Source organism: Neobacillus sp. 204 (genome assembly GCF_046562815.1).
GTDB lineage: Bacteria > Bacillota > Bacilli > Bacillales > Cytobacillaceae > Neobacillus.
The window spans coordinates 115343-173013 of the sequence record NZ_JBJORY010000003.1 but is presented as its reverse complement, the minus strand read 5'-3'; the positions used below and the strand labels follow the sequence as shown (position 1 = coordinate 173013).

The 57671-nt window shown below is 38.9% G+C and carries 56 protein-coding genes and 1 pseudogene (1 of these 57 cut by a window edge); 45 read left to right on the top strand and 12 right to left on the bottom strand.

Going from position 1 to position 57671, the window contains the following annotated elements; translation table 11 throughout:
- The 14 genes from ACJ004_RS08060 to ACJ004_RS07995 form a co-directional block, all read left to right on the top strand.
- On the top strand, positions 1-288 hold the end of the coding sequence (locus ACJ004_RS08060) for an ATP-binding protein (protein ID WP_410892362.1). The gene continues 948 nt to the left of window position 1, outside the view; 288 of the gene's 1236 nt are visible here — the last part of the coding sequence; its start codon lies off the left edge, out of view; it ends in the stop codon at positions 286-288.
- A gap of 248 nt (positions 289-536) precedes the next feature.
- A complete protein-coding gene (locus ACJ004_RS08055; protein WP_410892361.1) occupies positions 537-1727 on the top strand; it encodes an HD-GYP domain-containing protein in 1191 nt (396 codons plus the stop codon).
- 147 nt (positions 1728-1874) lie between these two features.
- Positions 1875-3074 carry a hypothetical protein gene (locus ACJ004_RS08050; RefSeq protein ID WP_410892359.1) on the top strand — a complete coding sequence of 400 codons (1200 nt, stop codon included), beginning with the start codon at positions 1875-1877 and terminating at the stop codon, positions 3072-3074.
- 155 nt (positions 3075-3229) lie between these two features.
- Positions 3230-4312 carry a hypothetical protein gene (locus ACJ004_RS08045; RefSeq protein WP_410892357.1) on the top strand — a complete coding sequence of 361 codons (1083 nt, stop codon included), beginning with the start codon at positions 3230-3232 and terminating at the stop codon, positions 4310-4312.
- Positions 4299-6467 (top strand): molybdopterin oxidoreductase family protein, encoded by a 2169-nt coding sequence (locus ACJ004_RS08040; protein ID WP_410892356.1) that lies wholly within the window; start codon positions 4299-4301, stop codon positions 6465-6467. The genes ACJ004_RS08045 and ACJ004_RS08040 overlap by 14 nt, the downstream gene beginning before the upstream one ends.
- The gene (locus tag ACJ004_RS08035) at positions 6468-7028 is read left to right on the top strand and encodes a 4Fe-4S dicluster domain-containing protein (protein WP_007086371.1); all 561 of its coding nucleotides are present in this window, start codon (positions 6468-6470) and stop codon (positions 7026-7028) included.
- Positions 7029-7039: 11 nt separating this feature from the next.
- Entirely contained in the window at positions 7040-7564 is a 525-nt protein-coding gene (locus tag ACJ004_RS08030; RefSeq protein WP_410892354.1) for a QcrA and Rieske domain-containing protein, read from the top strand.
- Positions 7554-7745: a hypothetical protein gene (locus tag ACJ004_RS08025; protein ID WP_410892353.1), complete on the top strand. Its 192-nt coding sequence runs from the start codon at positions 7554-7556 to the stop codon at positions 7743-7745. The genes ACJ004_RS08030 and ACJ004_RS08025 overlap by 11 nt, the downstream gene beginning before the upstream one ends.
- Complete coding sequence (locus ACJ004_RS08020) at positions 7738-8049, top strand: hypothetical protein (RefSeq protein ID WP_410892351.1); 312 nt, start codon at positions 7738-7740, stop codon at positions 8047-8049. The genes ACJ004_RS08025 and ACJ004_RS08020 overlap by 8 nt, the downstream gene beginning before the upstream one ends.
- The gene (locus ACJ004_RS08015; protein WP_410892350.1) at positions 8036-8317 is read left to right on the top strand and encodes a hypothetical protein; all 282 of its coding nucleotides are present in this window, start codon (positions 8036-8038) and stop codon (positions 8315-8317) included. Before ACJ004_RS08020 ends, ACJ004_RS08015 begins: the two co-directional genes overlap by 14 nt.
- Before the next feature lie 44 nt (positions 8318-8361).
- A complete protein-coding gene (locus ACJ004_RS08010; protein ID WP_410892349.1) occupies positions 8362-9024 on the top strand; it encodes a sensor histidine kinase in 663 nt (220 codons plus the stop codon).
- A gap of 13 nt (positions 9025-9037) precedes the next feature.
- Positions 9038-9691, top strand: coding sequence for a response regulator (locus ACJ004_RS08005; RefSeq protein ID WP_410892347.1), 654 nt, complete (start codon positions 9038-9040; stop codon positions 9689-9691).
- Positions 9692-9706: 15 nt separating this feature from the next.
- Entirely contained in the window at positions 9707-10156 is a 450-nt protein-coding gene (locus ACJ004_RS08000) for a GAF domain-containing protein (RefSeq protein WP_410892346.1), read from the top strand.
- Positions 10157-10175: 19 nt separating this feature from the next.
- Complete coding sequence (locus tag ACJ004_RS07995; protein ID WP_410892344.1) at positions 10176-11237, top strand: PAS domain-containing sensor histidine kinase; 1062 nt, start codon at positions 10176-10178, stop codon at positions 11235-11237.
- A 33-nt stretch (positions 11238-11270) separates the two neighbouring features.
- Here the strand turns inward: ACJ004_RS07995 and ACJ004_RS07990 are convergent, their stop codons facing one another.
- Positions 11271-12926: a glutamine--tRNA ligase/YqeY domain fusion protein gene (locus ACJ004_RS07990; protein ID WP_410892342.1), complete on the bottom strand. Its 1656-nt coding sequence runs from the start codon at positions 12924-12926 to the stop codon at positions 11271-11273.
- A 271-nt stretch (positions 12927-13197) separates the two neighbouring features.
- On the opposite strand from ACJ004_RS07990, the gene ACJ004_RS07985 reads away from it, so the two are divergent.
- The 9 genes and pseudogenes from ACJ004_RS07985 to kynB all read left to right on the top strand — a co-directional run bounded on the left by ACJ004_RS07985 (position 13198) and on the right by kynB (position 25326).
- Positions 13198-14181: a Gfo/Idh/MocA family protein gene (locus ACJ004_RS07985; RefSeq protein WP_410892646.1), complete on the top strand. Its 984-nt coding sequence runs from the start codon at positions 13198-13200 to the stop codon at positions 14179-14181.
- A 221-nt stretch (positions 14182-14402) separates the two neighbouring features.
- The gene (locus ACJ004_RS07980; protein ID WP_410892340.1) at positions 14403-15416 is read left to right on the top strand and encodes a 4Fe-4S binding protein; all 1014 of its coding nucleotides are present in this window, start codon (positions 14403-14405) and stop codon (positions 15414-15416) included.
- A 203-nt stretch (positions 15417-15619) separates the two neighbouring features.
- The gene (locus ACJ004_RS07975; RefSeq protein ID WP_410892338.1) at positions 15620-16618 is read left to right on the top strand and encodes a thiamine pyrophosphate-dependent dehydrogenase E1 component subunit alpha; all 999 of its coding nucleotides are present in this window, start codon (positions 15620-15622) and stop codon (positions 16616-16618) included.
- Positions 16619-16694: 76 nt separating this feature from the next.
- Positions 16695-17729 (top strand): alpha-ketoacid dehydrogenase subunit beta, encoded by a 1035-nt coding sequence (locus tag ACJ004_RS07970; RefSeq protein WP_410892336.1) that lies wholly within the window; start codon positions 16695-16697, stop codon positions 17727-17729.
- Positions 17730-17754: 25 nt separating this feature from the next.
- Positions 17755-18996, top strand: coding sequence for a dihydrolipoamide acetyltransferase family protein (locus ACJ004_RS07965; RefSeq protein WP_410892335.1), 1242 nt, complete (start codon positions 17755-17757; stop codon positions 18994-18996).
- A 15-nt stretch (positions 18997-19011) separates the two neighbouring features.
- Positions 19012-20391, top strand: coding sequence for a dihydrolipoyl dehydrogenase (gene lpdA / locus ACJ004_RS07960; protein WP_410892334.1), 1380 nt, complete (start codon positions 19012-19014; stop codon positions 20389-20391).
- A 291-nt stretch (positions 20392-20682) separates the two neighbouring features.
- Positions 20683-22559: pseudogene (locus ACJ004_RS07955) on the top strand (sigma-54-dependent Fis family transcriptional regulator).
- A gap of 66 nt (positions 22560-22625) precedes the next feature.
- Positions 22626-24599, top strand: coding sequence for a WG repeat-containing protein (locus ACJ004_RS07950; protein ID WP_410892333.1), 1974 nt, complete (start codon positions 22626-22628; stop codon positions 24597-24599).
- A 109-nt stretch (positions 24600-24708) separates the two neighbouring features.
- Positions 24709-25326 (top strand): arylformamidase, encoded by a 618-nt coding sequence (kynB, locus tag ACJ004_RS07945; protein WP_410892331.1) that lies wholly within the window; start codon positions 24709-24711, stop codon positions 25324-25326.
- A gap of 160 nt (positions 25327-25486) precedes the next feature.
- On the opposite strand, the gene ACJ004_RS07940 is transcribed toward kynB, so the two are convergent.
- Positions 25487-25819, bottom strand: coding sequence for a hypothetical protein (locus tag ACJ004_RS07940; protein ID WP_410892330.1), 333 nt, complete (start codon positions 25817-25819; stop codon positions 25487-25489).
- A 281-nt stretch (positions 25820-26100) separates the two neighbouring features.
- Here ACJ004_RS07940 and ACJ004_RS07935 point away from each other — a divergent pair, with 281 nt between their 5' ends.
- Positions 26101-26352: an amino acid decarboxylase gene (locus ACJ004_RS07935; RefSeq protein ID WP_410892329.1), complete on the top strand. Its 252-nt coding sequence runs from the start codon at positions 26101-26103 to the stop codon at positions 26350-26352.
- Here the strand turns inward: ACJ004_RS07935 and ACJ004_RS07930 are convergent.
- Positions 26345-26983, bottom strand: a complete 639-nt coding sequence (locus ACJ004_RS07930) for a Crp/Fnr family transcriptional regulator (RefSeq protein WP_410892327.1) — start codon at positions 26981-26983, stop codon at positions 26345-26347. The two genes, ACJ004_RS07935 and ACJ004_RS07930, sit on opposite strands and share 8 nt — an antisense overlap.
- Positions 26984-27205: 222 nt before the next feature.
- On the opposite strand from ACJ004_RS07930, the gene ACJ004_RS07925 reads away from it, so the two are divergent.
- The 6 genes from ACJ004_RS07925 to ACJ004_RS07900 all read left to right on the top strand — a co-directional run bounded on the left by ACJ004_RS07925 (position 27206) and on the right by ACJ004_RS07900 (position 32079).
- On the top strand, positions 27206-27430 hold the full coding sequence (locus ACJ004_RS07925; protein WP_410892325.1) for a flavodoxin domain-containing protein: 225 nt from the start codon (positions 27206-27208) through the stop codon (positions 27428-27430).
- 333 nt (positions 27431-27763) lie between these two features.
- Positions 27764-28621 carry an MBL fold metallo-hydrolase gene (locus tag ACJ004_RS07920; RefSeq protein WP_410892324.1) on the top strand — a complete coding sequence of 286 codons (858 nt, stop codon included), beginning with the start codon at positions 27764-27766 and terminating at the stop codon, positions 28619-28621.
- Positions 28622-28767: 146 nt separating this feature from the next.
- Positions 28768-29067: a DUF5658 family protein gene (locus ACJ004_RS07915; RefSeq protein WP_410892322.1), complete on the top strand. Its 300-nt coding sequence runs from the start codon at positions 28768-28770 to the stop codon at positions 29065-29067.
- A gap of 108 nt (positions 29068-29175) precedes the next feature.
- Entirely contained in the window at positions 29176-30321 is a 1146-nt protein-coding gene (locus ACJ004_RS07910; protein ID WP_410892321.1) for a DEAD/DEAH box helicase, read from the top strand.
- 103 nt (positions 30322-30424) lie between these two features.
- Positions 30425-31888, top strand: coding sequence for an amidase family protein (locus tag ACJ004_RS07905; RefSeq protein WP_410892319.1), 1464 nt, complete (start codon positions 30425-30427; stop codon positions 31886-31888).
- 56 nt (positions 31889-31944) lie between these two features.
- The gene (locus ACJ004_RS07900; protein ID WP_283877705.1) at positions 31945-32079 is read left to right on the top strand and encodes a hypothetical protein; all 135 of its coding nucleotides are present in this window, start codon (positions 31945-31947) and stop codon (positions 32077-32079) included.
- Positions 32080-32140: 61 nt separating this feature from the next.
- Here ACJ004_RS07900 and ACJ004_RS07895 read toward each other — a convergent pair whose 3' ends face one another.
- From ACJ004_RS07895 to ACJ004_RS07885, 3 genes are all read right to left on the bottom strand, one after another.
- Entirely contained in the window at positions 32141-33670 is a 1530-nt protein-coding gene (locus ACJ004_RS07895) for an FAD-dependent oxidoreductase (protein ID WP_410892318.1), read from the bottom strand.
- Positions 33671-33871: 201 nt separating this feature from the next.
- Positions 33872-34018 (bottom strand): hypothetical protein, encoded by a 147-nt coding sequence (locus ACJ004_RS07890; protein WP_410892316.1) that lies wholly within the window; start codon positions 34016-34018, stop codon positions 33872-33874.
- 112 nt (positions 34019-34130) lie between these two features.
- Positions 34131-34505, bottom strand: coding sequence for a DUF1360 domain-containing protein (locus tag ACJ004_RS07885; protein WP_410892315.1), 375 nt, complete (start codon positions 34503-34505; stop codon positions 34131-34133).
- A gap of 134 nt (positions 34506-34639) precedes the next feature.
- Here ACJ004_RS07885 and safA point away from each other — a divergent pair, with 134 nt between their 5' ends.
- The 12 genes from safA to ACJ004_RS07825 all read left to right on the top strand — a co-directional run bounded on the left by safA (position 34640) and on the right by ACJ004_RS07825 (position 47213).
- Complete coding sequence (safA, locus tag ACJ004_RS07880) at positions 34640-35254, top strand: SafA/ExsA family spore coat assembly protein (RefSeq protein WP_410892314.1); 615 nt, start codon at positions 34640-34642, stop codon at positions 35252-35254.
- 151 nt (positions 35255-35405) lie between these two features.
- A complete protein-coding gene (locus ACJ004_RS07875; protein WP_410892313.1) occupies positions 35406-35750 on the top strand; it encodes a lmo0954 family membrane protein in 345 nt (114 codons plus the stop codon).
- A gap of 325 nt (positions 35751-36075) precedes the next feature.
- A complete protein-coding gene (locus ACJ004_RS07870; protein ID WP_410892312.1) occupies positions 36076-36720 on the top strand; it encodes a PspA/IM30 family protein in 645 nt (214 codons plus the stop codon).
- Positions 36721-36895: 175 nt separating this feature from the next.
- Entirely contained in the window at positions 36896-37630 is a 735-nt protein-coding gene (gene liaF / locus ACJ004_RS07865) for a cell wall-active antibiotics response protein LiaF (RefSeq protein ID WP_410892311.1), read from the top strand.
- Positions 37627-38682, top strand: coding sequence for a sensor histidine kinase (locus ACJ004_RS07860; RefSeq protein ID WP_410892310.1), 1056 nt, complete (start codon positions 37627-37629; stop codon positions 38680-38682). The genes liaF and ACJ004_RS07860 overlap by 4 nt, the downstream gene beginning before the upstream one ends.
- Positions 38675-39307, top strand: a complete 633-nt coding sequence (locus ACJ004_RS07855) for a response regulator transcription factor (protein ID WP_410892309.1) — start codon at positions 38675-38677, stop codon at positions 39305-39307. The genes ACJ004_RS07860 and ACJ004_RS07855 overlap by 8 nt, the downstream gene beginning before the upstream one ends.
- Before the next feature lie 137 nt (positions 39308-39444).
- Positions 39445-40296 (top strand): iron uptake system protein EfeO, encoded by an 852-nt coding sequence (gene efeO / locus ACJ004_RS07850; protein ID WP_410892307.1) that lies wholly within the window; start codon positions 39445-39447, stop codon positions 40294-40296.
- Positions 40297-41589, top strand: a complete 1293-nt coding sequence (gene efeB, locus ACJ004_RS07845; RefSeq protein ID WP_410892306.1) for an iron uptake transporter deferrochelatase/peroxidase subunit — start codon at positions 40297-40299, stop codon at positions 41587-41589.
- A 30-nt stretch (positions 41590-41619) separates the two neighbouring features.
- Positions 41620-43374 (top strand): FTR1 family iron permease, encoded by a 1755-nt coding sequence (locus tag ACJ004_RS07840; RefSeq protein WP_410892304.1) that lies wholly within the window; start codon positions 41620-41622, stop codon positions 43372-43374.
- Between the two features lie 107 nt (positions 43375-43481).
- Positions 43482-44816, top strand: a complete 1335-nt coding sequence (locus ACJ004_RS07835) for a polysaccharide biosynthesis protein (RefSeq protein WP_410892303.1) — start codon at positions 43482-43484, stop codon at positions 44814-44816.
- Between the two features lie 95 nt (positions 44817-44911).
- Positions 44912-45430 (top strand): RNA polymerase sigma factor, encoded by a 519-nt coding sequence (locus ACJ004_RS07830; protein WP_410892301.1) that lies wholly within the window; start codon positions 44912-44914, stop codon positions 45428-45430.
- A gap of 43 nt (positions 45431-45473) precedes the next feature.
- Positions 45474-47213: an aromatic amino acid hydroxylase gene (locus tag ACJ004_RS07825; protein ID WP_410892299.1), complete on the top strand. Its 1740-nt coding sequence runs from the start codon at positions 45474-45476 to the stop codon at positions 47211-47213.
- A gap of 232 nt (positions 47214-47445) precedes the next feature.
- Here ACJ004_RS07825 and ACJ004_RS07820 read toward each other — a convergent pair whose 3' ends face one another.
- The 3 genes from ACJ004_RS07820 to ACJ004_RS07810 all read right to left on the bottom strand — a co-directional run bounded on the left by ACJ004_RS07820 (position 47446) and on the right by ACJ004_RS07810 (position 50094).
- The gene (locus ACJ004_RS07820) at positions 47446-48081 is read right to left on the bottom strand and encodes a Bax inhibitor-1/YccA family protein (RefSeq protein ID WP_410892297.1); all 636 of its coding nucleotides are present in this window, start codon (positions 48079-48081) and stop codon (positions 47446-47448) included.
- A gap of 49 nt (positions 48082-48130) precedes the next feature.
- On the bottom strand, positions 48131-48520 hold the full coding sequence (gene mscL / locus ACJ004_RS07815; protein ID WP_410892295.1) for a large conductance mechanosensitive channel protein MscL: 390 nt from the start codon (positions 48518-48520) through the stop codon (positions 48131-48133).
- A 71-nt stretch (positions 48521-48591) separates the two neighbouring features.
- Complete coding sequence (locus ACJ004_RS07810; protein ID WP_410892293.1) at positions 48592-50094, bottom strand: LuxR C-terminal-related transcriptional regulator; 1503 nt, start codon at positions 50092-50094, stop codon at positions 48592-48594.
- 201 nt (positions 50095-50295) lie between these two features.
- Between ACJ004_RS07810 and ACJ004_RS07805 the strand changes: the two genes are divergently transcribed.
- Genes ACJ004_RS07805 through ACJ004_RS07795 form a run of 3 tightly spaced genes read left to right on the top strand, consistent with a single transcriptional unit; the run spans position 50296 to position 52503 of the window.
- Positions 50296-50871, top strand: coding sequence for a DUF6230 family protein (locus tag ACJ004_RS07805; RefSeq protein WP_410892292.1), 576 nt, complete (start codon positions 50296-50298; stop codon positions 50869-50871).
- A 17-nt stretch (positions 50872-50888) separates the two neighbouring features.
- Positions 50889-51275: a DUF6114 domain-containing protein gene (locus ACJ004_RS07800; protein ID WP_410892291.1), complete on the top strand. Its 387-nt coding sequence runs from the start codon at positions 50889-50891 to the stop codon at positions 51273-51275.
- A 13-nt stretch (positions 51276-51288) separates the two neighbouring features.
- Positions 51289-52503: a hypothetical protein gene (locus tag ACJ004_RS07795; RefSeq protein WP_410892289.1), complete on the top strand. Its 1215-nt coding sequence runs from the start codon at positions 51289-51291 to the stop codon at positions 52501-52503.
- Between the two features lie 40 nt (positions 52504-52543).
- Here ACJ004_RS07795 and ACJ004_RS07790 read toward each other — a convergent pair whose 3' ends face one another.
- The 3 genes from ACJ004_RS07790 to ACJ004_RS07780 all read right to left on the bottom strand — a co-directional run bounded on the left by ACJ004_RS07790 (position 52544) and on the right by ACJ004_RS07780 (position 57581).
- The gene (locus tag ACJ004_RS07790) at positions 52544-53776 is read right to left on the bottom strand and encodes an aminopeptidase (RefSeq protein ID WP_410892287.1); all 1233 of its coding nucleotides are present in this window, start codon (positions 53774-53776) and stop codon (positions 52544-52546) included.
- 342 nt (positions 53777-54118) lie between these two features.
- Positions 54119-55387 carry an MDR family MFS transporter gene (locus ACJ004_RS07785; RefSeq protein WP_410892286.1) on the bottom strand — a complete coding sequence of 423 codons (1269 nt, stop codon included), beginning with the start codon at positions 55385-55387 and terminating at the stop codon, positions 54119-54121.
- A gap of 103 nt (positions 55388-55490) precedes the next feature.
- Positions 55491-57581: a DNA topoisomerase III gene (locus ACJ004_RS07780; RefSeq protein ID WP_410892284.1), complete on the bottom strand. Its 2091-nt coding sequence runs from the start codon at positions 57579-57581 to the stop codon at positions 55491-55493.
- Positions 57582-57671: the final 90 nt, after the last annotated feature.

Sequence of the window (57671 nt, the reverse complement as noted above, 5' to 3'; positions counted from 1 at the left end):
AAAAATTCCATTGAATCAATGTCTCAAGGTGGAAGGATTAAAATTAAGGTCAATGTTTTAGAAAAAACAAAAATGTCCGTTTCAATTCAAGATGAAGGATGTGGGATTTCCGACGAAAACATCCATAATCTAGGCGAACCCTTTTTTACAACGAAAACTGATGGAACTGGTTTAGGTTTAATGGTTACAAATCAGATTATTAAAGAGCATTTAGGAGTGCTCAACATCAATAGTGAATGTGAAAAAGGAACTAGGGTAGAAGTGATTTTACCGATAATTCATAGTTGAAGTAAATAAATTACAGAAAATTCCTAATTATAAGAGAAAAAACGGGCCCATTCAACATTTTATTTAAAAATATTTCTTTTTTATACATAAATCATTCTTATTTTAGCTATTTCTATTAAACTAAATGATTTATAATTAAAGAAAAAGTTGAAATATATTTTTTTGTGGAATAAATTGCGATAAATTTAAACATTTTCGAATATGTTGTCGATAAAGAGGTTATGTATCCTTTATATGAGGTAGAAAATATGAAAAAACAAATGGTTGATCCTAATATAAGAAATGAAGAAAGTCGAACGTTGAAATGGTTTTTAATAGTATTTTATATAATATCAATTTCCTTTGATCTAATTTATAAAATAATTGCACAGTATATTCCTCAATTAAAGAATGAATCACCAGATAAATTAATTTTTTGGATATATTTAATCATGTTTGCTTTAATCCCAATTGCCATCTATTTAAATAAAAAACAAAAACAACATTTAATAAAATATATCTATTTTATCAGTTATACTACATTAACAATTCTAAATGATATTGTTACTTTTATTAGTAGCCCGAGTGATTATCAAAGTGGAAATGCCGTAGAAATTTATTGGCTCCTATTAGCTCCTGTTTTTGTAAGCAAACGCTTTGTTATGGTTGTTTCTATAGGGCTAATACTGAAATATATTGTTGTCGGCTTGATCATTAAAGCTCCCATTGTATTATTAGGCATTCTATTAATAGCCATTCTTTCTTTTTTATCATTTATTTTGCTATACAGATTCGAATCATATGTTAAGGCAGTAAAGACCTCTTATGATCAACAGTTAATAGGTATAGTTAAGGGTGTTATTGCTACTCTTGAGTTGAAGGATCCTTATACCAGAGGACATAGTGAGAGAGTAGCAAGCTATGCATTAGTGCTGGCAAAAGAAACAGGGAAATTTAGAGACGAGGAATTAAAGTCATTTAACTATGCTTGTTTGCTGCATGATATTGGTAAAATTCATATCCCTGACCAAATATTGATGAAGCCCACAAGTCTTACAAAAGAAGAATATGAAATCATCAAGTCTCACACAAACGTGGGTGCAGAGGCAGTCTCTAAAGTTGTTGGATTAGATAATAGTATTGAAGTTATTCGTTCTCATCATGAAAGGTGGGATGGCAGAGGATATCCTGACCAACTAAAGGGTGAAGAAATACCATATCTTGCAAGAATAGCTGCGATTGCCGATGCATTTGATGCAATGACCTCAACAAGATCATACAGGTCGGCATTAACTATTGACGAAGCTTATAAACGAATTTTGGAGGGAAAAGGAAGTCAGTTTGATCCTGAATTAGTAGAAGAGTTTCAAAAAGCATTTCCTATATGGAGAAAAATTCACAATACGTCTAACCAAAACCTAGTAATTAGTCAAAACAAAATAAATGAAGTTTTGAACTAACACAAAGGAGGAACGAAGATGAAAATTCGTAAACTTAAAAAAGTTAAAGCGACTGGATCTTGTTGGTGGTGCTGGTTTGTTTAATGATATGGAATGGAGCGGGGATGCTAGTGGAAACTATGCATCCTTCTTTAATGAAAAAATCACATGATAAAGGGTGTTCAAATGAGTGTTACCCTCTCCTCAAGATTGTTATTGGTTCCAATCTTAATTCGCAAGGATAAAAAACATTACATCATTGAAGATCAAGCTGCCGGTGAATTTTTTGAAATGCCAGAGGTTTGTGTTGATGCAATTCATCTCATCAACAATGGAGAGTCATTAGAGGTTATCGAACGGCACCTTAGAGAAAAGTATCCTAATGAAGAAGTTGATCTTATTCATTTTGCCGAGCAGCTTTTAGCATTAAATTTGATTGCTGAAATTGACGGTGAAAAAGTTTTTTCAAAAGAAAACAATAAAGAAAATTTAGGATTTTTGTGGATTTCACCTAAGATAGGGAGATTCTTTTTTAATAAGGTGGCGTTGTTTTTTTATGCTGGACTATTTATTCTCAATTTGATCCTTTTATTATCTAATCCCAGTCTTGTTCCTCGATATAAGGACTTGTTTATTTTTGATTTTATGGTTTTTAACATCCCCGCATGGCTTGTTTTGACATTTTGTTTAGTGTTAATTCATGAATTTGGACATATTTTAGCTATTAGAGCCCAAAATCTTCCGACTAATTTAGGGGTAGGACACCGTTTGTTCTTAGTAGTTCTTGAAACGGATATGTCCTCTGTATGGAAGTTACCCTCGAAAGATCGGAATGTTTTATTTTTAGCTGGAATTTGTTTTGACACAGTAATCCTTTCTCTTGCCTTGATTAGCCAGCTAGCTTTATCTGATGGGTCAGGGATTTTTCAGGGTATCATGAATATTATTGTGTTGGATATATTTATTCGTTTGGTTTACCAACTCTGTGTGTATATGAAAACAGATTTATATCATGTTTTTGAAAATATATCAGGATGTTATAACCTAATGGAGAATGCTCAGTACTTGATATTCAAGAGGGTAAGATTTGTAAGATCAAATGTATCAGAGGATGATATATTTCCGGGTGAGCGAAAGACTGTTTTTTTATATTCCATTTTCTATTTTGTTGGTGTATTTTTAACTTTAAGTTTATATGCAATTTACTATATTCCACAATTAGGGTTTGCCTTTAAAAAGGTGTTACCTGGTTTTTTAGAAGGTCCAGCCACATTTTCCTTTTGGGATGCTTTACTTTTCTCATTGCAAATAACCTTAGGCTTTGGGTTACTCATATTTTCTTGGAGAAAAAAGTATCTTCGAGGCTAATAAGACACTTGTGACAGATATTTGTCTAAAATAACTTTTCTAGGGGTTTTTCCCCCCCATTATGGGGGAACTCCCTGATATTTATAACACTACCGTTTTCATACAATGAGAGTATGAAAAAACGGTAGTGTTATTTTTATTTAGGAGGAAATCCCATGGAATCCAATATTTCAACGACTAAAAAACAAGGGCGATCGGTCAATGATGCGTTTGCATCTCATTTTGCTAAATCAATGTTTCTATCTGTTGCCGGACTTGCCATTTTAACGTTTATCGGTACTAGAATGTTTACACATGTCGACTTAAATCTTTATGGATATATGGTTGGAACCATCGTATTTATTGGAGGCTTTTTCTACCGCTTTATTGCTTGGGGGGAAAGACCGCCAACCAAAATTTTTATTAAAAAAGGTTTAAAGCTATTATTTCGAAAAAGTACACCTAAAACGGCTGTAAATCATTTAGCTATTTACGATTTCATCCGGAATCGTGGAATTTACCGCTGGGTTCAGCATATTCTGATTGGTTGGGGCTGTGTTCTTGCGTGTTTGGTAACTTTCCCGCTTGTGTTTAGCTGGATGTATTTTACGATGGAAGACAATGGCTATTATACGATCGTACTATTTGGAATGAATGTGATGAACGTGAAAGCAGATGGAATCATCGCTTGGCTATCCTATAACGCGCTAAATATTGCAGCGATCATGGTTACAGCAGGTGTTTGCATGGCTTTAAACCGCCGCTTAAAAAATATGCAAGCAAGAGCGGAGCAAAAGTTTATGTACGATTTCTTACCGCTTTATCTATTATTGTTTATTTCCGTTACTGGATTGTTATTAACTGTTCAAAACGTATTTTTACATGGCTGGATGCAGCCGCAAATGTCATTAATTCATCAATTTTCCGTTATTGTAACCTTAATCTATTTACCTTTTGGAAAGCTTGCACATATTCCATTCAGACCAATGAGCGTGTTTGCTAGAAATTATCGAGAACATTACGGTGAGCAGCATATGAAAGAATGTAAAGTGTGCGGTGACCATTTTGTATCAGTGGAACAATCGAATGATGTGATCCAAGTTTTAGGAGTTAATGAAATGGAATTCAATATGCAGGATGGCTTTAATCTTGCTGAACTATGCCTGCCATGTCGCAGAAAATATAGAATCTCAAGATTCTCAGGCTTTGCAACACATCAAGTTAAGGTCAAGGAGGCAAACCAGAATGCAAAGGGATAAGTTCTTTAAAGAAATAGAAAATCTTCGTCATCCAAATGAAACGCTTGTAAAAACCCACTGTAGTTATTGCGGAATGCAATGTGGAATGAACCTGCGTGTTAATACTAAAACAAATAAAATCATCGGAGTGGAACCACGTTATGACTGGCCGGTAACCGTTGGGAAAATGTGCCCTAAAGGGGTTACTGCCTACCAGCAAACAAATCATGATGATCGGATTTTAAAACCATTAATCCGCGATGATGCGTCACTAAAGGGTACAAAAGAAGGCTTTCGTGAAGCAAGCTGGGAGGAAGCTTATAGCTTAATTGCAAGAAAGTTTACTGAACTTCAAAGTAAGTACGGAAAAGATACATTATCAGTGTTCAGTGGTGTATCAATGACAAATGAAAAATGTTATTTAACAGGGAAGTTTGCCAGAGTTGGATTGCAAACACGCTACATCGATTATAACGGCCGCTTCTGTATGTCAAGTGCAGCCGGTGGATTCCTTCGCTCGTTTGGAGTGGATCGCGGTTCAACCTTACCGTGGACAGATCTTCATGAAACGGATTGCTTGTTCATAGCCGGAAGCAATACCGCTGAGTGTCACCCAACATCGATGTTCCGAGTGTGGTCTGTTCAGGAAAGAGGAGGTTACTTAATTGTAGCTGATCCTCGTGAAACTCCTATTGCAAGAAGAGCTGATGTTCACTTGGATTTACGTCCAGGAACAGACCTAGCATTAGCAAACGGAATTCTTAATTTACTTATTCAAAACGGTTATGCGGATGAAGAATTTGTAAACAATCATACAAATGGCTTTGAAGAAACAAAAGAATTGGTGAAAGAATTTACACCCGAATATACAAGTGAACTAACTGGAGTGGCTCCGAATAAAATTATCCGTGCCGCAGAAATTTACGGAAAAGCACCAAATGCAATTGTCATGTTTGCACGTGGTATTGAACAGCAGCATAAAGGTGTCGATAACGTTTCGGCTTATACAAACATGGCATTAGTGACAGGGAAAATTGGCCGCCCTAAAGCAGGAGTTGCTACATTTACTGGGCAGGGTAACGGTCAAGGTGGACGTGAGCATGGCCAGAAATCGGATTTGCTGCCGGGTTATCGTAAATTAACCAATCCAAAGCATGTTGAAGAAGTATGTAAGGTTTGGGGAATTACGCCAGAAGAGATGCCTCAGCCAGGTGTTTCTGCCTATGAAATGTTCGAACTAATGGAGCAAAAAACAATTAGAGGTCTGTATTTGCTTTGCTCAAACCCAGCAGTATCCGCGCCAAATTTAAATTTTGTGCGTAAAGCGTTGAAAGACTTAGATTTTATGGTTTGTGCGGACTTCTATCTTTCCGAATCAGCGGAGTTCGCTGATGTCATCCTTCCAACCGTTACTTGGTCTGAGGATGAAGGAACCGTTACAAACCTTGAAGGACGTATTATTAAAATCAATAAAGCACAAGAGCCGCTAGGGCAATCAAAGCCAGATTGGCAAATACAGGCGGAACTTGCGGAATACCTTGGTAGAGGTAAATATTTTTCTCATTTAAAAACAGCAAAAGATGTTGCAGATGAATTCCGTCTAGCATCTAAAGGCGGTTATGCCGATTATTACGGGGCAACTTGGGATAAAATCGACAAGCAAGACGGTGTGTTCTGGCCTTGTAAAGATGAAAATGATCCAGGAACACCACATATGTTCTTAGATAAAAAATTCTATCACCCAGATGGAAAAGCAAAAATATGTGCATTACCATACCGTCCGCCAGCTGAAGAGCCAGATGAAAAATATCCATTACGCTTAACAACCGGACGTGTTGTCTACCATTATCTTTCTGGGAATCAAACTCGTCGGATTCAGTTTTTACGAGATATGTGCCCAGAGCCTTATGTAGAAGTACATCCAGAAACAGCCGCGAAGTATAACATTGAACACGAAGAATTTGTACGCCTCTTTACCCGTAGAGGTGAGGCTGAATACAAAGTAAAAATCACGGAAGCTATTCGAAAAGATACCGTATTTGTTCCATACCATTTTGGTCACGATAAATCTATTAATCTCTTAACTATTGCAGCGCTTGATCCTATGTCACGGATGCCGGAATTTAAAGCGTGCGCAGCGCAGATTGAAAAACTAGAAATGAAGAAGGTGCAGTAAATGAAAAAGAGGCTATATCTTGAACTTGAAAACTGTATAGGGTGCCGTTCTTGTTTGGCGGCTTGTACACAGTGCGGTGGGCATGAGGAACGAAATCGTAACTATGTTTATGATGTGAACCCGCTTGTTAACCGTCAAACCATGCCTCTTATGTGCCTTCATTGTGTGAATCCAGCATGTGCAAGAAGCTGTCCAGCACAGGCTATCCAAATTCATGAAACAGGGGCGGTACTTTCGGCGCTTGTTGAAAAGTGTATTGGATGTCAAAACTGTACGATTGCTTGCCCATATGGTATACCGAAGTTTGATACAGAGCAAAATCTTATGTACAAGTGTGATCTTTGTATCGATCGTACAAAAGATGGCATCCCTCCAATGTGCGCAAGTGTTTGCCCGTCCAATACATTACAATGGCTGACAGATGAAGAGATTGAAGCGAAGCAAAAGCAATTTAACCTTGATAACGGTAAATGGGTTACAAGTATGCCTTATTTAGAAGGCGAAACAAATGTAAAAGTGAACCTGCCTGGTATTCTGCAGGGTGTCACTAAACTGTTTTAGGAGGGATGATCATGACAGACAAAAATAATAAAATCCCGTTCAATGAAGATAATTATACTCATAATATAAACCGCAACAATGAAAGAAAACTGGACCGCCGCGGCTTTATGAAAACACTAGTTGGGGCAGCAGGAGTGTTTGCTGTTTCCTCTCTTCCTTGGGGAGCTTTGGCTGCAAAAGAATTAACAGGACTAGGAGACAAAAAATATCCAAAGCAGAAAATTACCGATGTTAAGTCTTTGCCTATAGGGGATTCGGTTGACTTTGCCTTTCCAGGTGAACATGACAGTGCTATTTTAATAAGATTATCTGAAAAAAAATATGTTGCTTATCAAAATGCGTGCACTCACTTAAGATGCCCTGTGTTTTGGAAAAAGGATGAAGGAGAAATGCTTTGTCCCTGCCATCACGGAAAATTCGATGTGGAAACGGGTGCGCCAATCGCCGGCCCACCGCGGCGTCCACTTCCAGAAATTTATGTAAAAGTTGAAAACGGTGTGGTTTATGCCGTGGGGGTGAAACGTTATGAAGCGTAGTTACCTGCCTGTCGCATTGCTTTTAGCTGTTTTGTTTTTAAACATTATCTTTACACAATATATGGTTCATCAATATTTCTATGAAAATTATACCAATACGATTATAGCCGCGGTCATCAACATCATTTTGTTTCCCATCGCATTCCTTATTTATAAAAAAGGTGTGAATGTCAATGACTAGTGAAACGTATCTAGATTTTTGTTTTGTCCGTCCGGAAGCAGGCGGTTTTACAACTGAAATCGATGAATTATTAAAGAATACCTTTGCGAAAAAACGCCTGAATTGGTTCCTCGAGGAAAAAACACTTGATGGGGCTGAGATGGTTATTGCTGAGATAAAGGGAATGAGTGACTGGGGTTCTGAAGAAGAAACCATTCAATACATCGAAGAAAATGCCGGTGAGAAGTTTTGGGAGTATCTGCAAGGGTATAAAATGTTCATCTATCCGGTGAAGAGAGGATGTAACAGTTGTGGAACTCATTAAGCTAGAAGATGTAAACCGATTTGTTGGTATCCCAGTAGAGATAGCCATTCAAGATGCTGAGGGTGGAGACCAAGCGCCTGCAGTGAAGAAAGTAGTCAAAAAGGTGCAATTTTGTCCAGATGGAACGCATATCCGCTTCTATTTTGATCATTTTTATTTTCTTGCCGTACCGATTTCTTCTCAAGTTAGAGAATCGGAAGAGCAATGGACGGCTTTTGATTCAGAGAGCGGCTTAACTTATACTGTAAAAAAGGTACAGGTTTTCTAATTGAACCTGCCTTTTTTATATAAAAAAATATTTGGAGGGCTGAAATGGATGGTTTAACTTCAAAACAGCAGATTAGCTCTTATATTATTCATTCCCAAGAGGAAGAAATCAAACGAATTGCCTTAGAGCTTCACGAAGGAGTCGGACAAAACCTATATAGTATTCTAACAGGCTTACAGTTTATTGAATCAGGTGCAAAAGAGCCAGATATGAAACATTATGTACACGAAATGTCCCAGTTGATTGAAAAGACCATTCAAGAAATTAGGCTCCTATCTGTTGAATTACATCCACCTACCCTGACAACGCTTGGTTTACTTCCAGCCATGAGGAGTTATATTAAGTTATATACCTCAACGTTTGGGATCCTTGTAAAATTAGAATCAACAGGTGAAGAAAAATGGATTTCTGAAAAAAATAGGATTACGGTATTTCGTGTCTGCCAGGAGGCACTTGCCAATATTGCAAAGTATGCAGACACTTCTAATGTAACCATTACCTTCATTTGGACGGAGAAAGAATTGAATATTACCATATATGATTTTGGCAAAGGATTTCAACCGGAGGAATCCCATTACTTGAATCCATTATCAGGGCTTGCCGCCATGAAAGAACGGATGCTTCTGACTGGCGGACAGTGTAACATTTCCTCTAAAATAGGAGAAGGAACATCTATAGAACTATCTCTTCCGTTAAATCGAGATTAAAGGAGAGTTAAGATTGATAAAAATCCTATTGGTTGATGACCATGCCGTTGTTAGAATGGGCCTTAAGATGCTGCTAAACACAAATCCTGAAATGGAGGTAATTGGTGAAGCATCGGAAGGCAATGAAGGAATCAAACAAGCTTTAAAGTTAAAACCTGATGTGGTGGTTATGGATTTAAGCATGCCACATGGAAAAGACGGCTTATCGGCTACAATGGAATTAAAAAAGTTAATGCCTCAGGTTAATATCTTAATATTAACGATGCACGATGATGAGGAATATCTTTTTCGTGCGATTCAAGGGGGAGCATCTGGATGTATCTTGAAAAGTGCTCCGCATGCAGAATTAATGTCTGCAATCGAATCAGTCGCCGTCGGGGATGCCTATTTACATCCTTCGGCACAGAAGAGATTGATGGAAGAATATTTGAGTTCCGTAAAACAAGATGGGAATGATACGTACAATCTTTTATCCGAACGGGAGAAAGAGGTCCTAACACTTATTGCTAAAGGGTATTCCAATAAGGAAATTGCTGAACAATTGGTAATCAGTGTAAAAACTGTCGAAACCCATAAAGGGAACTTGATGGAGAAACTACAGATGAAAACCAGACCTGAGTTGGTCGAATATGCCGTAAGAAAAGGATTATTAGGTTATGGTATTTAAGGAGAATTTCTTGGGATGACAGAGATTAAGGAATTGCAGGCGGTTACCGAGGTTTGTGATAGTCTGATGAATGTGGTCGGCTGCGAATTTGTAGCCCTAGCGTTGCAAAATAAAGTTGGCCCGGATGTTAGGTGGCATTATGCTGCAGGCAATTTAAATGATAAATACAAAAGAATAACTGTCCGTTTCGGAAAAGGAATCGCGGGAAAAATAATCTCAAGCGGCAGTCCAATGTTGCTGTCAGATTTCCCTAACGAAATTATCGGAAAAGTAACGGATCATCCCATTATGCTGGCTGAAAAACTGGTATCCACCTATGCGGTCCCATTATTTTTTAATAGTGCTCCTAAAGGGGTGCTGCTAATTGGGAATAGGAAGGCATCGACGTTTTCTGAAATGGATCAGGAGCATGTAAAAACTTCCGCCCAAGCTTTGGAACAGATATTAATGGAACAGATACTATGAAAGATGCAGGGAGGAGCAAATGAACAAGGAAATAGACCAGCCTGCATATAATTTCGCGAATCTTGAGTTAGAATTAAAAAAATCAATGCAGGAACTAGTGGATATTAAGTTTGCGCTTGATGAATCTTCTATTGTTGCCATCACAGATTCTCGAGGCATCATTACATATGTGAATGATCAATTTTGTCATATCTCAAAATATTCCAGAGAAGAACTGATGGGGAAAGATCATCGAATTGTTAATTCGAGTTACCATTCAAGCGATTTCTTTAAAGATATGTGGAGAACAATCGGTTCAGGCAAAGTTTGGAAAGGTGAAATCTGCAACAGGGCAAAGGATGGTGCCTATTATTGGGTGGATACCACAATTGTTCCTTTTTTAAATGAACAGGAAAGACCGTACCAATACTTAGCCATTCGTTATGAAATAACGGAGCGAAAGCGTGTCGAACGAGAACTTCAAAAAATGATGACAACGATCATCAATGTTCAAGAAGAAGAAAGAAAACGATTGTCGCGGAATTTACACGATGGGATCGGTCAAAACCTTTATAGTCATTTGATTACGATTAACCGTCTCTTGGCAGAGATGGACCATCCGCTTCTTCAACAGATGCAAAGCGAAGCAACTGAATTGATTGAAGAAATTCGGGAAATCTCATGGGAACTGCGTCCCTCCGTACTAGATGATCTTGGCTTAGTGCCAGCAATTCGGTCGTTTTTATCCCGTTACTCTGATCATTACAATATTGATGTGTATTTTGAATGCGTGTTGAATCGGCGTTTGGACATCAGTATTGAATTAACGATTTATCGGATTATTCAGGAAGCCCTCACAAATATTCGGAAATATGCGGAAGTTACTGAAGCAACTGTCACTGTTAGAGAAATTGATGATGTTATTAGAGTCATGATTGAGGATAAAGGAAGGGGGTTTGATGTAAAGAATCAAACCTTTGGTGTTGGTTTGTTTAGTATGGATGAGCGAGCACGTTCTGTTGGCGGAGAGTTATTAATTAGTTCTTCACCAGGGAAGGGAACTAAACTGATCTTAGAAGTAACGAGTTCTATTGTAGAATAAAAAAGAACCAGGCGATGTGCCTGGTTCTTTCATTTATATTTTAAATGAGCTTTTTAAAGAGACGATGCGATTAAATACGAGTTTATCTACTGTCGTATGTTTAGGATCCACGTTAAAGTAACCGTGCCTAAAGAATTGGAATTTATCTTGCGGTCGGCTTTCCTTCATGTTTGGCTCCACAAAGCCTTGTAACACCTCAAGAGAATTGGGATTAACGTTATCTAGGAAGGTCTTTTCAGTATCGCTGTTATCATCTGCTTCGTCCAAAATAAGTGGTTCATAAAGACGGAATTCAGCAGGAACTGCATGGGCCGCTTCAACCCAATGGATTGTTCCCTTAACCTTTCTACCCGTAAAGCCCGTTCCACTTTTTGTCTCGGGATCGTAAGTGCAGCGCAGTTCGACTACATTGCCGTTTGGATCTTTGACGACTTCTTCACATTTAATGAAATAGGCATTTTTTAGACGAACCTCATTACCAGGGAACAGACGGAAATACTTTTTAGGCGGTTCTTCCATAAAGTCGTCTTGTTCAATATAAAGTTCTCTTGAGAATGGAATTTTTCTCATACCCATTTCAGGATTCTCTGAATTAATTTCAGCATCTAGCAATTCAATTTGTCCTTCTGGATAATTCGTGATGACAACCTTTAATGGATTAATGACACCCATGGTACGTGGTGCTTTTAATTTTAAATCCTCACGGACAAAGTGTTCGAGCATTTGCGTATCAACTGCCCCAGAACCTTTGTGAATGCCGGTTTCACGAACAAATGCAACGATGGATTCTGGAGTGAATCCTTTTCGTCTCATCCCGGAAAGGGTTGGCATGCGCGGGTCATCCCAGCCATCCACCAAACCTTCGTCTACTAATTGCTTAAGCTTTCGTTTACTCATCACTGTATTCGTCACATTTAGACGGCCGAATTCAATTTGTTGTGGAGTGCTCTCCATTTCACATTGTTCGACAACCCAGTTATATAGGGGGCGTTGGTCTTCAAATTCAATCGTACAAATGGAATGGGTAACACCTTCAATTGCATCCTCCAGTGGATGGGCAAAAGCATACATTGGATAAATACACCATTTGTCACCTGTATTATGATGGGTTGCATGAGCAATACGATAGATTACAGGGTCACGTAAGTTTATATTTGGCGATGACATATCAATTTTCGCACGAAGGACCTTTTGGCCGTTATCATAGGCACCATCCCGCATTTTTTCAAATAGTTCAAGGTTTTCCTCAATTGACCGAGTCCGGTAGGGGCTATCCTTTCCAGGCTCCGTTAGTGTCCCACGGTACTGTCGGATTTCGTCAGCTGACAGGTCATCAACATAGGCTAATCCTTTTTTGATTAATAGAACCGCACGTTTATACATTTCTTCAAAATAATTGGAGGCAAATAATAAATTATCCCATTCAAAACCTAACCATTTTACATCTTCTTTAATCGAGTTTACATATTCGATATCCTCTTTTAACGGATTGGTATCATCAAAGCGTAAATTAGTCATCCCGTTAAACTCATCGGCTAAGCCGAAGTTGATGACAATCGATTTCGCATGCCCAATATGTAAATAACCGTTTGGCTCTGGCGGGAACCGAGTAATGATTTTGTTGTGCTTTCCGGATTCAAGATCTTTTATCATAATATCTTTAATAAAATTTGATGTGTGATTGTCCACCCTTTTCAACCTCTTTCATCTTGTCTAGCTCCGGTCGCCATCGGCTCGAGTCATAAGCTGATAAACAGGCGCCCTGCGCTTTTCATCTTTCTTTCTACATTATAAATAACATAAATACGGATATTTTTCCATTGTTCCCAACAATTCAAGTGTAAAACACTCTTAAACTGGAATATTTGCTTATTTTTTATGAATTTTGGAATTGGCAAGTGGCGGTGAAAAAGACTACAATAGTTTTTTAAAGGTATATAAAGGAAGGGGAACTACGATGATTAACTTTGGAACAGTCGGAACAGGATGGATTACAGAATCCTTTATCCAAGCAGCAAAACTGAGCGGACAATTGCAACTAACGAGTGTCTATTCCAGAACGAAGGATAAAGCGAAACAACTTGCTGATACATATCATGCTCCAAATTTTTTCACAGACCTAGAGGAGATGGCAAAAAGTCCAGAAATCCAAGCGGTATATATAGCCTCACCGAATTCCGTTCATTTTGAACAAACCCTATTGTTTTTGAAAAATAAAAAACATGTCATCTGTGAAAAACCAATTTTTTCAACAAGTGCAGAGTTAGCGGCAGCCTATCAGACAGCGGAGGAAAATGGTGTTTATTTATTTGAAGCGATTCGTAATATCCATACCCCAAATTTCAAAATATTAAAGGACAACCTTCATTTGGCTGGAAAGCTTCGTAGTACCATACTGCCTTATATTCAATATTCCTCGCGCTATGATTTATTTTTACAAGGGGAGGAACCAAATATTTTCTCAGCGACGTATTCTGGCGGCGCGCTTGTAGATTTAGGTGTTTATCCGCTTTACTTAGCTGTTGGTTTGTTTGGTGCACCGAAGCAGGTAAACTATTTTCCGGTCCTCCTTCGAAGCGGTGTTGATGGAAGTGGAACCCTTGTGTTAACATATGACGATTTTGTTTGTACGATCCTTTGTTCAAAAATATCTCATTCGGAACTACCATGTGAAATTCACGGGGAAAAGGGAACCTTTATTCTTGAAGATGCGGCCCCCATTTCGAAAATTACCTTTGTTGACAACAAGGGATTAGAGAGAGAAACCTTAAGTGTTGACCAAGAAGAGAAAAACATGGTTTATGAATGTGAAAACATTGTCAGGATCATTGAAACAAATAATGATCAAGAATATCAACAATTGAAGAGTTGGAGCGAAATCGTACTTCAAATTACAGAAAAGGCTAGAAAACAAAATAACATTATATTTGCTGCTGAAAAATAAAACAAGGCCAGAGGGATATGTCCCCCTGGCCTTGTTTTATGAGTCTTTATATTTGTAATTCTCTATTTTAAAGAGGGTTTCTTCCCCAAAAAAATCTTATTTGACATTTTTTCGTTGGTTATGTGAACTCTTTATGAATTCAATATTCTCAATGACTTTTATCACATGTCATGTTTTGTTCGTTCATTATAGTTGAGATAGTAAGATTGGAGGAAACCCTTATGAAATCAAAAGCTTGGTATAAGAAACAGTGGAAACGTAAACCTGTCCAGATTACACGATATACTGTTCAGGGCTTGTTTCTGTTGTTTTTACTATATGTTGGTCTGCAGTTTTATCAATTTTATTTGCACTTTGAAACACTCGGAAAAACACATTTTGTTGAACGCCCATCTGCGGTTGAAGGGTTCTTGCCAATCAGCGGATTAGTTGCTTTAAAAGTATGGCTGACGAGTGGCGATTTTGATGTTATTCATCCCGCTGGTCTCGTGTTACTTGCATTTTTTGTTGGTACAGGAATTATTCTGCGCAAATCATTTTGCAGCTGGATTTGTCCTGTCGGTACAGCAAGTGAGTTGATAGCATGGTTTGGCAGGAAAATTTTTAAAAGGAATTTTGAAATTCCTCGATGGTTGATATGGATGTTGACTCCGATAAAATACTTATTGATGTTATTTTTTGTTCTTATGGTTGTTCAGATGCCAACCTTTACGGCGAAAAGTTTTCCCGAGGAACCGTATAATAAGGTCTCCGATATAAAAATGCTCCTTTTATTTATAAATATTGGCGGATTTACATTAAAGTTTATTATTGTACTCTTCATCCTGTCTTTATTCTTTAGGAACTTTTGGTGCCGTTTCCTGTGCCCATACGGTGCCTTGATTGGTCTAGGGAGCATCTTTAGAATTACAAAGATCGAGCGAAACGAAGATACGTGTACAAACTGCGAAGTGTGTACAAAGGTTTGTCCGCAAAGATTAAAGGTCCACAAGCTTGAGACGGTAAATTCTTTTAATTGTTCGGCCTGTATGTCTTGTGTGGAGGCATGCCCTGTAAAAGACACGCTGAACATGACGGTTGCTCGAAAAAAAGTAAATAAATGGTTTGTGCCTGTTACTTTCTTTGTACTGTTTTTCTTGGTCATTGCAATTGCAAAAATAACTGGCCACTGGGATTCTATTATTTCCTATGAAGAATGGAAACAGTTAATCCCTGAAGCCAAAAACATTAAATAATAGATAATAGCAGCTGAGTTCAGTTGCTATTTTTTTCGGAGAATAATCAAAAATGTTCAAAAAGAGACAAAACGAGACACTCGTCTCATTTTGTCTCTTTTTTTGTCCCATGAATTAGAAAATGCGTGTGTTTGTGCCTTTTATTTTTTGGCATGCAACTTGCATTATTAATGTGTGAAAGAAATTTTTGTTAGGAGGCTGAAATGATGAAAACGTTGGAAAGTAAAGAGGTAGCTTTAACGATTGAGAAAGCCCACTGGATGTACCAAAAAATGCTCGAAATCCGTAAGTTCGAGGATAGGGTTCATGAGTTATTTGCAACAGGAATCTTGCCAGGTTTTGTTCATTTATATGCAGGGGAGGAAGCTGTTGCAGTTGGGGTATGCGCCCATTTAACTGATAAAGACAGCATTACCAGTACCCACCGCGGACACGGACACTGTATTGCAAAAGGCTGTGATTTAAATGGAATGATGGCTGAAATATACGGAAAAGTAACAGGACTATGCAAGGGAAAAGGCGGTTCAATGCATATTGCTGATCTAGACAAAGGAATGCTGGGTGCCAATGGAATTGTAGGTGGAGGCTTTCCATTAGCGGCAGGTGCAGCCTTAACGGCCAAGTATAAAAAGACTGATAATGTAAGCGTTTGCTTTTTTGGTGATGGGGCTCAAAACCACGGTACTTTCCATGAAGGAGTAAATTTAGCAGCGATTTGGAAGCTTCCTGTGGTTTTCATTGCAGAAAACAATGGCTATGCCGAAGCTACACCATTCACATATGCTTCAAGTTGTAAATCAATTGTTGATCGTGCGGTCGGTTATAATATTCCTGCTATCAAGGTGGACGGGAAGGACATTCTAGCAGTCTATCAAGCGGCTGAAGAAGCAGTTCAAAGAGCACGCAGGGGAGAAGGTCCAACCCTTATTGAATGTGTTACTTACCGCAACTATGGTCACTTTGAAGGAGATGCGCAAAAATACAAAACTGAAAAAGAAAAGGTAGAACATAAACAAGAGAAAGATGCAATTATTTTATTTAGACAATATTTATTGAATGAACAACTCCTGTCAGAGGAAACGTTAGTATCTCTTGAAGAATCCGTTGATAAAGCAGTTGATCAAGCTGTTAAGTTTAGTGAAGAAAGTCCATATCCAGATGCCTCTGAACTGTTAACTGATGTTTACGTCTCTTATAAATAAATGAAAAATTCCGAATCTGCAGTTAGCCATTATATGGGGATAAACTCTGAGCACTAATCAAAAGGAGGAAATAATCATGACAAGAAAATTGAGTATGTCAGCAGCTATTAATGAGGCTATGAAACTTGCGATGAGAAAAGATGAAAATGTCATTTTACTGGGTGAAGACGTAGCCGGCGGGGCTGAAGTGGATCACTTACAGGACGAAGATGCCTGGGGTGGAGTCCTTGGTGTTACGAAAGGATTAGTACAAGAGTTTGGCCGAGATCGTATTTTAGATACTCCGATTACAGAAGCAGGCTACATGGGAGCAGCGATGGCTGCAGCCTCAACAGGTTTGAGGCCAATTGCTGAGTTAATGTTTAATGATTTTATTGGCAGTTGTTTAGATGAAGTATTAAATCAAGGGGCTAAGTTCCGTTATATGTTTGGGGGTAAAGCAGAAGTGCCTGTTACCATTCGGACGATGCATGGAGCAGGATTCAGAGCTGCAGCTCAACACTCACAGAGCCTTTACGCTTTATTTACTTCTATTCCAGGATTGAAGGTTGTTGTACCGACTACACCATATGAAGCCAAAGGATTACTGCTTGCGGCCATTGAAGATAATGATCCAGTTGTATTTTTCGAAGATAAGACACTTTACAATATGGTCGGTGAGGTTCCAGAAGAATACTACACCATTCCGTTAGGAAAAGCGGATATTAAGCGTGTAGGGACTGACATGACCATTGTTGCGATTGGAAAACAAGTTCATACTGCACTACAAGCTGCAAAACAGCTTTCAGCAAAAGGTATCGAAGTAGAAATTGTCGATCCACGAAGTTTATCACCGTTGGATGAAGATACCATTCTGGAATCAGTTGCAAAAACAAACCGACTAATTGTTATTGATGAAGCAAACCCAAGATGCAGTATCGCTACCGATATTGCTGCACTTGTTGCCGACAAAGGATTTGATACTCTGGATGCACCAATTAAACGAATTACTGCACCACATACACCTGTACCATTTTCGCCTGCTCTAGAGGATATCTATCTTCCAACTCCTGAAAAGGTTATAGAAGTGGCATTAGAGCTATTAGGTGAAGCAGCGCCCCTTAAAGTATAGGAAAAAAGGACGAGGAGAGATACACATGGCAGTAGAAGTAGTCATGCCGAAACTAGGAATGGCAATGAAGGAAGGAACAGTTTCCATTTGGAATAAGGAAGTCGGTGATACTGTTGGTAAGGGAGAACCAATCGCCAGTGTCAATTCAGAAAAAATTGAAATAGATGTTGAGTCACCATCAGAAGGAACGGTCTTAAAAATTACTGTACCAGAGGGTGAAGGTGTCCCTCCGGGAACCGTCATCTGTTATATCGGAACCCCAGGGGAGGAAATTGATGTTATTAATGATAAAAAAGAAATCCAAAAGCCTATAGAGGAAAATGTAGCAGTTTCAAATTTACAATCAGAGTCCATTAATACATCAAAAATCATACCGGGAAGAGTGAAAATCTCACCAGTTGCTAAGAAAATTGCCGAAGCAGCAATGCTGGATATTGAAAAAATTCCTGGGACGGGTCCTGGTGGGAGAATTACAAAAGAGGATGTTCAGGAGGCAAAAAAGACTGCACGTGAACTTGAGAATCCCCATATACCAGTTCAAAATAATTCGGTGACTCAAGCAAAGCAGCCTCTATCAGAGTCTAAACAGGTACCCGTTAGTGGAATCCGCAAAGTTATTGCTGAACGGATGCATCATAGCCTTCAAAATAGTGCTCAGTTGACAATGAATATGAAGGTGGATGTAACTGAACTAATTACCTTACAAAAGCAAACAGCAGAAACGGTACAAAGTCGTTACCAGAACAAATTGACGTTGACGGATTTTATTGCTCGTGCAGTTGTTCTCTCGCTTCATGATCATGAACAAATGAATAGTGCATATGTTGACGGTAAAATACATCTGTCAAATTCAGTGCATCTTGGTATGGCAGTTGCACTGGAGAGGGGCTTAGTCGTTCCAGTAATTAGAAATGCGGATCAGTGTTCGTTGGTGGAACTCTCAAAAAATATAAAAAACCTCGCCGGGCGCGCTAAGCAAGGACAGATTTCGAGTGAAGAAATGCAAGGATCTACTTTTACAATAAGTAATCTAGGTCCTTACGGTATTGAACATTTTACTCCTATATTAAATTCTCCTGAAACTGGGATTCTCGGTGTTGGCTCTGTCAATGATATACCAGTTTACAAAGGTGAAAATATAGAAAGAAGAAGTATCCTGCCACTTAGTCTGACTTTTGATCATCGTGTCCTTGATGGTGCCCCAGCGGCAGCATTTTTACAAACAGTGAAACTGTACTTAGAAGAACCTATTACCATGCTTATATAGAAAGAAGTGAGTTTTTTGGCATCAATAGCTATTATAGGTGGTGGACCTGCTGGGTATGTAGCGGCAATTACTGCCGCTCAGCATGGTCAGGAGGTAACGTTGATTGACAAAGGGCCATTAGGTGGGACTTGTTTAAATGAAGGCTGTATGCCAACTAAATCACTACTAGAAAGTGCAGGGGTTTATAGTCTTGTTAAACAAGCGAATAAGTTTGGTATTCGGTTAACATCTAATCAAATTGAAATTGACTGGACCATAGTTCAACAGCGAAAAAATGCAGTGGTCTCGGGCCTTGTTCAAGGCATCAGATACTTAATGGATAAAAATGGAATTAAAGTAATAAATGGAACCGCCTCATTCTTAACGAGTAGGGTTATACAAATCGATACCGAAAATACACAAGAAGAACTTGCTGCAGACAAATTCATTATTGCTTCCGGCTCAGAGCCTATGTCATTGCCATTTGCACCATTTGATAAGAAGTGGATCATCGATAGCAGTCAAGCCATGTCGCTTTCATCTATTCCCTCCTCGCTGCTGATTATTGGCGGCGGTGTAATAGGTTGTGAGTTTGCTAGTATTTTTAGCAGGCTTGGAACAAAGGTGACTATTGTCGAGATGGCTGAGCAGTTGCTACCAGGGGAAGATGAGGATATTGCATCTGTCCTACATAAGCAGTTGAAAAATGACCGAGTGAAAATTCATACTTCCACTGCGGTGATAGATTTGAATGAAGATCAAAAGAAAGCCATTTTGGATAAGGATGGAGCCATCCACGAGGTTGAAGCTGACTATGTCCTTGTTTCAATTGGCAGGAAGCCAAAAATTCAAGCTTTAGGGTTAGAGAATGCCGGGGTGGAGTATTCCCGTCAAGGAGTTCATGTCAATGAGCAAATGCAAACGAGCATTCCAAATATCTTTGCCTGTGGTGATATTATTGGTGGCATTCAGTTAGCGCATGTTGCTTTTCATGAAGGGAAAGTTGCAGCAATTAATGCCTGCGGGTTAGAAGCCCAAGTAAATTATCATGCAGTACCTCGCTGCATTTATACATCACCAGAGATTGCAAGCGTTGGATTAACAGAAAAACAAGCACGGGGGCAATTTGGAGATATAAGGGTGGGGGAATACCCCTTTTCCGCAAATGGTAAGGCGCTAATTGCGCACGAGCGAATTGGCAAAGTAAAGGTATTAATAGAACCTGAATTTGGTGAAATTCTCGGTATTTCAATTGTCGGACCGCATGCTACAGAATTAATTGGCCAAGGCACGGTCATGCTGCATGCTGAATTAACAACAGAATTAATGATAGATTTAATAGCCGCCCATCCGACCTTATCTGAAGCACTTCACGAAGCGCTACTGAGTGCAGTAGGTCATGCTGTTCACGTTTAGGTAGTATACTTTATGAGAAATATACAGCTGTGAAAATAATCTATATCTAACAAACTATTAATATCATTGAAGCTGCGCATATCCATTTGCACAGCTTTTTGTTTAGAATTTTCTATCATTTTAGATGATGCTGATTGAAAGCGTGAACATAATCTAATATAATTATAGATGGGCTTTACCCTCATAAAAATATCCAATCAATATCCGCGTACGTAACGTTCCCTCATTGAAGCAACAAGTCTATCTCAAATCAATTTGGCACCCATTAACAAATGGTTAGAGGAGGATTCGATGACTACAGCTACATTAAATTTAGATACATGGAAGCGATTTATTAAAGAAGGAGTCTTAGACCCAACTCGGCTGAATAAACGAATATTGGAATCTTGGTACCGTTGCAAGAAAAACAAAGTAAATCCCTATCTAAATAAAGGACTTCATGTTTTATCTGGTGACCTTCTCTCCCTTCAAAAGGAAAAACATTCACTTCTAATGGAAACAGCATTACCCCATTTAACTCGCATGAACAAAGCAATTAAAGAATCTGGAATGATGGCTCTCTTAGTTGACCCAGATGGCTATGTCCTGTCATTAACCGGTAATGAAAAAACCCTCAGGGATGCAAGGAATATCAATTTTATTGAGGGTGTTTGCTGGACGGAAAATGAAGTTGGGACAAATGCAATTGGAACCGCATTAAAAACAACAGAAGCAGTTATTATAGCTGGGGCCGAACATTATTCAGTAGCCTCCCACCAATGGAGCTGCACTGCAACTCCTATTCTTAATGATCAAGGAAAATTAATAGGAGTTATTGATGTTTCCTGCCCTGTTGAACGTTCCCACCCTTTTATGATAGGAATGGTCACATCGATTGCTTATGCAATTGAACGCGATATTAGCAGGGGATTTCACAGGAAAGAAATGGACCTTGCACAGCAGGCTGTAGAATTAGTAGATACATATCGAAATCAACCTTTTATTGTTTGCAACCTTGACCAAAAAATTATTTCCGCTAGTAAAGCTGTCAGGGAGAAACATCCCAATGCAAACGGTATGAAACTTGATGATTTTCTAATAAATGGTTATAAAATTGAGTTAGAAACCCCTATCTCTTCAGACGAAGATAACTGTATCTTGGGGAAATCTGTATTTTTGTCAGAAATGCTGATCACCAATCAACATTCGTTGTATACTGCTTCAATACCATCAGAATCATTTTTATTTCACGGAGTAAGAGGAACTAGCGTATCGTTTCAAAACACTTTAAATCAAGTGGAATTAGTTACTGCAACGGATGCGACTGTTTTTATTACAGGTGAAACAGGGACAGGAAAAGAGCTGATTGCACGGGCAATTCATGACAATAGCTCTCGTAAAAATGGGCCTTTTATTTCTTTAAACTGTGGGGCAATTCCCAAGGATTTAATGGGAAGTGAACTATTTGGCTATGTAGAAGGTGCATTCACTGGAGCAAAACGTCAAGGAAATAAAGGGAAATTTGAACAGGCCCATAACGGAACCATTTTTCTTGATGAGATTGGGGAAATACCTGAAACGATGCAGTAGCATTATTACGTTTACTGCAGGAAAGGAAGGTTGTTCCAATAGGCGGGACGAAGGAAATTCCATTAGACATTCGTATAATTACTGCCACTCACCGTGATATGATTGAGCTGATTCGTAATGGGACGTTTCGACAAGATTTATATTATCGCCTAAATGTTTATCCCGTTGAAGTGCCAGCATTACGTAGAAGAAAAGAAGATATTCCGTTTTTAGTTCGATATTTTTGTCAAAAAAATAACTGGAATCTTCCATATACTAATCAATTCTTAAATAAATTAAGTGATTATGAATGGCCAGGCAATATAAGAGAATTACTAAATGTATTAGAACGGTTACATATTATGCTCTCTAGTAGAATGACTGACCAAGATAAATTAATAAATACTCTTGAGGATATACAGGAACAATCATTATCACTTGAAAATGGTCCTAGACCGCTAGAAAGCACAGAAAAAAAACTGAAAGTCCGTGAAAAAATTCAACGAGATCTCATGCTTGATGCATTACAAAAGACCAAAGGAAATGTTACAGCAGCAGCCAAAATGCTTGATATTCCAAGAAGTACTTTCTACAAAAGGCTTCAGAAGTTTGGAATATAATCCATCCTTAAACACATAGCCTACTCTTTATCATATAAATATAGAAAACAAAATGGGTGAGTTATGATGTTTGGAAATAACGAATTAATATATTGGATCATGCCATACCTTCCAAGAGGAGCAGAACTGGAATACCGAAATCAACAAGCAATCCTTCAATGGATGGATATCGATGGTGATGGAATCAATGAAATTTTTGGGGTTTATCGCCTTAGCCGAAAACCCTATTTATTTGTTCTTAAAGATTACTTCGGTCGCTTGATATATTATTATCCGATTCCTCCTGAGGTGGAAAAAGAGGCGCTCCGGGCGCTTTCAATTTCCCGAGAGCAAAGAGCTGTCTACCTCTTCCCTATTGTGAGAAGGGAAATAGGAGGAAATAAGTGGGGTTACATGGATGAAAAAGGGAATCTAGTTCTTCCTGCCAATTACGATCGTGCAGAGGATTTTCAGGAGAATGGTTTGGCGATAGTTGGTTTAATGGACAAATCAGGTGTCATCAATTCCAAAGGGTATTTTATTGTACAGCCTATATATGACACAATAAACCCGTTTTCAGAAGGTCGGGCTGTTGTCAATGATCCTCAAGGATTCAAGGTGATTAACGAGAGCGGTAAAGAAATCACAGGCAAGACGTATTCAATTATTGTTGGTGAATATAAGGAAGGGCGCGTACGTGCTGTAGAAATAGATAAGCACGGGGAGTATTTATATGGGTATCTCAATAAACGTGGGAAAGAGGTGATTCCACTAATCTATGAAACTGCTGGTGATTTTGAAAAGGGGAAAGCGGTTGTCAAATCAAAAGATGGTAACTTCCAGTTAATTGACCTGACCGGGAAGGTAATCCAAACGTACCCTTATACATTTGTAGGTAATTATGGTGAAGGTTTGCTTTCGTTTAAGGAAAGCAACGATGGAAAGATTGGATTTATCGATGAGCAGGGGAAAACAGTCATCAAGCCCAAATTTTCAAATACAGAGTCATTCAAAGAAGGCCGGGCGATTGTCAGTTTGTCAGAGAATAATAGAGATAATTATGGCGTCATTGATCGAAAAGGCCATTTTGTGATTAAGCCAAATTATAATCAAATCTTATCTCTAGATGAAGGCCGCTTTGCCATCGGAAAGGAAATGGACCCAAAACAGCCTTGTATGAGGTCCATTTATGCTTTAGCTGATTCAGAGGGTCATATCCTCACAGGATTTAATTTTACTGTAATAACGAAATTCGAGGACGGCCTTGCGTCTGTTACTGATGATCAGCATACTTACTTTATAGACAAACATGGAAAGAGAAAAGAACAACTGCCAATGATCAGTGGCAGCGGCTGGCTCAGTTTTGAGAAAACGCTTATTAAGGGTCAAATTGACGACCACCTCTTATATTTTAATCAGACTGGTGAGTTCATTTGGAAGCAGGCCACAATTCTTCCGTTAAATAACCAATATTTTGTTGTGGAGTTTAAATACAAGCCAAATAAGGATTATTTAGTCTACTTACCACAGGTTGTAGGAATGGAAAACCCAGATAGTGTGAATCGCGCTTTAAAGGAGCTGGCGGGTGTAAAACCCGTACCCGCACAAACACAGCTAGCATCGAATTATACGGGTAATTATGAGATTACTTATTACAAGAAAAATTTACTCGTCATTAAAATTACTGGCTACGACTACCCGTTTTGTGCAGCCCACGGAATGCCTATCGAAAGATATGCTCATATTAACCTAAAAACTGGCTCGATGTATCAATTAAAAGACCTTTTTAAGTCTGGAAGCCCTTATGTAAAAGTAATTAGTGAGATTATTTTTAATCAAATGAAAGGTAATAACCAATATTCGTCGTACCTGTTTCCAGATGAGTATCATGGTATAAAGGCGGATCAGCCGTTTTTTATCAGTGAGGCTGGTTTGAATATTTACTTTAATCCATATGAAATCGCAGCTTTTGCAGCGGGTTTTCCTACCTTTACAATCCCTTTTGAGAACTTAAAAGATCTTATAAATAGGAATAGCGAATTTTGGAAATCGTTTCATTGACGAAGGCGGGAATATGTCCTGTCTTTTTTATGGAATCTAATGAAAAACGGTGAGGAAATATGAAATAATGGGTACAAACGCAAGATCATTAACGAGGGAGTGAAAGGAAATGAAGATTTATGATATTTCAAGAAAATTAATCAACGGGATGCCAGTTTGGCCCGGAGATACTGACTTTCAATACAAGGTCTCGTGGCCTATGGAGGAAAGTGGTTCCGTGAATGTAGGCAAGCTTGAATTGAGTACTCATACGGGAACACATGTAGATGCACCCTTTCATTTTGATAACCAAGGAAAACGAATCATCGAGTTGGATCTTAATCTATACATAGGTTCTGCAAGAGTTATTGATATGATTGGGAAGGAAAGCATTGGTGCGGCTGACCTAGACGGGATTGATCTTGATGGATGTAGACGGGTGCTATTTCGAACCCTTGCGTGGGAAAACCCTGCTGTGTTTCCTGAAAGAATCCCACATATTGAAGCAAACTTAGCTCCCTTTCTAGGAAGTAAGGGGATTCAGCTGATCGGCTTGGATATTCCATCGGTTGATCCTATTGACAGTAAAGAACTGCCTGCCCATCATAGCTTAAATAAACATGGCATTCATATTCTGGAGTCACTAATGCTTGATGAAATCGAGCCAGGAGACTACGAGCTTATTGCCCTGCCGCTGCCTCTAGTTGAAGGAGACGGGAGTCCCGTTCGAGCTGTTCTGCGGAAATAGAAATGGTGTCAGGCACCATTGAGGATAACAAAAGAAGCGTGGCTCCTACTGGATTCACGCTTCTTTATGTTAAAGAAAAAGAACAAACAACTAGATTTAATTTGGGTTAAAAATATAACACATCAATCTAAAAGGTTAAAACCTCCGGATTCTCTTCGTCCTAATTATGCTTTCTTCGAAATACTAACCAGTAAGCCCCAAATCCGAAGATAAAAAATAACCCAACCAAACTTGGAATAATATAATTTTTAAAGGCAGGCACAGCATCCTTCACTTGCGTAGCAGGTAAGGAGGAATCCTTTTTTTGTGTCCTAATCTTTTTATCTATTGATACGAATCTATTATTATCAGAAGTTAAGGTAATTATCTGAGCCGTTTGGGTGAATACTTGATTATTTTGAGGAGTAGAAACTTCTAATCGAGAATCGGCAAAAACATTCGTTCCTAATAGAAAAAACAACAGTGATGTGATAAGAGAGATCTTATTAAACATCATTTTCAACTCCACTATATTATAATCTTCCTGTTGTTCATTCTATCACCGATTCCCCAAGGTGATATCTAATTGAGGGAATTGTTCACAAAGCTTTCGAATTTTAAAAACTTTTGATGTTAATTAAATGTCAGCACAAATATAGGAATGACGGCGTATTGGGACTGATTTTAATCGAAATTAATACAAACGCAAACTTGATATATATCAATTTCAGTAGAAGAGAAAGGTGATAAACTGAATCATAAACTTAAACTCAAACACAAAGGGGATCGAGAATTATGTTTGAAATAGTTGATAAAAAAGCAGTCATGGATATTCGAGAACGTATTGCTAAGGGAGAACATCCACGACGGGAAATATTAAATTTTGTTAAAGCGGCACCAGTTGGAACCATTTTTGAAATACATTTGCCACATCGAGGGGAGCCGCTGATTGGCAGTTTACAATCGTTAGGTATGAATGTGATTGTAAATGAACTGGAGCCCATGCATTTTAGGTTAATGGCCATAAAGCTAGATGAAATTAACTAATACCTGACACTTGTTTAAGGAGGTCCAACTCTAGAATCTGTATTTGTCGACGACCGTTCATCTTTATCAGTTTTTGTGACATAAACGACAACAGCTTACGGCTTACCGATTCTGGGGTTGATCCTATATAGCCGGCTAAATCCTTTTTTGTTATTGGCAGAGTAAAGGTTCCATTTTTTGCATTCATCTTATCATGGAACAAGATGAGGGCCCGAGCCAGTCGCTGTTCTACCTCCATTAAACTAAGGAAACCAACGGATTCATCTGCTTCATATAGACGATCGTTTACCGCTAGCAGGAAGCGGTAGGACATCCCGGCGTTCTTTTCCATTGTGTTAAGAAAGTCTTTTTTCTCGATATAACATATAACTGTTGAGGCTCCCACGGTTTTTGCATTCACATAGTGATTTTCATTTTTTAATATGGAAAATAGGCCGAAGAAATCCCCTGGAAACAACAATCTAACAATTTGTTCTTTCCCTTCTGAGGACATTTTTGTAAGCTTGATCAGTCCTTCATTTACCACGAATAATGTCTCCGAACGTTCGCCCTCTCGAAAAATAAATTCCCCCTTATCAAACCGTTTGCTTTTAGTTACCCTTTGTAGCTGTTGAAGATCCGTTTCGTTCATCCCCTTAAAAACCGGAACAGATGTAATGCACGAGGATTCGTGAGAGCAGCAATGGTCACAGCACATTCTTAAGTCACTCCCCTACTTTTCTTTTAACTTTATAGTAACTGCTATGTTCAATCTTTGTAGTGATTTACATCAATTCTGTTTTTCTTGATATAGATCAATGTTAATGAGAACGATTCGCAATATAATCAAAGAAAAACAAGAGGTGATAGGATCATGAAAACTAATTGTTTAATTGTCTTTGCAAGTATGACGGGGAATACAGAAGAAATAGCCAATCTTATTGGAAAAGGGATAGAAGAGGCTGGCAGAACAGTTGTGATAAAAGATATTTTTGTGTCAGGAAGTGGAAAAATTAAAATAAACTTCAACGAGAGTCTGATTCAATCGGAGGAAATAAATCGTAACCTGTATAAAATGACCTTGAGACAATTTGATTAAGGCTCTTTCGTAAACTTTGTTGCTTCTGGAACTTAATTAGGGTCATTTACTAAGTTTCTAGGCAATTTTCGCAAATGTTCTTACGAAAAGATGCCACGAAGAATAAAGTTATACGGGGGGCTGAACTTATACGAATAACAACAATCTATGCGAAAATAGCCGTGATTAAAGTGCTGCTCATTGTGAGCAGTTTTTTGTATTCATAGCTTTATTAAGAACGTATTGTTCGTTATAATATTTATATCACGGCTTATTAACGAACTAAAGATGAATTAGCAGCTGTAATAATTTCCCCTTCTAGATAAATAATAAGCAAAAAAGGGAGGGATTTTTTTGGAGCGTAATCAGGATAGTAAATTCGAAGAAACTTTTCTTCCGATGACCTCGATTGGCAATGGTGTGGGGATGGCTGTGTTACCCGATCTTTATTGTTATACGGACAAAATCGTGAACCTCGTACTTGTTGGCAATCCGAATGAGCAGGAGGAATTTGTGCTCGTGGACTGTGGCATGCCAAAGTCTGCAGAAAAAATCAAGGAAATGATTGAAGAACGATTTGGTGAGGGGGCCATTCCTCAAGCGATCGTGCTAACGCATGGACATTTTGACCATGTCGGATCCATCGCAGAATTATTGGAGGAGTGGAAGATCCCGGTATATGCACATGAACTTGAACTTCCTTATTTAACAGGACAACGTGACTATCCACCGGGTGACCCCAACGTTGATAGTGGACTTGTTGCGAAATTGTCACCTATGTTTCCAAACCACGGGATTAATATAAATGCTCATGTTCATGTACTTCCCTCCGATGGAACTGTTCCAAATATGCCTAATTGGAAATGGGTACATACACCAGGGCATACACCGGGCCATATCAGCCTATTTCGTGAACAAGACCGGTCATTGATAGCTGGAGACGCATTTGTGACGGTAAAACAAGAGTCCCTCTATAAAGTAATGACGCAAGCACAAGAGATAAGCGGCCCCCCAAAATATTACACGACTGATTGGGATGCTGCTTTTGAATCAGTGAAAAAATTAGCGGCACTTAAGCCGCAAATAGCGGTGACCGGTCACGGGCTTCCAATGAGCGGCGAAGATCTTGAAGAGAACCTCAATTATTTGGTCGAGCATTTTGAAGAGATTGGCCAGCCTGACATGGGAAGTATGTTCATTAGTCCTTTTTGAAGAAATTTGAGCTGCAACTCATGCAGCTCTTATATCTTCTTCGGTTGCTTATTTTTAAGAACACACGAAAGGATTCACAGGTATTAGCATAGGTATTACTAGAAATAATGGAAACTAATTGAACTAATTCATTTGAGGTGGATATAATGAGACTCTGTGTATTCCTGCTGATCGCTGGATTGTTGGATGCTGTTCTGACCCATTTTGGAATGGCTTCTGGTATCGTTGATGAAGGGAATCCGATGATGAAACTTGTAATAGAAAAAAGCTGGTCTTTTTTCTACATTATAAAAATCCTTCTGCCCCTTCTCTTGCTTGGGTTATTCTACTTACGCCCATTTAAAGGATGGATTCGGACTCTATTGGTTTCCACCTGCGTTCTTTACTTCTCTGTCCTGGTCTATCATATGGTTTGGATGGTCCTCTATTTTAATTCCGCATCATAACTTTTATGTGATTCCCAACTAGACACTCCCAGGTTATTAAGTTAGTATCAATACGATATGGAAAGACAAATAATAAGAAAAATGATTTTTTATATAAAGGAGTTCAATATGTTAAATACTTTAAAACCATACTTGCAGGAAGCCTGGGAAAAGTCAGGGTTTCAACAACCGACTTCCATTCAAGGAGCTGCAATTCCGATGATTCTTGAAGGCAGGAATTTAATTGCCGAGTCACCGACCGGTACGGGTAAAACGCTGGCTTACTTACTTCCCTTGTTACATAAAATCGACCCTAGTTTGCAATCCCTACAAGCTGTTGTATTAGCTTCTTCTCAAGAGCTGGTAATGCAGGTTTATCAGGAATTTCAAAAATGGTCTGAAGGAAGCGGAATCAGAGGAACTTCCATTATTGGGGGAGCCAATATGAAACGGCAGCTTGAGAAGTTAAAGAAACGCCCGCATGTTATTTTTGCTACACCTGGTCGTTTACTTGAACTAATCAAACAGAAAAAAGTGAAAATGCATGAAGTAAGGCTGGTTGTACTTGATGAAGGAGATCAATTACTTATCCATGAACATCTAAATACCGTCCAAAATATTGTGAAATCAACCATGAGCGATCGCCAAGTTGTTTTATTTTCTGCTACAATGAAACCGGCAACCGAGAAATTGGCAAAAGAAATGACCAAGGACCCTGAAGTTCTTCGCATCGAAAAAGATGAACTTGCATCTTCAGGAGAAGTGGAGCATATTTATTTTTCATGTGAACCAAGAGATAAAATTAAGCTCCTCGAAAAAATCACGCGCTTAGAAAATAGTAAATCGCTTGCGTTTATTAATGATATCGGTGAAATTGAAGTATTTAAGGAAAAATTCCATTTTAAAGAGTTATCAATCGGAATCCTGCATAGCGACATGAAAAAGCTCGAACGGCAGGCAGCATTAAAGTCTTTCCGTGATGGAAAAATGAACATGCTAATTGCTACAGATGTGGCGGCGAGAGGACTTGATATCCAAGGGGTCACCCATGTGGTCAATATCGATTCCCCTAAGGATATAGCACAATATGTGCACAGGGCTGGCAGAACCGGAAGAATGGGTGCAAATGGGATTGTTATCTCGCTTGTTACCGATCGGGAAGAAAGAGAATTGAAACAGTATTGCCGTGAATTAAACGTCCCGCTTCATAAAAGAGTGTTTTATAAAGGTCTAATCGCTGAAGAGGGACAAAGGGACCAAAAACTAAGAAGATAAGGTACGACATTGGCAGTGGAGGAAAATCCACTGTCTTTTTTTAATGTGGAAAGGGATTTCAATCTTAGTTCTTGAATAGTAAAGGAGAACGGAGGGAAAACACATGGAAGATCCGAAATTAATAAAAAATGGATGGCTTGAAGAAGCCACCATCAGACAAATTCAAGATAAGTTTGAGAATGGTGAGCTAACAGCGAAAGAGCTCGTTTTAATGTACTTACATAGGATCGCGGTTTATGACCGCCATTTGCATTCTATTCTTGAAATAAATCCAGATGCATTACAGATAGCTGAAGGACTTGACGCTGAACGAAAAGAAACCGGCCCGCGCAGTCGATTGCACGGAATACCAATTTTAATAAAAGATAACATTGATACTCATGATAAAATGCATACAAGTGCTGGATCCCTGGCCTTAAAAAATTCAATTGCCCTCCATGATTCATTTGTAGCAGAACAATTACGGAAGGCCGGGGCTGTCATTTTCGGGAAGACAAATATGACAGAATGGGCGAATTTCATGGCTATCGGGATGAAAAGCGGCTATAGTTCACGAGGTGGTCAGGTATTAAATCCATATGGACCAGGCGAGTTTGATGTGGGTGGGTCTAGCTCAGGCTCAGGAGCAGCCGTTGCAGCTAACCTCGCGACAGTGGCAGTCGGAACTGAAACATCTGGGTCCATCTTAAATCCTGCCTGTCAAAACTCTTTGGTGGGAATCAAACCGACAGTTGGCCTTATCAGCAGACGAGGGATTATCCCAATCGCACACACCCAGGACACAGCAGGGCCGATGGCTAGAACTGTGGAGGATGCTGCAAACCTTTTAACCGCACTTTGTGGAAGAGACCAGACAGATCCCATCACCCAAACAAATCCACATGGGAAGAAAGACTTTTCCGAGCACCTTTTGTCAGAGGGGCTTAAGGGGAAAAGAATTGGCTTGGCCCTTGAAGGTTTTATCGAGTTAATAAGTGAAGAGAAACAAAAGGTAATTCATGCAGCTGTTGAGTTTATAAAATCATCAGGTGCATTGGTGATCGATGCCATTGAAATTCCTTCTGCAAAGGCAAATTGGAAGTATGATGTTTTAACTTATGAATTTAAACCTGACCTAAATGCGTATTTAAACAGTCTCCATCCATCGATTTCAATAAGAAATTTAACAGACCTCATTGAGTTTAATAAGAACAATGAAGAGAAAATGCTCAAGTACGGCCAGGCAGTCCTGATTGAGTCCGATGAAACGAGTGGATCGTTAATAGAAGCAGCTTATGTTGAAGCATTAGAATTCGACCTTTATCATTCGAAAAAGCAGGGGATTGATTTTGCTTTGGAAAAATACAATTTAGATGCGATTTTTTTCCCATGTGAGGAAGGCTCTCATATCAGCGCGAAAGCGGGTTATCCAACTATTGCTGTTCCGGCTGGCTATACGACAGAAGGGGAGCCAGTTGGAGTCACTTTTGCAGGAACGGCCTATAGCGAGCCTCTCTTAATAGAGGTCGCATATGCTTTTGAGCAAATGACTAAGTTTAGAAAAGCACCTGTCCTTGAAAAAGAATAAGACTAAATCTTTTCACTCATACTATCAATGTATTTCTCAAAAAGGAGCTGGTAGGTATGGGAAGACAGAAGCTAGGAAATCAAAATGCTCAACGAAATAATAATCGCAAAAAGCCAATGAGAGATAGTGAAGAACTGGTTGAATTTACAACTGGTGAAGGAATAAAACACAATCGACCAAATAGTAAATAATAATGTGCGCCTCCTTTTTGAGTAAGGAGGCGCTTTTTTAGCTTGTTATCCCTCACGAAGCTCACTCTTCAGCCAATAATTTTAGCGCTTTCTTAGCCGGGCCCTCAATCACATCGCCTGAATAGGCATACCGTGAACCATGGCATGGACAATCCCATGTTTTTTCCGCATGGTTCCATTCGCATTCGCAGCCGAGATGGGTGCAGGTGGTGTCAACGATATAAAGTTTACCGTTCTCGTCTTTATAGGCACCTGCTCTCTTCCCGTTATACATTACAACAGAACCTTCCCCATCCGTAAGATCATCCGGGTCCCCCGGAACAATTTCAAGCTTGCCTTTAATGAGATGTTTGGCAACATCCACATTGGTACTGACAATGCTTTTTAAATCTGGATCGGCATGAAACCGTGACGGTGAATAGAGTTCTTTGTATGGATTATCATTGTTTAGCACATAATCGGCTAATAAACGGCCGGCCATGGTTCCTGTTGTCATGCCCCATTTTTTAAAGCCTGTAGCCACTAAAATATGCTCCCGCTCAGAAGTAATCGGACCGATATATGGGAGCTTGTCCAGTGTAACTAAATCCTGTGCAGACCAGCGGTAATCATATTCCTTAATCCCAAAAACTTCCTCGGCAAACGCTTCAAGTGCTTCAAAATGCGCAATTGTATCAACGCCCTGACCGGTTTTATGGTTATCACCGCCAATTATTATCAGCTTTTCGCCATTAATCGGTGTATATCGAATCGAACGGGTTGGACTGTCTGCACTAATATACATGCCGCCAGGGTAATCTTTGTCTGTCTTAATTCCAATAGCATAGGAGCGATCAGCATACATACGCGCAAAATAAAGACCTGGCAAATCATAAAATGGAAAATGAGACGCAATGATCACTTGATTACAAGTCACTTTGAAACCAGATTTTGTAAGTATCGTTGGCTGGGAGTCATTGTTTTCAATGTCGGTAGCAGTTGTATTTTCAAACACCACACAGCCCGCTTTCACAGCGTCCTCCAACAATACTTTTAAATATTTAAGCGGATGAAACTGGGCCTGATTTCGCATCATCAAGGCAGCCTTCACTTCAATATCAAATGGGATCGTATCCTTTAATGCACCATCAATATCAAGTTGTTTATAGGCTTCCCACTCCGTTACCAGCTTTTCTTTATATTCATCAGTGACCGCGTAAATATAAGCATCCTCTTTACTAAAATCACAATCGATTCCTTTTTCCTTCACATTACTTTCAACAAATTGAATGGCATTCATATGTGATTCGAAATAAAGTCTAGCCTTTTCCTCCCCAAAATGGTTAATAAATTCATCATAAATTAAACTATGTTGGGCTGTTAGCTTTGCCGTTGTATGACCAGTGGTGCCGTTTAAAACATTTCCGGCTTCTAATATGGCAACCTTTACCCCTTCCTTCGAGAGTAAATAGGCAGCAGTAATCCCGGTAATACCTGCTCCGACAATCGCGACGTCGACGGATAGATCTTCGGTTAATTTCTTAAAAGAGGGTAATTCTATTTCACGCCAATACGTTTTTGGAAATTGTGGAATTTTCTCAGATGAACTCATTTGTACTCCTCCAGCTTAAAAAAATGACATCATAATTAATTTTTCCAAAAGTGCTAAAATAAATGTAAAAAAAGGAAAGATTTCCTTAAAGTAAAAAGAACCTTGCTTATACAAGGTCCTGTTAAGATACAACACATGATTTAAAAGATTCAAAATTTAATGCGGCTGCATGACAAAGCTGTAAACCCAGCCTTCATTGATTCATTCCTCTTTATCAATTTTCAATGGATCAATACGGGTAGAGTCTTCTGTATTTAAGGAGCTTCTAAGAAAATAAAAATAGGTTCCTCCTATACAACCAAGAAATATGACAAAACCAATCGTTGTGACCCACCAAATGGCAGCCATTGTATTCCCCCTTTGTTTAGCTTAAGTGATTCAAGTTTTAAGCTTTTCTAAAATATATGCATCAGGGGGGAGGATTTTTCCAATGAATCACTGTGTGAAATAGACTATTTTGTTAGTCTTTTTTCTTAAGTGCGGCATAATAGTCGACTTTTTTAATATTGACGCCGACAAAGGTTTCAATAATGCATTGGCCGCCGGCAATCGATAAAATTAAAATAACCACAAAGGTAATGCGCGGAAAGAGCAAATAGGCTCCCCCAAGTAAGATGGCGCTCCAAACACCTGCACACCAATAACATTTTAACAAATAACCAACCAACGATGTCGGTACTTCCTTGGTTTCCACTCCATCTTCTGTTTCTACCTTAATTTTTTTAACAAAAGGTTTACGGATAAATTCTGTAATTTTATCAAAGACAATTAAATGGGTTAAACGATAGCTCGCTAAAATTAACATAAGATAGGTCATCCATGAAATCTCTTTCACCTTTCAAACCTCCAAAAAAATCTGCATTGATGGGCATCAAATTTCAAATTTCTCAAAGCAATAATTTTAATTTTTTAATCCATTGTATATTTTGAGCCTGAAATCAAAATTATATATTCGGAGGAGGCGAAAAAATGAAAAAATCTTTTTGGTTTAGTTTTCTGTTTTTATTGTCACTATTTTGTATTCCAAGTGTATCTTTTGCCCAGCAAATCTACACCGTACAGCCGGGTGACTCGCTTTGGAAAATCGCAGTTAGGTATCAAGTTGGAATATCCGAAATTATTTCAGCAAACCGCCAATTTTCGAACCCAAATTTAATCTATCCAGGTCAAAAGGTAACCATTCCAAGTTTCGATGCAGTTAAAAGCATTGAAAACCAAGTAATTCAGTTAACCAATCAGGAGCGCGCCAAAAATGGATTAAAGGCATTAACACCAGATTGGGAATTGTCAAGGGTCGCTCGCTATAAAGCCAATGATATGAGGGATAAACATTATTTCAGTCACACAAGTCCAACATATGGCAGTCCATTTGCCATGATGAAAAGCTTTGGGATTTCTTATCGTTCAGCAGCTGAAAACATTGCAGCAGGGCAAACTACGCCGGCTTCAGTTGTTCAAGCTTGGATGAATAGCTCCGGTCACAGGGCAAATATTTTAAGTACGAGATCTACTTATATTGGGGTTGGCTACGCCCAAGGTGGTTCATCAAGACACTATTGGGTCCAGATGTTTATATCTAAATAAGGAATAGAAGGGTCAGTATCTTAAGCATTTTGCTTAGGTACTGGCCTTTTCTACGTCTTAGGACTGATATAAAAATCAAGCTGAAGCGCAATTATGACAAACAAAGAAAAGAGGTAAGATGATATCAAGATAAAGAAAGGAGAAAAACAAAATGAAAAAATTTGGTTTACTGTTAGCTGGAGGAATTGCAGCAGTCATCCTGTTTTCAACAATCGGTCCAATGTTGGGGTTATTCATTAGCTTAGTCCTCCTCTACTTCATATTCAAACAGTTCTTAAGAGCTAAATCTACAGGAGGAAAAATTGGGCTTGGAGTGATCGGCTTCATCGTTCTTATCGCTTCCATTCATAACGCCCCAGCCATCATTGGAGTAGCGGCAGCCTATGTGTTATATCTCGTGTATAAAAAATGGAACCAGAAAAAGTACACAGTTGTAAAGGAAGAATCTGATCCATTTGTTAATTTTGAAAAACAGTGGAATGAATTGAAAAATTAGAAGCTGTTTGGTTCTTCCGACAAATGTGTAATAAGATTCTGAAAATACGTAGTCAGTGGTTAAAAAAGTGTAATAAGGACTGAAGATTGAGAGAGTTTCTAATTAATATCCAGGGAATGTCGTAAGTTCCGAAAAAGATGTAATAAGTATTCGAAAATACGTAGTAAGTGTCCGAAAACATGTAGTAAATTTCCAAAATGCGTAATAAGAATTTGAAGATTGGAAGAATTTCCAATTAATACCCAGGAAGTGTCGTAATTTATGGCAATTTCGAGTGAAAATATAATCCGAAAATTGAAAAATAAATTAAAAGGAGAGAATAAACATGACAAACTTATTTACAAGAATTAAAAACACGATTACTGCAGATTTACACGAGGCACTAGATCAAAAAGATAAACAAAATCCAATTGCGTTATTAAATCAATACCTGCGCCAGTGTGAGCAAGAAACTGAGAAAGTTAGAAAGCTAGTAGAACGTCAATACACACTGAAAGATGAATTTACAAGAGAATATCAACAAGCCGCCCAATTAGCTGAAAAACGTAAGTACCAAGCTGAAATTGCAGCTCAGGCAGGCGAAACAGAGCTTAATCAGTTTGCTGCAGCAGAACATCAGCAATACTCGGAGCGTGCCGCCCGCTTAAGTGCATCACTTGAACAAGTAAAAGGGCAGCTTGCAGACTTAGAAAGAAAATATGAAGAAATGAAGCACAAAATCAAAGACATGCACTTGAGAAGAATGGAATTAATGGGTCGTGAAAATGTGACACGAGCAAATCATCAAATAAATCAGGTGCTTGATTCTAATTCTTATTCTGACCAATCCTACTCGAAGTTTAAAGAGATTGAAAACTATCTAGACCGTTTAGAGCATCAAGTGAATAGTTCGTTTTATCGGAATACGATTGATGCTCGGATCGCACAGTTAGAAAAAGATATGAAATTGGAAGAAAGCAAGTCCATTTAATATCAAATATGGTAGACTAATTAAAAAGAGTAAATTCGCCTTTGGAACCAAGATAGCAGGTTCCAAAGGGATTTTTCGCTCAAGTTAGAAGACTAAAGGCGTAGGCTTTCTGCGCCTTTTGACCATAATTTAAAACATATGAATGAGCCAGATGTTTAAAAAGGGAGGGTGGGCCATGTTTAAAAATACGAAAAATGATTATTTAGGCTGGATGTTTTTCATCGGTATGATTATTCTAGTCATGGAAATCTTATTTTTTAACAGTGGGCTTATTTTTTCCCTTATAATCTCTGGCGGCATGATTTTTCTTGGCCGCAAGCGAGCTGGGAAAAAGATGGGGAAGATTCTTTTTATCGGCGGGATCATCTTTTTTGTCCTTAGTATCCTCCATATGATGACGTTTAAGTTCTTGTTGCTCGCCATTTTATTGCACTTTTTTATTCAATTTATTAATTCAAAAAAGCATCCAAAGAAGATTACACCTGAAATCAACCAAGCGGAAGAACCCTCTCAACAAGAAACAATGATTCGAACAGAACCTTTATTTGAAAATATTGTCCTTGGTCAGCAAAAGACCCCTATGGGTGCCTATAAATGGAATGATGTAAACATCCAGGCAGGAATTGGTGATACCATCATTGACCTTAGTTTTACAATGCTGCCAAAAGGTGAAACAGTTATCTTCATTCGAAATCTGATCGGGAATATTCAAATTCTTGTTCCTTATGATATTGAAGTGAGTATCCAGCATTCTTGTATAGTCGGTTCAACCACAGTTTTCGAACATCATGATTCGAAACTTTTCAATCGAGTTTTACATTTAAAAACACCTGGATATGAGACCGCTGAGCACAAGGTGAAAATATTTACCTCGCTCGTTGTCGGAAATTTAGAGGTGAGCCGGATATGAGCACAACCCAGCGTCAAATATTCTGGAGTGTCGGCTTCTCCTTTTTAATTTCAATTATTGTCGGTGCTATTTTTATTTCCGTTTACCCATTAGGAAGTTGGGCTGAATTGTGGAATAAACATTTCATGAATATTCCCTTTGTTATATTTATCCCTGCCTTTAGTATTGCCGTCGGAATCCTTTTAGGTGCGGTCTCTGGGATGTATTGGAGAAAACAGTTTCTAACGGTTGAACACTCCTTGCATTTATTAGAAGAAGGAAAACAGATAGAAGTTAAGGCGAAACCTGTAATCTCGGAAATGCAACTCATTGCCAACCGAATTGAGAAGATCGGCAAACAGATGTCTGAGCAAGCGAAGCTTTCTCAGCGCTTAGCTACCGAAAAGGTGGAAGACATTGAAGAAAGAATTCAAGAAATCATCGAGCAAGAACGGAACCGTCTGGCCCGTGAACTTCATGATTCGGTCAGTCAGCAATTATTTGCTGCTTCGATGATGATGTCAGCCATCAACGAAACAAAGCAGCACACACCAGTAGAGGATGACCGTGAAGCAAAACAATTGAAATTAGTCGAAGAAATGATCCACCAATCACAGTTGGAAATGCGAGCTCTTCTTTTACATTTACGGCCAGTTGCGTTGAAAAATAAAACACTCCAAGAAGGAATTGAAGAGTTATTAATCGAATTATCACAAAAGGTTGAAATGGATATTAAATGGAAAACGGAGGCCTTTCCTTTAGATAAAGGAGTTGAAGATCATCTTTTCCGTATTCTACAAGAATCCATATCAAATACGTTAAGACATTCGAAAGCAAGCTCGCTCGAAGTTCTGATGGTTAAACGGGATGACCTGGTTATCTTAAGGATTGTTGATGATGGAATTGGTTTTGATGTAAACGAGATGAAAGCAGGTTCCTATGGAATGCAAAATATGCATGAGCGTGCGGTTGAAGTTGGCGGGACGTTAAAAGTGGTTAGTGTAAAAAATCAGGGAACAAGGCTGGAAGTAAAGGTTCCGGTGATGATTAATGGAGATGGTGCCAATGATTAGAGTAGTATTTGTTGATGACCATGAAATGGTGAGAATCGGGGTTTCTTCCTACTTATCAGCCCAGCCAGATATTGAGGTGGTTGGGGAAGCTGACGATGGAAAAAAGGGCGTGGAACTTGCCCTTGAGCTTCGCCCTGATATTATTTTAATGGATTTAGTTATGAAGGAAATGGACGGGATTGAAGCCACACGTCAAATCATTGAACAATGGCCTGAAGCAAAAATCATCATTGTTACCAGTTTCTTGGATGATGAAAAGGTTTATCCAGCACTGGAGGCAGGAGCCACAAGTTACATGCTGAAAACCTCAAAAGCAGGTGAAATTGCCAATGCAGTCCGCGCTACATATCATGGACAATCGGTCCTTGAACCAGAAGTAACCGGAAAAATGATGGTGAAAATGCGTCAAAAAAATACGCACCTGCCACACGAAGACCTCACCTCTCGGGAAATCGAAATATTATTGTTAATGGCAGAAGGAAAAACTAATCAGGACATTGCAGACGAGTTATTTATTGCCCTCAAAACCGTGAAAACCCATGTCAGCAATATTTTGAGCAAGCTCAATGTACAAGACCGAACACAAGCAGTCATTTATGCATTTAAGCATTCGTTAATTAAATAAACCCAGAAGGCTTTCCAAAAAAGGGAAGTCTTTTTTTTTATAAAATTTTAAAAATATAATTGAAAACATTTCTCATTTACTGGTATGATAGTAATGAAAATGATTATCATTATTATAGATACCGGAGGATTACATATATGAAACTATTAAAAGTGTCAGGCACCCTAATTTTATCTAGCAGTTTATTATTTGGATGTTCAAATGATACGGAGAAAACAGCACCAACAGAAAAGGTAAAGGACAAAGCAGTTACAAGCCAGGCATCACTTTCTGGGGTCACAGATGAATACAGGGCATATGCCTTAGGAGAAATTGAAGCATTTGTTAAGGCTACAGAAGCCTTTACTACCGCAGTTAAAAATGGAGATATAGAAGAGGCTAAAGCTCTTTATGGACCAGCACGGATGCATTATGAGCGTGCCGAACCTATTGCGGAAGTGTTTGGCGACCTGGACCCGAAGATTGATGCACGTGAAGGTGATGTTCCGGAAGCGGAATGGGGTGGATACCACCGAATTGAAAAAGGTCTGTGGATTGAAAAAACAACGAAGGGATATGAGCAGTACGCTGAGCAGTTAATGAAAGATGTTAATCTTCTTCGTGCCAAAGTTGATACGGTTGAAGTGACACCTGAATTGTTAATAACCGGTGCTGTTGACCTTTTAAACGAGGTATCAACTTCAAAAGTGACAGGTGAAGAGGATCGTTACTCGCATACAGATTTATATGATTTTGCTGCTAATGTGGAGGGAGCAGAAAAGATTTACCAACTGCTCAATCCGGAATTAAAGAAAAAAGATGAGGCCGTTTCAAAGGAAATAGAAACACGTTTCAATGCTGTTTATAATCTACTAAACCAACATAAAAAGGGCGAAGGCTATACTCTCTATACTGATTTAACAGAAGCACAGGTTAAAGAACTAAGCCAGGCGATTGATGCACTTGCAGAACCACTCTCACAAATAGGACTTGTTACGGAGGCGTCTTAATTGACAAAGAAAACAAACATTATTGATGAATCTTCATCTATCGGAAAAAGGATTTCGAGAAGAGATATTCTTAAAACGGCCGGTGTTGGAGGTGTTGGAGTAATCCTTGGTGCTTCTGGACTTGGCGGATTGCTTTCAATCACAGAGAGCAAAGCGACGACTAATGAGGACCATGATATCGTTCCCTTCTATGGAAAACAGCAGAGTGGGATCACAACCAAAACACAAAGTCATGTGTATTTTGTTTCCTTGGATGTTACCACCTCGAAAAAAGAAGAATTGGTTCAATTGTTTAAGGATTGGACAAAGGCAGCAGCCTTATTATCTGAAGGGAAAGCAGTTGGAGACCTATCGAGTAATGGGTTTCTCCCGCCAAAAGATACTGGGGAGGCCGCGGGGTTATCAGCCTCTAATTTAACTATTACATTTGGTGTTGGTCCTAATCTGTTTGTAAAAGACAATCAAGACAGATTTGGTCTTAAAGCAAAGCAGCCGAAAGAATTAGTTGACCTGCCTAAATTTCCATTGGATGCGTTGGAAGAAGAATGGACAGGAGGCGACCTCTGCATTCAAGCCTGCGCTGATGATTTGCAAGTAGCCTTTCACGCGGTTAGAAATCTGATTCGGCTTGCCAGAGGAAAGGCGATCTTACGCTGGGCGCAAACAGGGTTTCAGCGCACGAAACAAGCAGACCCTAAAAATGAAACGCCAAGGAATTTGTTTGGCTTTAAAGATGGCACAGCCAATCCTGATGTAAACAATGAAGAACAAATGAATAAACAGGTGTGGGTGCAGCCTGGTGATGGACCGAATTGGCTAGTCAACGGAAGTTATCTTGTTGTTCGCCGAATTCAAATGTTTATTGAAGTGTGGGATCGTACAACATTAAAGGACCAAGAAAAAACGTTTGGTCGTTATCGTGAAACTGGTGCACCAATTGGGCAAAAAAAAGAATTTGAAAAACTTGATCTAAAGCAGAAAAATGACAAAGGCGAATATAGCATCCCAGCCGATTCGCATACACGCTTATCCCATGGGGATGGTTCCCAGCAAATTCTGCGTAGGGCATATTCCTATTCGGATGGAATGGATCCGAAAACCGGCAGCTTTGATGCGGGGCTATTGTTCTTATGTTTTCAGCGTACTCCTAGTAAACAATTTATCCCGATACAAAATAGATTAGCCAAGATGGATAAATTAAATGAATATATATCCCATAGAGGAAGTGCCATCTTTGCTTGTTTACCAGGAACGAAATCAGGTGGTTTTATAGGAGAAACGCTATTTAACTAGTGATTTTCCTTTTAAAGAGGAGAGAGAAGCATGCTGCGATTTAAGACAAAAAGTAAATCTATATTAATACTAATGATGTTTTTTGTTCTTTTCCAAACAGTTCATCCAGTTAAAGCGGAAGTGAATCTTGATGAGTTGTTTGTTCTTATTGGCGATAGTCTAATGAAAGCCAAGGATGGAGACCAATCAACAGTTTCAGGGAATATGGAACAGTTGGCAAAAGAATGGACATCGATTAAGAAAGCCGATAGTAATCAAGCAAAAAAGGTTGATCAGGAGCTTCAAGAGGTTCAGAGTTTACTAGTTAAAGGAAAAATTGAACCAGACGCTCTTTCAAAAAACCTGTCATCGCTGTCAAGTGCGCTAGTTCTCTATGACAAAGAACAAAATCCACAAGACAAAGAAAAAGGGAAAGAGCAAGTAAAGCAGTTGGTTCCTCAAATCGCCACATTCAGGAAATCAATTGAGGATGGGAATCAAACGGTATTGAAGGTACAATATCAAACTCTATTAAATAAATGGAATGCCTCGGAAAAAATTGTCCATGATGAGAGTATTGCAGCTTACGGCAGTATCGAAAAATACATGGCTTTAATTCGTATTGCGATAACCCAGAATCCTGCTGATTTAGATAAGGCCAAAACAAATATTGATAAGCTATCCAGTGAAGTGGAAAATTTCCTGGCCGGTAAGGTATCTAAACAGGTTGAAGGTGATTATTCACTGTCGGATCTTACTGCACTGTTGAGTAAGGCAGAGACACAGATTTCAAAAGAAAACTATAAGAGTGCGACAGATCAATTAAATGAAATCTTAAACATTTGGCCAATGGTCGAAGGAGATGTACAGACAAGAGACAGTAAACTGTATAGTGATCTTGAAACAAAAGTACCTACAGCTATTAGTTTATTAAGTTCTGCAAAAGTCGATGGTCCAAAAGCACTGGAGATTGTCAAGGAATTAAAATCGCGTCTCGAACCGTTAATTAGTAAAACGGATTATTCTTTATGGGATGCGGCATTAATTTTGTTACGTGAAGGGTTAGAAGGGTTACTAATCGTGGCTACATTGCTCGCCTTTCTAAAGAAAATGGGTCAGGGAGCGAAACAGAAATGGATTTGGGCTGGTGTGGGCGCAGGTATCCTAGCAAGTGCGGTCCTTGCCATCATTATTAATATTGTCTTTTCACGCATCGTTGCTGCTTCCAGCCGAGAATATATTGAGGGAATTACTGGAGTTGTCGCTGTTATTATGATGTTAACAGTTGGGGCATGGCTCCATAATAAATCCAGTATTGGGAACTGGAATAAATATATCAATCAACAAATGGAGCAAGCGATTGCCAGAGGAAGTCTTATTTCATTTGCTTTTATAAGTTTTCTGTCCGTTTTCCGCGAAGGGGCCGAAACCATCATATTTTATACAGGAATCACTCCTTATATAAGTATGCAGCAGCTGGTTTTGGGTGTGATCCTTGCTGTAGCAATTCTAGTCATTGTTGGGTTTGCAATTATTTATTACAGTGTAAAAATACCAATCCGCTTTTTCTTTAAGGCTGCGACCATTCTAATCTATTTCTTAGCCTTTAAAATTCTTGGTATTAGTATCCATGCTTTGCAGATTTCAGACGTATTGTCGACAAGCACCGTCCAACAGCTTCCGTTTATTGAATGGATTGGACTATATCCAACTTGGGAAACAACGATTACCCAGTTATTATTAGTCATCGTTATTGTTGGTTTATCATGGATGATCAAAAAAAGAACAGTAATCACAAGCGTTTAAAAAGGGCATCGTGCCCTTTTTTTCGTTCCCCTAAAAATTTTCCCCTACTAATCAAAGAACTTGTCTCATAAGTTTATAAAAGTGAGATTAGTATGGAGGAGAAAAAATTGGCTATTTACTATAAGGGAATATTCTTTTTAACAGCATCTGCATTTTTAGGAGAAGGTATCGAATTCGTGGTAAATATGATCCTTGCAAGAGAGCTGGGAACGCATGGATTAGGACTTTATATGTCTATCCTGCCTTCGATATTTTTCATTGTTTTGTTAGCGAGCTTTGAACTGCCCGTTTCCATCTCAAAGTTTATTGCTGAAAAAGAGGAGCGGTATCATCGAAATATCCTCTATCATGCGATGACGATTACAATTATTTTCACAAGTATTTTATTTTTATTAGCCACAATCATTCTGCCATTTATTCCAGTGTTCAATGCGTATCATCCTTATGTACGTTGGATTGTCATGATTCTTATTCCAGTGATTTCGTTTACATCTGTTGCCAGGGGCTATTTTATGGGGATGCAAAATATGGGGAAAATTGCCATTTCTAATTTTCTAAGGAAAACTGTTCAACTAGCTGGATTGTTTTTCTTGTTCCGCTTTTTTACTTTCAATGGTGAACAGTCTTTGTTAATAGCCTTATGCACGTTAATAGGAAGCGAAATTATTGTATTCGTGTATTTAGTTTATATGTTTATTATCCAATTCCAACATTTAAAAAGACACCCCTTTTCTAATATGAATCGGAAAGTAGTCCGAAAAAATCTAATGGCCGTGTCGATTCCAACAACTGGGCTGCGCTTGTTTTCGGCCTTTACCGGTGCCATTCAACCGTTCATCATAAAGGGGGCTTTGGTCCGTTCAGGGATGGCGGAGGGTATGGCAACGGAGCAATTTGGAATGCTGATGGGAGTTGCGATGTCCATTGGCTTTTTTCCAGCGTTTATTGCACATTCCTTAATGGTCGTACTCATTCCTGCTGTATCCAAGACTCATTCACAGAAGGATTATTCCAGCCTGCAAAAAATGCTGCAGCAGGTGATGAAATTAACGTTTGTTTATGGTGTGATTGCGGTAACTTTCTTCTATTTCTTTGCCCCAGAACTGACTTCTCTTTTCTTTAAATCGGACACATCAGCCGTTTTTTTACAAATGCTTTGGCCGTTTTTCTTATTTCATTTTTTCATCATGCCAATGCAGGCCATTTTGATCGGCCTAAATATGATCAAAGAAGCTTTTTTCCATATCACCTGGTCGATTATTATCTCCTATGCGTTAATTCTGTTGCTAGGTTCTCGGCCAGAATGGAGAATGAACGGGATTATTATTGGAATGAATACAAGTGCAGTGTTGTTAGCACTTATGCATTATTTAGCGATTTGTAAGAAAATCGGCGTCAGTATTTTCATGAAAGGTTTTATTCAAAATCCAACTGAACGATAAACTTTGAAAAATTTACTTCGGAACTGTAGGGGATGATGCCGTCCTTTCCGTCTAATAGAATGTAGATCATTTTAAGGACAGAAAGGACGGTTCACATGCTTGCAGGAATTGCCCCATCATTTGAAGAAGTAGTAATGGAACATGGAAGAGCCATTTATAAATATATTTTATCATTAGTGAAGCATAAAGAACTTGCCGAGGACATCTATCAGGAGGTATTACTCTCTGCCTATTTAGCATATCCTTCAATAAAGGAGCAATCCAAATATAAAGGATGGCTTTTTACGATTGCTATTAATAAATGTCGTGATTATTGGCGGAAAGAAAATAAGTCGAAGCAATTTTGGAGGGAAGAGGTTTATTCCTATTCAGCCTCATTCGAGCCAACCGTAATACCAGAAGAGGAAGTTTTACATAAATTTTCTGCCGAACAAATGGCTGAAAAGGTTAACTTATTACCGGAAATCTATAGATATCCTATTTATCTATATTACTACCAAGATTTTTCTCTGGTTGAAATTGCAAAAAAAAGTAATCTTCCAATGTCGACAGTAAAAACAAGGATGAGAAGGGCAAGGGAAAGACTCCGGCCAAAAATGCAGTCACTCGCATAATCATACCAGTAAAAAATATTATTTGAGAAGGTGAATGTTGACTATGACTGGAAATAGAGCCAAAAGAGGCCAGGCGCACTTACAGCCATATATTTCAAAGCAGTTTTACCATCGGTATACACCCATTGATCACGCGGTGTGGCGTTTCGTTATGAGGCAAAATCATTACTTTTTAAAAGAGATCGCCCATACTGCATATGTTAACGGCCTGCGAGATTCAGGTATCAAAACTGAATCGATTCCGAAGGTAGATGACATGAATAAAAGTCTAGCAAAAGTCGGCTGGGGAGCCGTTACGATTGATGGGTTAATTCCTGGTTCCGTTTTTTATGGCTTTCTGTCAAATGGTCTCTTACCGATTGCGACCGAAATAAGAAATATTCAAAACATTACCTATACCCCTGCTCCGGATATGATTCATGAGGCAGCCGGGCACGCGCCGATTTTATTAGATAAATCTTACCGGGAATTTGTAAGGAAAATTGGCGAGATGGGAGCGAAAGCACTTGCCAGTAAAGAAAAGCTGGAGGTATTTAAAGCTGTTCGCCATTTAACGATTGTTGCAGAAGATCCTAATTCAACCCCTGAGCAGGTTAAAGAGGCAGAAAGGCTTGTCACAGAAGCTAGAAAAAAGTTAAAGGGGATATCTGAGGCAGATATGGTTTCAAGACTATTTTGGTGGACTGTGGAATATGGCTTGGTTGGCGACCTTAGCAATCCGAAGATTTATGGAGCGGGTTTACTATCATCAGTAGGTGAAAGTCAAAGCTGTTTAGCAGATGATGTTAAAAAGATTCCATTTTCAGTTGAAGAATGTATTAAGACACCATATGATGTCACCAAGCCGCAACCGCAATTATTTGTCTGTAAGGATTTTGATCAATTAGCGGCTGCCATTGATCAATTTGCATTGACCATGGCCTTTAAAAAAGGCGGAACGGAAAGTCTTGAAAAAGCCTTGCAATCTGATAATCTTGCAACATTTGTCTTCTCGTCTGGATTACAAGTGACTGGGATACTGGCAACCATAGTCAAGGATAAGAAAGGAGAAGCTATTTATATCAGAACAAAAGGACCGACCGCACTATCTCTGGAACAAAAGCAACTAGTGAATCATGGCAAAGATACACATCATAAAGGCTTTGGAACCCCCATAGGCAGTCTTAAAGGAAAGATAGCATTAGAGAGTTGCTCGTATGCTCAATTAAAGGATTTAGGCATTATTGAAGGCAGTGGAGCGGTGCTGAAATTTGAAAGCGGTGTCAATGTAAAGGGGCGTGTGCAGACCATATTGATGTCAGCTGGGAAACCCGTCTTAATCTCTTTTAAGGATTGCCAAGTAACATATCAGGGGCAAGTCCTTTTTGAGCCATCTTGGGGGACGTTTGATATGGCAGTCGGCTCAGGAATTACTTCTGTGTTTGCAGGCGCAGCTGATCCTGATGCGTATTTTGAATGGCCTGCAAATGACTCAGACAGTATGGAGGAAGAAGTTCAGGAACTGAATGAACTAGAAAGGCTTTATGCGGAAGTCCGCAGTTTGCGTGAAGGCACGGATTGGAATGAACAGAGTTGGTCCAGACTGGAGAATGTAATTGCGGCCTTAAACAAAAAATATCCAAATGAGTGGCTACTTAGACTTGAAATACTAGAAATTTATAAGTTGCAAAATTTCAGCCACCCTAACGTAAAGAGCATTTCTGAAATGTTATTAAACAAAAACTGGGGAAAATCAGTAAATCAGGTGATTCAACGGGGATTCACCTTAATAAATAAAAGTTAATAAAGGCTCTTTTCGTAAACTTTGTTGCTATTGGAGCTTAATAAGGGTTATTTACTAAGTTTCTTGGCAATTTTCGCAAATGTTCTTACGAAAAGATGCCACGAAGTATCTATTTATACGGGTTGATTAACTTATACGAAAAACAATAATCTTTGCGAAAATAGCTCTAATAAAAAAGGAGCTTGGGAATCCAAGCTCCTTTCTTATATGGTCGATGACGAACTCAAGTTTGTTAGTCTTTGCTTGATAGAATTCCTAATATACGAAGGATGCTAACAAAAAGGTTAATAAAATTCAAATATAAGTTTAATGCCATCAACGGAACTTCTTCTGGTCTAACCCCGTAATGCTTCATTCGGCTGAAATCAAATAGAACATAGCCGCTAAATACTATCACTCCAATAATCGAGAAAGCAAGCATCCCTGTCGATCCTAATGGGAAGAAGATATTATAAATAGAAATTGCTATTATGGCAAGCAAAGCGGCAAGCAGGAATCCACCTAGAAAGGAAAAGTTTTGTTTTGATTTCGTTGCATAAATAGCCACACCCGTAAAAACAACTGTTGTACTTGCAAAGGCCATGACAACAACGTTTGCACCTGCAGTAGCGGTGTAATAGGCTACGATTGGGAAAAGCGTAATTCCTGAGATAAACGTAAAGATATATAGGAATGAATAAGAAATAGCCTTTTTACGTCTGAAAAAGAAAGCGATCATAAGCATCACAAATTCTAGAATTGCTAGCGGCATAAATAGACTATCTGGTACAAATACACCTGCCATTGTGCCCAAGAAAGCAATCGCAAGCGAAAGGGCAAAAGTTCGTATGACAGAGGGCAAAAATTGAGTAGATGTTTGTGTATACAATATTTTCACCTCAAAAAATTATTTATTAGTAAGTTATACGAGGAAATGGTCAAGATGTTTCATTTTTTTTGAAAAAATCTTTATCTTCTTTTAGTAAATCGCGGATCTCAGCTAAAAGCTCTTCTGTTCGGTCCACTTTTACAACCACTTCAGCTGGTTCTTCCTTCTTTTTAAAACGATTAATAAATTTCACAAATAGGAATATTGAAAAGGAAATAATTAAGAAATCGACCACGGTTTGAATAAACTGACCGTATTTTATACTTCCGTATGCAAGTTTAGAAAAGGCGCCTACCCCAATAAATAATCCAAACAATGGCATGATGACATCAGCGACTAGAGAAGAAACTATTTTCCCGAACGCCCCTCCGATAATAACCCCAACGGCTAAATCAATGACGTTTCCTTTCATAGCAAATTGTTTAAATTCATTCCACATAAAAAAATCCTCCAAGCTTTTTTGTAAATATATATTATAACCTGTAACCAGTTAAGATAGCAAACCCAGTATTATGAAATTAAATTCATCTTTAACGCTTTTACGGCTGCATCTGTCCGGTTTTTTGCGGCTAATTTTTGAATGATGATCGAGACATAATCCCGAACCGTATAACTGCTAAGATGAAGAATGGCAGCTGCTTCATTAATAGTTGCCCCTTCAGCGATCAGCTTTAATACCTCTTTCTCACGTTGAGTTAAGACACCATGGGAGTTTCCGAATTGTTGAAGGGTCTTATCTCTAAGAGAAAATAGCAATTCACCAGCGTAATGACCAAATTTTATTAGCGTGGTTAAAGTGTGAGTAGAGACGTCAAATTGAGAATCTTCCCCGTTGTCCAACAGGGCAATCCCTATTAACTTGCTTTTGGTTGGCACAAATATAGGTAAGACCACTATGGATTTTAACTTATATTCTTGGACATATTTTTTCGGTAACACATGTGCAGCATTCGCAAAATAAAGGGGGTGAGAATGGTTTAATGAATGTAAATATTTTTTAATTAAGGGGAGTTTGAATATTTCCTCCTTAATCTGCAGAACAGAGGGACTGCTTACATTATATCCTGAAACCCCGATTCCCTTCCCCTCGTAGTGATTATACATAAAAAGGGCGCAGCGACTAAAGGGCATATATTCGACTAACCCTTTAGTAATCGCCTTCACGGCCTCATCCGCCCCCCTTGAACGTAATAAGTGCTGGAGGAAGAGAAGGGAGGCATCTTTCCATTCCATCTTACTTTTTAGATGATCAAGTTTTAACTGTCGTAAATATATACCTCTAACAAATTCGATTTCATGATCGGTGACAGGAACATCACTATTTTGCAAACCGATTAACAAAGTGTCATTCAAACAATGGATCCGGATAATGGGATCCCCCTCACTGTTAGTCCCTAAAAGTCTAGCAATCGCCATCGATAAGTGGTCGATCTGACTAGCCCTTAAACCAGAGGACATTTCAATTAAATGGGAAGCCACTTGATTTTGCTCAGAACAGACAACACAATCAACCCGATAATCTTCCTGTTCCTTATTTACGACAGCTATCCATTTTATTGGAAGCAGGTTAGTTGCGATAATATTTTTTACCCATTTCTCATTTCCATCCACTATATCTCGTGTTAACAACGTCTGGTCTAGTATTCTCGAAAAAACGGATTGAACAGCCTGATGATCGAGAAATGTAGAAGACTTACTTTCAGTTAACAGCTTATGATACATATTTTCAATTGTCGTTAATAAGGATATTGACTCGTTTTCATCATATTTTGAGGCGAAACGTTTTTGCCATTCCGTGAGAAGGGATAGGATAAAGGAGTCTACATTAGGGATTTGATCGTTAATAACCGGTTGGAAGGCAATCTGAATAATAACATTAAATTCATCCACTAAACTGTCTTTTCGGTATTTTAAAGTCGATTGAACTTCCTTCCATTCTTTTAAAAATGGTTTACTTAGCTGAAAAATAATGGAAAGTCCCCTCTGTAAAAGCTGTTCCACTTTGTGCTCCATTTACTCTCGCCTCACCGATAACTGATTTTTAAATTCTTCGGTGGAATATTTTTGATTATGTCCGTAGTAGAAATCGACCCCCGACATTTGACGGGGTACTTGTATTTTTACGATAGATGACGTGATTGTAGCAGTGAAATAACCGTAGTAAGGTAGAAAAAACGAATAGTGTTAAAAAATTCAGAAAATAGGAGGGTGCTTATGGAATATTCAATTCAGCCAGTTGAGGGGATGACAAGTAAAAAAGTTTTCTGGTCAGCTTTAGGAACAGGGATTTTGGTTCTAGCGCTACTATTAGTCTCATTTGGGATTTCAGGGGTAGCCTATGCTGTCCCAATTGCTGGTGTCGGTGATTTTTACGTTGAGTTTGACAAATTGGAGGGGAACGGTTATACGTTTTATCCGAAAATGGGTGAAACTAGCAGCGAAGATTCGGCTCCACAGGGCACAAATTTAATAGAAACTCTGACAATCAATCATTTGCAATTATACAAGGATTTCAAGGTTGGCGGGAATTGGATCCGTGTAAAGATTACAGCCTCCAAACCTGTACAGATTACCGGATTGCAACACGACGCGGGTTTAATTGAAGCAGATGCCAAGTTTCAAAACTTAGCGCTTAAAGAAACTCATAGCGATGATTGGCAAAAACAATTCCAACAAACCTCCTCAAAAATTACCTTAGAGCATGCCAAGCTTAAAACACACTATTTGTTTCAAAAAACGATTAATATGAACGGAATGAGACTTACGGTTGAAAAGGTTAATAAGAAGTAAGGATTGGAGGGAAAGAAATGGGATTTACTAAATGGAGAAAGAGCCGGCCGCTTGGGGGTTCATTGATGACAATTATCAGTGGACTCATGATTTTGTGGGTACCATTAAACCTTTATTTAAGTACATTTCTTCCAGGGTCGATTGCCATCATCGGTTTACTTTTTGGCGGTGTACTTACTTTGATTGGAATTGTGGCATTGTTCTTTCCCCATGCGTCGAAAATCCTTGGAATCTTTACTATATTTCTATCCATTTTATCTGTCATCGGAGCATTAGGGGGGTTCCTTCTCGGTACACTATTTGGAATCATCGGGGGAGCATTGCTGATGGCATGGCGGCTTACACCAGTGAGAGTAAAAGTATCACCCCCAACAGAAATGGAAAAATCGGCCGACACTTTCTAAAGGAGAGCAAACCATGCGGTGGAAAAGCAAGATAATCTTGTTAAGCTTATGTCTCCCATTACTATTTTTAACTATTTTTGCTAATAGTGGAATAGTTAAGGCGGGTGAACAAACGATCGAAGGCTTTGTCATTGAGGCAGATCGCGTCGATGGTTCAGGTATGACTGCAAACATTATTAAACAAGAAACCTCTACAAATAGTGGTAAACTTATGCTACGTTTTCATTATAAAACCGCAATCATTTATGGAATGAAATTAACCAAGCAGGTAAATTCCCCAAGCGGTCCTGTAAGTATTAATTTAAAAGCAAATGGGCCTGTTAGCGTGAAGAATTTGACTGTAGATACATCGGCAATTATTTTTAAAGGGGCTTGTGTAAAGGCATCAGAAACTGTTCCAGAAGTGGGGATGGAGCAGGTGGTCATGGTCGCTCATTTTATGGAATCTGAAGATAGTATTATTAAGCAATTAATTCTTAATACGGTTTCAGGTCAATCAACGGCACCCCAGCCTGGGAAGTTGAAAATTATTCAAGATTTAAGTTCCCTTCCACTTAACCAATTGGATAAAGAGTTAGGAAAAATTACTAGTGGTCATTTGCCACTCACGTGTGAAGATGATTCTAATGCAGCTAAATCACCTGAAGGCATTGGAAAAATCACTAAACCGATTCAAGATGTGGTTGAAGTAGTGACTAAACCGTTGAAACCGATTACAAAACCATTAAAACCGATAGTCGAACCAATCAAGCCTATCTTAAAACCGTTGGAACCAGTAACTAAACCACTTGAGCCAGTGACAAAGTCGCTTGACCCGATTTTGAAACCACTTGAGCCTGTAACGAAGTCGCTTGACCCGGTTTTGAAACCACTTGAGCCTGTAACGAAATCACTTGACCCAGTCATCACCGGAACTACAGAAAAGGTGGACCAAATTGTAAAATCCGTTTGTAAGCAACTTGAAGGTGAAAAGGGAGTAATTAAGAAAGAACTGGCCTTGTCATTAATTGATAAAGCGATTGAAAAGAAGATCCCATTGAACTCTGTCTGCCGAAGTGATTCATTATTGACCAAAGAACTTCAAAGCTGGGAAGAAGGTTTATTAAAATCACTCGGTCTTATTGATTTATTAGGTAAAGTCGTCCAGGAAGATCCTATGGAAAACCTTAATAAAATACGTGAAAAAATTGCGAAAGAAAAGAATGGATCAATTATTTTTACACCATAAAAAAGAGCAGGGGATTCCTGCTCTTTTGTGCTTGAATATATTAGAACGCCCAGTTTCCGCCTCTAAATACTGGTTCTGATTTGCCATCAGCGGTGATTCCATCGATGTTCATTTCTGTGGAACCAATCATGAAGTCCACATGAGTGATACTATCGTTTAAGCCATGCTCTTTCAATTCCTCAGAAGACATTTTCTTCCCGCCTTCAATACAGAAAGCATAGGCACTGCCAATCGCTAAATGATTTGAGGCATTCTCATCAAATAATGTATTAAAGAAAAGGATATTTGATTGGGAAATTGGTGAGTTGTATGGTACAAGTGCAACTTCACCAAGATAATGTGAGCCTTCGTCTGTATCGACAAGACGCTTAAGGATTTCTTCGCCTTCCTCTGCTTTCACCCCAACGATTTTTCCATTTTCAAAGGTAACCGAAAAGCGGTCAATAATATTTCCACCATAACTTAACGGTTTTGTACTAGCAACTGTACCATTAACACCTGTTTTAAATGGAACAGTGAACACCTCTTCGGTTGGCATGTTTGCCATAAACTCGAAGCCACTTTCATTGATGCTGCCTGCGCCCACCCAGATGTGTTTTTCAGGGAGCTCGATGGTTAGGTCAGTACCAGGCGCTGTGTAATGAAGCTTTTGGTATCTTTTTTCATTTAAATAATGAACTTTTTCATGAAGGGTTTCGTCATGATTTTTCCAAGCTTCTACTGGATTTTCAACATCTGCACGTACTGCTTTAAAAATCGCATCCCAAAGCTTGTTTACTTGGTTCTCTGCAGGCTCATCAGGGAATACTTTTGCAGCCCATGCAGGTGACGCTGCTGCGATAACAGTCCAACTCACTTTATCAGATTGTATTGCTTTCCGATAATTTGCCAATGCCGTTCCTGCCGCTTTATTAAAGTTTGAAATACGTTCTGGATTCACACCTTTTAACAAATCTGGGCTTGTGGCAATAACCGACATAAAAGCTGCACCTTTGGCTGCTAAATCTTCCATTTCTTTGGCACGCCAAACAGGGTACTCAAGGAAAGCGTCATCTGGAGCCAAGTCATATTTGGTTCTAGTCACGGTATCGTCGTTCCAGTTGACGATGACATTTTGTGCACCAGTTTCGTACGCCTTTTTAGCGATCAAGCGAACAAAATCTGCCGAATCTAAGGTAGCGTTTACGACTAAAGTTTGACCCTGCTGAACATTTACACCAACCTTAACGGCGAGTTCAGCATATTTTTCAAGGTTTTTTTGAAATTCACTCATATGTACGTCTCCTTTTTCTGAATCTTCCTATATTGTAGCGTTATTAATTGGAAAAAGAAACTACTTGCTTTCAATCAAAAAGCCGCAGTAAATAAAAAAAAGCAGTAAAGAATTTTCATCTTTACTGCATCTTGCTGCCGTATACTTTTATATTAAGATAAACTCCTGCGGAAAATAGCACTAAGAATGTAATAATACCTGACCATGATGTGGGAGACATGAACTGAGATAATTCCATTGTTTCCACCGTCCTTATAATAATAACTTAATAAGTTAATTATAATACAAATTAGGAAAATGTGAACAATTTAGTACAAATATTGGCGATTTATTGACCAAATTTTACATTTGTGAACTGATCTTTTGTTTTTCAAAGGAATAAAACATGACCCAATACATCCCAGCGCTTAATAGGGCGAGTATAACTAACACAAAAAACGTCCAATTATACCCGAGCAAGACAGTCATGGGAATCGCAAGTGGTGCAATCGTACGGCTAATAGTAAAACGTAAGCTTGCTGCAGCGAAATATTGACCGCGCATATGCTCAGGAGCAAGTCTCGATACAAAGCTTTGCTGGAGCCCAGCACCCATTAATTCAGCAAAGGTGAAGACAGCCATCGCTATCATTAACCCCCATATCCATGTGGTTTGACTAAAAAGAATCATTGAAACCGCATAAACAACAGAGGAGAGAATAAATACATTTCTTTCATAATAATTACTCATCCACTTCGTGACAATCACAGTCAGCAGGGCGACGAGGAAGCCATTTTCCGCGAGTACCAGTCCAAAAGCCTGTTCACCATTGACCGAAAATGACCAATTCCCTAGTGAAAAAAGGCTTTGAGCTTGGTAGACATCCTTTATATAAACAGGAATCAATAAGTCCAATTGCATAAAGGTCTGCCCAGCTAATACTCCTGCCAGAATAAATAGCAGAAAGGTTTTATCTTTTACAATCAGTGAATAATCCTTCACTTGATTTTTTAAAAAGTAATACCATTTCCCGTCTGAAGAAAAGGCGTTATTCTTTACCGGTACGGTTTCTCGAGTCCATTTGGCTAAGATAAGTCCTAAGGAAATACAAACTAACCCAGCAATAAGCAAGAGTTGGAAACGATAGTGAACATAAAAAATCGCACCTAGAATAGGACCAATTACAACTGCAATATTAATAGATGTGTAAAAAATGGCAAACACATTGCTTCTGTCTTTTTCATCGACTACATCCGCCACCATTGCTTGGCTTGCAGGCCAATAAAAGGAACCGAAAACACCGGCTACTGCAAAGGCGACAAAACCCATCCAAGGGGATTGAAACCAAGGTGAACTAGCGAAGGCAAACGCGATAAACGAAAGTCCTTGACCGATAGCAGATAGAACCATCATTCTTTTCCTCCCGAATCGGTCCGCACAGTACCCGCCCATTAGGTTAGCAAGCACGGAAAACACCTGTGAAAAAACTAATAATAAACCTGCTTTACTTTTACCAAACTCTTCTGAAAAATAAATTGTTAAAAATGGAAAAAACATCCAAAAAGTGATGTTCATCATCGCTTCGCTAAACAAGCGAACCTTTAAATTAGGATCCCAATCCCTAATCCTCATACATTGTCCTCGTTTCTTAATCTTTGATCTATCACCAAACTAGCAATTTAGAAAAACTTACAACAGAAATGGTAAGCACATTAAGAGTGCTTACCATTAATGGTTATTCCTGATTTTTTAAGGCTTGTTTCAGTAAATCGCCTAAGCTGTTGCCGAAATCTTCGTTTTTTGAATATTTCTGGACGAGCTTTTGTGCTTCCTTTTTATTAACTGCTTTTTTCTTGTCTTCTGCTTTTTCAACCACATTACAACGGCGGCATTGGAAGTACGCGCCTGCCTTTCCATTATGAATCTCCATCTTTTTATGGCACTGTGGGCAGCGACGGTTTGAAAGCTTTGGATCCTTTCGTTTCCGGAATGAACACTCAGGACTCGAGCAAACGAGAATTTTACCTTCTTTCGTATTCCTCTCCTTTAGAAACTCGTTACATTCAGGACATCTTGAGCCGGTTAAATTGTGAGCCCGATAGGACTTTTCACTTTTTTTAATTTCGGAAACCAACTGCTCTGTTTGCCGGCGGATGTTTTGTAAAAAGGCTTTTGGATCTGCCTTGCCTTTTGAGATTTTTTCAAGTTCTTGTTCCCATTTGGCCGTTAGTTCTGGTGATTTTAGTTCATCATTGACAAGGTCAATGAGTTGCTTGCCTTTTTTCGTAGAGTGGAAGCGCCCGTTCTGACGTTCCACGACTTCCGTGTCCACAAGTCTTTCAATAATTTCTGCTCTTGTTGCTGGGGTCCCTAGACCGAACTTCTCCATTTGCGATAGAACATCAGCCTCAGAATAGCGGTGCGGCGGCTCAGTCCATTTTTGGTTGAGCGAGCTGCTTTTGACGGTAAAGGATTGTCCCTGGGCTAACTTTTGCAGTCCAGAGGTTAATGGTTCTGCCTCTTCTTTTCCTAACACCTTTTTGAAGCCTAAATCAATAACATTCGTTTCTTTGGCGGTAAAAGTCTCACCTTCGACCTTAAAGGTTGCTTGAATGGTTTCAAATTCATAAGCTGGTAAAAACAGAGCTAAGAAACGTCTGGCAATGATGTCGTAGAGTTTTCTTTCATCTGAATCAAGTTCACTTAGATTTAATCGTTGTTCCGTTGGGATAATCGCGTGATGATCGGTTACCTTTTCGTTGTTAAAAACCCGTTTGGCGAGCACAAGACCCTTTTTTGCAAGAAGCGGACGGACTTCCTCCTTATACCCTGAAGCCATGCCATGCAGACGGTCTGTCATGGTGCTTATCATATCTGTTGTTAAATAGCGTGAATCCGTTCTAGGATAAGTGACCAATTTGTATTGCTCGTAAAGACGTTGTAAGACGGATGAGGTCTTTTTCGCAGAAAAACCAAACCGCTTATTGGCATCTCGTTGAAGTTCAGTTAAATCGTAAGGCAACGGCTGTGGTTCTGACTTTTTCTTGCGGTCAATTTTATCAAGCACGGCCTTTTTACCATTTACTTTCGTTTGGATGGTTTCGGCTTTTACCTTATCGAAGATGCGTTTTTCATTGTCACGTTCCCAATCCGTTGAAAGTGGGCCAATTTCGGCACGAATCGTCCAATATTCCTTTGGGACAAAGGATTGAATCTGCTGCTCTCGGTCTAAAACAAGGGCAAGAGTAGGGGTCTGAACCCGTCCTGCAGAAAGTGGATCTTTATATTTTGTGGTTAGTGCTCTTGTTACATTCAATCCGATTAGCCAATCAGCTTCTGCTCGGCAAACGGCTGAATGGTAGAGGTCCTCAAACTGTTTGCCAGGTTTCAATTGCTTGAACCCGTCTTTAATGGCTTTATCTGTTTGCGAAGAAATCCATAATCTTTTTAATGGTTTGTTCCACCGAATCTTTTCAAGAATCCAGCGTGCTACCAGTTCGCCTTCACGACCGGCATCCGTAGCAATGATACATTCGTTAATGTCTTTCCGTTTTGCTAACGCTTCAATAGCACGGAATTGATGATTTGTCTGCTTCATCACCATCAAGCCCATTTTTGGGGGAATAATCGGTAAATCCTCCAAATTCCATGTTTTATATTTCGTATCATAATGTTCCGGCATTTTTAATTCGATTAAGTGTCCTAGTGCCCATGTGACAATGTATTGATTGCCTTCCATATAGCTTTTATGTTTTTGATTGCAGCCAAGAACGCGTGCGAGTTCACGAGCCACACTTGGCTTTTCTGCAAGTACGAGAGATTTCATAATTACTCCTTTCAGGTACATCCATTTTTACCTTTATATAGTATAACGGAAACTCAAGATATTTTGTAACCTGAGCTTTTTACCTTTCAT

Bases quoted from the DNA above. Each gene is read 5' to 3' on its own strand.
- ACJ004_RS08055 (WP_410892361.1), top strand. From the start codon at position 537: ATGAAAAAACAAATGGTTGATCCTAATATAAGAAATGAAGAAAGTCGA.
- ACJ004_RS08050 (WP_410892359.1), top strand. From the start codon at position 1,875: ATGATAAAGGGTGTTCAAATGAGTGTTACCCTCTCCTCAAGATTGTTA.
- ACJ004_RS08045 (WP_410892357.1), top strand. From the start codon at position 3,230: ATGGAATCCAATATTTCAACGACTAAAAAACAAGGGCGATCGGTCAAT.
- ACJ004_RS08040 (WP_410892356.1), top strand. From the start codon at position 4,299: ATGCAAAGGGATAAGTTCTTTAAAGAAATAGAAAATCTTCGTCATCCA.
- ACJ004_RS08035 (WP_007086371.1), top strand. From the start codon at position 6,468: ATGAAAAAGAGGCTATATCTTGAACTTGAAAACTGTATAGGGTGCCGT.
- ACJ004_RS08030 (WP_410892354.1), top strand. From the start codon at position 7,040: ATGACAGACAAAAATAATAAAATCCCGTTCAATGAAGATAATTATACT.
- ACJ004_RS08025 (WP_410892353.1), top strand. From the start codon at position 7,554: ATGAAGCGTAGTTACCTGCCTGTCGCATTGCTTTTAGCTGTTTTGTTT.
- ACJ004_RS08020 (WP_410892351.1), top strand. From the start codon at position 7,738: ATGACTAGTGAAACGTATCTAGATTTTTGTTTTGTCCGTCCGGAAGCA.
- ACJ004_RS08010 (WP_410892349.1), top strand. From the start codon at position 8,362: ATGGATGGTTTAACTTCAAAACAGCAGATTAGCTCTTATATTATTCAT.
- ACJ004_RS08000 (WP_410892346.1), top strand. From the start codon at position 9,707: ATGACAGAGATTAAGGAATTGCAGGCGGTTACCGAGGTTTGTGATAGT.
- ACJ004_RS07995 (WP_410892344.1), top strand. From the start codon at position 10,176: ATGAACAAGGAAATAGACCAGCCTGCATATAATTTCGCGAATCTTGAG.
- ACJ004_RS07980 (WP_410892340.1), top strand. From the start codon at position 14,403: ATGAAATCAAAAGCTTGGTATAAGAAACAGTGGAAACGTAAACCTGTC.
- ACJ004_RS07975 (WP_410892338.1), top strand. From the start codon at position 15,620: ATGATGAAAACGTTGGAAAGTAAAGAGGTAGCTTTAACGATTGAGAAA.
- ACJ004_RS07970 (WP_410892336.1), top strand. From the start codon at position 16,695: ATGACAAGAAAATTGAGTATGTCAGCAGCTATTAATGAGGCTATGAAA.
- ACJ004_RS07965 (WP_410892335.1), top strand. From the start codon at position 17,755: ATGGCAGTAGAAGTAGTCATGCCGAAACTAGGAATGGCAATGAAGGAA.
- ACJ004_RS07950 (WP_410892333.1), top strand. From the start codon at position 22,626: ATGTTTGGAAATAACGAATTAATATATTGGATCATGCCATACCTTCCA.
- kynB (WP_410892331.1), top strand. From the start codon at position 24,709: ATGAAGATTTATGATATTTCAAGAAAATTAATCAACGGGATGCCAGTT.
- ACJ004_RS07940 (WP_410892330.1), bottom strand. From the start codon at position 25,819: ATGTTTAATAAGATCTCTCTTATCACATCACTGTTGTTTTTTCTATTA.
- ACJ004_RS07935 (WP_410892329.1), top strand. From the start codon at position 26,101: ATGTTTGAAATAGTTGATAAAAAAGCAGTCATGGATATTCGAGAACGT.
- ACJ004_RS07930 (WP_410892327.1), bottom strand. From the start codon at position 26,983: ATGAACGAAACGGATCTTCAACAGCTACAAAGGGTAACTAAAAGCAAA.
- ACJ004_RS07925 (WP_410892325.1), top strand. From the start codon at position 27,206: ATGAAAACTAATTGTTTAATTGTCTTTGCAAGTATGACGGGGAATACA.
- ACJ004_RS07915 (WP_410892322.1), top strand. From the start codon at position 28,768: ATGAGACTCTGTGTATTCCTGCTGATCGCTGGATTGTTGGATGCTGTT.
- ACJ004_RS07910 (WP_410892321.1), top strand. From the start codon at position 29,176: ATGTTAAATACTTTAAAACCATACTTGCAGGAAGCCTGGGAAAAGTCA.
- ACJ004_RS07905 (WP_410892319.1), top strand. From the start codon at position 30,425: ATGGAAGATCCGAAATTAATAAAAAATGGATGGCTTGAAGAAGCCACC.
- ACJ004_RS07900 (WP_283877705.1), top strand. From the start codon at position 31,945: ATGGGAAGACAGAAGCTAGGAAATCAAAATGCTCAACGAAATAATAAT.
- ACJ004_RS07895 (WP_410892318.1), bottom strand. From the start codon at position 33,670: ATGAGTTCATCTGAGAAAATTCCACAATTTCCAAAAACGTATTGGCGT.
- ACJ004_RS07890 (WP_410892316.1), bottom strand. From the start codon at position 34,018: ATGGCTGCCATTTGGTGGGTCACAACGATTGGTTTTGTCATATTTCTT.
- safA (WP_410892314.1), top strand. From the start codon at position 34,640: ATGAAAAAATCTTTTTGGTTTAGTTTTCTGTTTTTATTGTCACTATTT.
- ACJ004_RS07875 (WP_410892313.1), top strand. From the start codon at position 35,406: ATGAAAAAATTTGGTTTACTGTTAGCTGGAGGAATTGCAGCAGTCATC.
- ACJ004_RS07870 (WP_410892312.1), top strand. From the start codon at position 36,076: ATGACAAACTTATTTACAAGAATTAAAAACACGATTACTGCAGATTTA.
- liaF (WP_410892311.1), top strand. From the start codon at position 36,896: ATGTTTAAAAATACGAAAAATGATTATTTAGGCTGGATGTTTTTCATC.
- ACJ004_RS07860 (WP_410892310.1), top strand. From the start codon at position 37,627: ATGAGCACAACCCAGCGTCAAATATTCTGGAGTGTCGGCTTCTCCTTT.
- ACJ004_RS07855 (WP_410892309.1), top strand. From the start codon at position 38,675: ATGATTAGAGTAGTATTTGTTGATGACCATGAAATGGTGAGAATCGGG.
- efeO (WP_410892307.1), top strand. From the start codon at position 39,445: ATGAAACTATTAAAAGTGTCAGGCACCCTAATTTTATCTAGCAGTTTA.
- ACJ004_RS07840 (WP_410892304.1), top strand. From the start codon at position 41,620: ATGCTGCGATTTAAGACAAAAAGTAAATCTATATTAATACTAATGATG.
- ACJ004_RS07830 (WP_410892301.1), top strand. From the start codon at position 44,912: ATGCTTGCAGGAATTGCCCCATCATTTGAAGAAGTAGTAATGGAACAT.
- ACJ004_RS07825 (WP_410892299.1), top strand. From the start codon at position 45,474: ATGACTGGAAATAGAGCCAAAAGAGGCCAGGCGCACTTACAGCCATAT.
- mscL (WP_410892295.1), bottom strand. From the start codon at position 48,520: ATGTGGAATGAATTTAAACAATTTGCTATGAAAGGAAACGTCATTGAT.
- ACJ004_RS07810 (WP_410892293.1), bottom strand. From the start codon at position 50,094: ATGGAGCACAAAGTGGAACAGCTTTTACAGAGGGGACTTTCCATTATT.
- ACJ004_RS07805 (WP_410892292.1), top strand. From the start codon at position 50,296: ATGGAATATTCAATTCAGCCAGTTGAGGGGATGACAAGTAAAAAAGTT.
- ACJ004_RS07800 (WP_410892291.1), top strand. From the start codon at position 50,889: ATGGGATTTACTAAATGGAGAAAGAGCCGGCCGCTTGGGGGTTCATTG.
- ACJ004_RS07795 (WP_410892289.1), top strand. From the start codon at position 51,289: ATGCGGTGGAAAAGCAAGATAATCTTGTTAAGCTTATGTCTCCCATTA.
- ACJ004_RS07790 (WP_410892287.1), bottom strand. From the start codon at position 53,776: ATGAGTGAATTTCAAAAAAACCTTGAAAAATATGCTGAACTCGCCGTT.
- ACJ004_RS07785 (WP_410892286.1), bottom strand. From the start codon at position 55,387: ATGAGGATTAGGGATTGGGATCCTAATTTAAAGGTTCGCTTGTTTAGC.
- ACJ004_RS07780 (WP_410892284.1), bottom strand. From the start codon at position 57,581: ATGAAATCTCTCGTACTTGCAGAAAAGCCAAGTGTGGCTCGTGAACTC.